The organism is Cellulosimicrobium sp. I38E, from assembly GCF_001647255.1.
Taxonomy (GTDB): domain Bacteria; phylum Actinomycetota; class Actinomycetes; order Actinomycetales; family Cellulomonadaceae; genus Cellulosimicrobium; species Cellulosimicrobium cellulans_E.
The window spans coordinates 1-51,044 of the sequence record NZ_LUAZ01000032.1; the positions used below are offsets into that span (position 1 = coordinate 1).

Here is a 51,044-nt window from a genome sequence, read left to right on the forward strand (position 1 = left end):
GGATCGGGGGAGGTGGGGCCGGTCATGGTGGGGTCCTTCCATCGGTGCGGGGGTCGAGAACGGGAGAGGTCATGGCTCGACCCTCGGGACCCGGCCGCCCGCCCGCATCTCGACGGCGTCCTCGGGTCCCGCGAGGAGCGAGCGCGCGGCCTCGACGACCTCGTCGACGGTGATCCGGTCGAGCGCCGGGTCGAGGTCGGCGGCGTGCGGGTCGCCGCGGTGCCCGCCGGGCTGCGCGGGCGTCGCGTCGCCGCCGTGCCAGAGCACGACGTGCCGCTCCGGGTCGATCGCCGGGCCCCACGCCGACGGCGGGGTCGGCCCGAACAGGACGGCCGACGGGGTGCCGAAGGCCGTCGCGAGGTGCGCGACGCCCGTGTCGCCGCACACCACGAGGCGTGCCGTCGCGACGACGTCGGCGAGCGCGGGCAGGTCGAGCGTGCCCGCGGTGTCGGTCACCGTGCCCGTCGTCTCCGTCACCCCCGTCGTCTCCTCGAGGGACGCGGCGGCGTCCGCGACGACGCGCGCGCAGAGGTCGCGCTCGTCGGGGCCGCCCGTCACGACGACGTCGTGCCCCGCGGCGGCGAGGTCGCGCGCGACGGCGGCGAAGCGGTCCGCGGGCCAGCGACGCGACCCCGACGCCGCGCCCGGGTGCACGACGACGTGCCGCCCGCGCGCCGCCGGCGGGTCGAGCCGCAGGTCCTCACGCGAGCACGCGCCGCCCGCGGTCGTGACCAGACGGCACCAGCGGTCGACCTCGTGCTCGTCGGGGTCCCAGCCCGGCCCGGCGACCCCGGCCTCGCGCGACGCGTACGCGACGACCTGCTCGGGCGCGGTGTCCAGGAGCACGCGGTGGCTCTGGGGCCCGCTGCCGTGCAGGTTCACGGCGACGTGCCCGGAGGGCGCAGCGCCGGTCACCGCCTCGGACTCCTCGACCCACGCGAGGGGTGCGAGGCCCTGCGCGGGCACCACGCCGTCGACCAGGCCGAGGTCGCGGAGCCAGCCGCCCACCTCCTCCGGCGCGGCGAGCAGGACGCGGCGCCCGGGCCACGCGCGCCGCACGCCCCGCAGGGCCGGGACCGCGGTCAGCGCGTCCCCGAGCCCGAGCGCGCGCAGCACGAGGACCGTGCCCTCGTCCTGCCCGGCGAGCCCCGGCAGGTCGGGCGCCAGCTCGGTCGCGCCCGCCGTCACGGCCACGACGTCTCGCCGGAGGCCATGACGAGCATCTCGCGGATCTCGCAGCCCACGGGCTGGCGCAGCGCGGTGACGACGGCGGCCGCGGTCGCGCGCGGGTCGTTGAGGTCGGCGTCCGGGCCGGGCTTGTACTGCTCGGTCCGGCCGTCGAAGAACGCGGTGCGCATCCCGCCGGGCACGAGGCAGGTCACGCCGACGCGTCCCGCGAGCTCGGCGGCGAGCGCCTGGGAGAAGCCACGCACGGCGAACTTGGACGCGCAGTACGCGGTCGCGTCCGAGACGCCCTTGAGGCCGAGCGTCGACGCGACGGTGACGACCGTCCCGCGCCGCTCCTCGAGGAAGGGCAGCGCGGCGCGCACGACCGCGACCGTGCCGAACAGGTTGACGCGCACGACGCGCTCCCACGCCTCGACGTCGATCTCGTCGAGCCGCCCGCACGCGTCGGTGCCCGCGGCAGTCACGACCGCGTCGGGCGGTCCGACCTCCAGGGCGAGGCGCTCGACCGCCGCGGCAGCCGCGGCGGAGTCGGACAGGTCGACGACCGCGTGGGGCACGCCGCCCGTGGGCGCGACCCGGTCGAGGACGACCGGCTTGCCGCCCGCCGCCGTCACGGCGTCGACGAGCGCGGCGCCCAGGCCGCTCGCGCCGCCCGTGACGTAGACGGTGCCGAGCTCGCGTGGCACCAGGCCCTGGTCGGGCTGCGGGGTGGTCGAGGTGGTCGAGGTGGTCGAGGTGGTCGAGGTGGTCGAGGTCATGCGGTGGTCTCCTCCGTCAGGGTCGGGAGCCCCGGCGCGAACCGCCCGGAGCGTTCGAGGATCGAGGTCGTGGAACGGCCGTCGACGTACGGCAGGACGACGACCCGGCCGCCGTGGCGCCGGACCACCTCCGCCTCCGGCAGGGTCTCCTCGGTGTAGTCGCCGCCCTTCGCCCACACGTCCGGGCGCAGGCGATCGAGCGCGGCGCGCGGGTCGTCCTCGTCGAACACGACGACGGCCGACACGCAGTCGAGCGCCGCGAGGACGCGCGCGCGGTCGGCCTGCCCGACGACGGGGCGCTGCGGCCCCTTGAGCCGCCGCACGGACGCGTCGCCGTTGAGCAGCACGACGAGGTGGTCCCCAAGGCGCGCCGCGGCCTCGAGCGTCGCGACGTGGCCCGCGTGGAGGATGTCGAAGCACCCGCCGGTGGCGACGACGGTGCCCCCGCGGGCGCGCAGGCGCGCCGCCACGTCCTCGGGGGCCGGGTCCGTGGGCGCGGGCGCGGTGACATGCTCCGGCGCCGTCCGTGGGGCCCCGGACGCGTGCCGGGTCGCCGTGTCCGCGCGCCGGCGGTAGCCCTCGGCGCCGCCGGTGGCGACCCACTCCGACGCCGACCCGACCGCGGCGACCACCGCCTCGACGAGCTCGGCGCCGCGCGCGAGCGCGACCGCCACCGTCGAGGCGAACCGGTCGCCCGCGCCACAGGGGTCGCCGTGCGCCACGGTCGCGGGCACGTACGCGGGCTCGCCGTCGGCGCGCGCGACGAACGCGCCGTGCTCGCCCGCGGTGACGCACACCGCCCGGACGCCCCACGCCGCGGCGAGCGACCGGGCGAGGCCGCCCGGGTCGTCGGCGCGCGCCTCCAGACCGAGCGCCTCCGCGGCGTCGAGCGCCTCGGCGAGGTTGGGGGTCACGACCGCGGTCCCGGGCACGGGCGGCCCGCCGCGCGGGTGGGGGTCCCACACGACCGTCCGGTCGCGGGCCGCGTGCTCGAGCGCGTCGCGCACGGGGCCGGCGTGCGTCGTCCCGGCCCCGTAGTCCGAGACGAGGACGACGTCGGCGCCCCCGAGCGCCGCGCGGACGGCGCGCTCGGGCACGTCGTCGGGCCGTGCCGGGCCGCCGTCGTCGACGCGCACGACGGTCTGCCCGCCGGAGCGCACGCGGGTCTTGCGCCGGGTCGTGCCGACCTGCGGCAGCGCGACGACGTCGAGGTGCGGGCGCAGCAGCGCGCGCAGCTCGCCGCCCGCCTCGTCGTCGCCGAACGGCGCGACGAGGCGCACGCGCGCGGCGTCGGCCGCGAGCAGGGCCGTGAGCCCCGCCCCGCCGGGGCTGCGCCGGACGCCGAGCGTGTCGACCACGGGCACCGGTCCGTCGGGGGAGAAGCGCGTCACCTGGCCGTCGACGTCCCGGTCGAGCAGCACGTCGCCGACCACGACGACCCGCGGCCCCTCAGACGTCGTAGGCACCTCGACGGGCGGACCGTCGGCCGTCACGCCAGCCGACTCCTCCCGGGCGGCTGCCTCCCGGTGGCGCACGTGCGCGTCGAGCGCCGCGCACAGCGCGTGGACGACGACGAGGTGGAGCTCCTGGACCGACGAGGTCGACGCCCCGTGCAGGGCGAGCACGTCGTCGCACGCCTCGGCCAGCGAGCAGTCCCGGGGCCCGGTGAGCGCCCACGTCGTGAGGCCGAGGTCGCGCGCGCGGCGCGCCGCGGCGACGACGTTCTCGCTCTCGCCCGACGTGGACAGCAGCACGAGCACGTCGCCGGGCCGCCCGTGCGCGGCGACCTGCCGCGCGTACATCTCGCCGATGCCGTAGTCGTTGACGATCGCGGTGAGGCTCGACGTCTCCGCGTGCAGGCTGATCGCCGACAGCGGCGTGCGCTCGCCGTCGAAGCGCCCCACGAGCTCGGCGGTGAGGTGCTGTGCCTCGGCCGCGCTGCCACCGTTGCCCGCGACGAGCAGGCGCCCGCCCGCGAGCACGGTGTCGGCGAGCCGTGCGCCCCACGCGTCGATCCGGCCCGCCTCGGCGGTGAGCAGGTCGAGGCCGTCGTGCAGGTCCGCGGCGTGGTCGTGCAGCCAGCGTCGGGCCGCGTCCTGCGGGCCGTCGGTGCGCCCGTGCCCGTGCGGGGTCACGGTGCGCTCACCGCCCGCAGCGCGGCGCGCGCGCCGACGACCTGGCGCGCGCGGTCCGGCACGGCGCGGCGTGCGGCCACGACGCGCTCGTACGACTCGGCGGTGCGGGCCGCGACGGTCGACCACCCGTACAGGTGCTCGGCCCGGACGCGTGCGGCCGAGCCCAGGCGCTCCGCGAACGCCGGGTCGTCGGCGAGCCGCCGCAGCGCCGCCGCGAGCGCACCCGGGTCGCGCGGCGGGACGAGCAGGCCGGTGCGTCCGTCGACGACCGAGTCGAGCAGCCCGCCCACGGCCGCGCCGACGACCGGGCGCCCGCACGCGGCCGCCTCGAGGGGGACGATGCCGAACGGCTCGTACCAGGGGTCGCAGACCACGGCGTCGGCCGCGTGCATGAGCTCGCGCACGTCGTCCTGGGTCACGCTGCCCACGAACCGCACCCGGTCCGTCACGCCGCACGCGTCGGCGACGGCGCGCAGCCGGAGCACCTCGGGGTCGGCGTCCAGGTCGTCCGCGGCCGGGCCTCCCGCCACGACGAGCTCGGCGCCCGGCAGCTCCGCGAGCGCCTCGATCACCGTGTCCACGCCCTTGCGCTCGACGAGGCGGCCGACCGAGAGCAGGCGCAGGTGTCCGGGCTCGCGGTGCAGGTGGCCGGTGCGGTCGGCGTCGGGCAGGAACCGGCCGAGGTCGACCCCGCACGGGACGACGTCGATGCGGTCGGGGTCCGCGCCGAGGGCCACGAGCTCGGCGACCTCGTCGGCGCACGTCGCGACGATCCGGTCGACCGCGCGGCACAGCAGGCGCTCGCGCGCGACGCGCTCGGCCGGGCTCGTGTCCTGCGCGCCCTGGTGGCGGCGCTTGACGGACCCCAGGGCGTGGAACGTCTGCACGAGCGGGACGCCGAGCGCGGGCGCGGACAGCAGGCCCGCGATCCCGGACATCCAGAAGTGCGCGTGCACGACGTCGGGGCGCGGCCCGGGCTCGATCCACCGCCGCAGCAGGTCCGCGCCGAACGCGTCCATGTGAGGGAGCAGGTCGTCCTTGGGCACGGCCACGGGCGGGCCGGCGTCCACGTGGACGACGTCCACGCCGCGCGCGAGGGGCACGCGCTCGGGGAGGGACGCGTCGTCGCGGCGCGTGAACACCTCGACGCGGTGGCCCTGGGCACCGAGCCGGGTGGCGAGCGACGCGACGTGGACGTTCTGCCCGCCCGCGTCGACGCCGCCGAGCGCGGCGAGGGGGCTGGCGTGCTCGGAGATCATCGCGATCTTCATGAGGTCACCTCCGTCAGGACCGTGTCCCAGCGCCGCAGGAACGCGGCGTGGGAGTAGTGCTCGAGCACGTGGGCGCGCGCCGCCCGGCCGTGCTCGCGTGCGTCGTCGGGGTCGGCGAGCCAGCGCCGCGCCGTCGCGGCGAGCTCGTCGGGGCGGGAGCTGAGGCGCCCCGCCGCCGGGGGCACCGCGACGGGCGCCTCCGTCGTCGGCAGCGCGAGGACGGGCAGGCCGAGCGCCATCGCCTCCAGGAGCGAGAGCCCGAGGCTCGTCCAGCGGTAGGGGTGCAGGTAGGCGCGCGACGTCGCGAGCCGCGCGTGCATCGCGGCCTGCGGGACGTCGTCGTGCAGGCCGTGCGGCAGATCGTGCGGCGCGGCGCCGGGCGGTGCGGAGAGGTGCTCGGCGAGCTTGCCGACGCCCATGCCGTAGACGTCGAGCGGCACGTGGCGGCCGAGGCCCACGAGCACGTCGGTCCCGGCGACGCGCCAGCGCCGCACCGGCTCGTTGACGACGGCGCCGACGCTCGCCCGCTCACCGGTGTAGAGGGGGCCGGGGTCGGGGATGCCGTGGTCGACGACGAGCGTGCGCGCGTCGCCCGTGTCCCACATGAGCGCGTTGAAGGCCGTCACGTGCACGATCGGGACGAGGCCCTCCTCGACGACGTCGAGGTCGGCGAGCGGGTGCCGCGTCGCGGCCGCGGGGCCGGTGGGCGCGTTGTGCTCGACGTAGACGGCCGGGACGTCGCGGCCGGGCACGAGCCCGGTCCAGCGGCGCAGCAGCTCGACCTCCTCCGGGCGCTGGAGCACCACGACGTCGACCGCGCCGTCCGCCGCGAGGTCGGCGAGCTCGTGCGGCGTCACCTCGCGCGCGCCGGGCGGCCAGTCCCACGTCCGGGCGCGGCCACGGCCGTCCGGCCCGCGGTCAGGGACGACGGGGACGAGGTACTCGTGACCGCCCGCGACGAACGCCGTCGCCCACGACCCGTGCACGTGCCAGACGAGGATCCTCATCGCGCCACCCCCGCCGCCCAGGCCGTCGTGGTGCGGCCCGGGCGGGGCCGGGGAGTCCCGACGACGTGGGGGGCCTCGAGCCGCGCGACGGCGGCGACGACGTCGTCGGGCTCGATCCCGCCCAGGCACGGGTGCCCGGCGACCGGGCAGACCCGGGCGCGCGTGTCGCGGCACCCGGCGTGCTGGTCGCCCAGCACGACCACCGGCACCCCCCAGGGGGCCCACCGCTCGGCCGGGACCACGGGCGCGAAGAGGGACACGACGGGCGTGCCCACCGCGGCGGCGAGGTGCGCGGGGCCGGTGTTGCCCACCACGACGCACCGCGCGCCCGCGAGCACGGCGGCCAGGCCCGCGAGGTCGGTGCGGCCCGAGAGGTCCCGGGCGCGACCGTCCGCGACGTGGGCGCCCAGCGCTGCCTCGCCCGGGCCGCCCGTGACGACGACCTGCCGGCCGGACGCCACGAGCGCCGCGACGAGGTCCCGCGCGTGGTCGGGCGCCGGTGCGCGGGCGGGCACCGACGCGCCCGGGTGCACGACGACGTACGGACCGGCGGGCACGAGGTCCGCGACGTCCGGGAGCGGGCGGCGCACGCGCAGCGCGTCACCGTCGGGCGGCCCGCCGAACCCCGCGGCGCGCACGAGGTCGAGCGCCGCCTCCACCTCGTGCAGCCCGGCCGGGCGGGTGTGGCGCACGTCGAGGAGCGAACCGGGGTAGTCCTCGCTCACCGCGGCGACGTGCTCGACCCCCGCGAGCCGGAGGAGCATCGCCGCGGGCAGCGGGCTCTGGTGGAACGAGGTGAAGACGACCGCGGCGGCATAGCGCCGCGCGGCGAGCGTCGCGACGAGGTCGAGCACGCGCGTGCGGTCCACGGGCGGGGGCCGGTAGCCGGACCACGGCGCGTCGAACACGAGCACGTCGCGCACGTCCGGGAGCAGGCGTGCCGCGGCGTGCCCCGCGGGCGCCGCCAGCACGTCGACCTGGCCGCCGCGGGCCGCGACCGCGTGCGCCATCGCCCGGATCGCGGGGCCCGTGAGCAGCACGTCGCCGTCGCTGTCGAGGCGCACGGCGAGCACGTCGGCGCTCATGCCGCCCGCTCCTCGGTGCGGGACGCGCCCTGCGGGTCGGCGGCGTCCGGGTCGGCGTCGGTGTCGGTGGCGGCGCCGGGAAGGCGGTCGTCGAGCGCGCGAACGGCGTCGGCGAGGTCGGTCGCGACGCGGGGCGCGGCGGCGACCTCCTCGGGGCGCGTCACGGGCGTCGGCACGAGGACCGGCGTCGCGCCCGCGGCGAGCGCCGCACCGACGTCGGCGCCGATGTCGCCGACGACCGCGCACCGCCACGGCTCGACGCCGAGCGCGTCCGCCGCCGCGAGCACCAGGCCCGGGCCGGGCTTGCGGCACGCGCACGCGTCCTCCGGTGCGTGCGGGCACACCTGCCACGTCTCGAACGGGCCGAGCAGCTCCTCGACGCGCGCGTCCACCGCGTCGACCTGCACGCGCGTGAGGAGCCCGCGTCCGATCCCGGACTGGTTGGACACCACGCCGAGCCGGATCCCGCGGGCGCGCAGGTCGTCCAGCACGGCGCGCGCGTCGTCGACGGGGCGCACCGCCGCGGGGTCGCCGTTGTACGGCACGTCGTGCACGAGCGTGCCGTCGCGGTCGAGCAGCACGGCCGCGAGCGGCGGGGGCCACGGGTCGAGCCCGCGGCGGGCGGCGAGCGTGCCCGCGACGCGGTGCCCCACGGCGGCGAACGGGATGGCGGCGCTCGTCCAGGTCATGCGGCGCAGCTCGGGACCGAACGCGTCGTCGCCCGGTCGCGGTCCGGGCGCGAGCCGGCGGCCGAGGAACTGCGCCGTGAGACCGGCCCAGGCGAGGGCGCCGAGTGCCGCGACGCGCGGGCGCCGTGCGAGCAGCCCGCCGAGGCCGAGGCCCGCGGCGGCGACGGTCGCGACGTGCCACGCGAGGCGGCCGCGGCCCGTCTCGGCGCGCTCGCGCCACCGCGGCCCGTGCAGGGCGCGGAAGGTGGCGTCGTCGCGCGTGCCGGCCTGGACGCGCAGGCTCACCGCGTCGTCGGCGGGCCGCACGGGATGGGTCGTCGTGCGCGCGCCGTGCACGAGCGCCCACCCTGCGTCGCGCACGCGCAGCGCCAGGTCGGCGTCCTCGCGGTACGCGCGCGGGAAGCGCTCGTCGAACCCGCCGACCTCCTCGAGCGCGGCGCGGCGGTACGCCATGTCGGCGGTCGCCCACGCCGCGCGCTCCAGGCCCGCGGTCCCGCGCTCCCAGTCCGTCGGCCGCCGGTCGGCGGGCAGCGGCACGTGGAGCCTTCCCTGCACCCCGCCGGTGCGCGGCGCCGCGGTCGCGAGGTCGCGCTCCAGGAGCTCGCCCCAGCCCGCCGGGAGCTCGACGTCGTCGTCGAGGAACACGACCCACGGCGCGGCGGTCGAGCGCCACCCCGCGTTGCGGGCCGCGGCCGGTCCGCGGCCGCCCGTGCGCACGACGCGCGCGCCGAGCGCTCGCCCGGCGGCGCCGAGATCGAGCGGCGCCGGGACCTCGCCCGCGGCCCCGGCGCGCGGCAGGCGGCGGTCGTCGGCCACGACCACCTCGGCGGGCCCGGTGGCGCCGGCCTCGTCGTGCCGGGCGACCAGCGTCTCCAGGAGCCGGTCGAGCGACGGGCGACCGATCGAGGGCACGACGACGGCGTACGGCACCGGGGACGCGGGGCGGGCGGCGGGCGTGCTCATGCCGTCACCTCCGCGGGCGCGGCGAACACGTCCGGCCGGCGCACGAGGTGCGGGCCCAGCACGAGCGCGTCGACGGGTGCGGAGCCGAAGAGCTCGAGCGCGTCGCGGGGGTCGTCGACCATGGGGCGGCCCGCGGTGTTGAGGCTCGTGTTGACCACGACGGGAAGGCCGGTGAGCTCCTTGAACGCGCGGATCGTCGCCTGGAGGCGCGGCGTCGAGTCGTCGACGGTCTGGATGCGCGCGGTGCCGTCCACGTGCACGACAGCCGCGATGCGCTCGCGCCACGCGGGCGCGACGTCGTGCACGAAGAGCATGTAGGGGCTGGGGACCGGCCCGCCGGAGAAGATCTCCGGCGCGTCCTCCAGCAGCACCATGGGGGCGACCGGGCGGAACTGCTCGCGCCCCTTGACGTCGTTGAGCCGCTCGAGGTTCTCCACCGGGCCGGGGTGCGCGAGCAGCGAGCGGTGCCCGAGCGCGCGCGGCCCGAGCTCCGCGCGGCCGTCGAACCACGCGACGATCCCGTCGTCCGCGAGGATCCGCCCGACCTCGGCCGGCAGGTCGTCCGGCGTCGTGAACGGCACCTTCGCGGTGCGCAGCCAGCGCGCGATCGCCTCGTCGCCCCAGGAGCGGCCGAGCGCCGCCGAGCCCATCGGCTCCACGGTGTCGCCGGCCTCGGCCGCGAGCTGGAGCGCCGCCCCGAGGGCCGTCCCCGCGTCGCCCGCGGCCGGCTGGACCCAGACCTCCTCGAACGGCGACTCGCGCCAGACGCGCGAGTTCGCGACGCAGTTCAGCGCCGTCCCGCCCGCCATGGTCAGCACGCGGTCGCCCGTCTGCCCGTGGAGCCACGTCGCGAGGTCGACGAGCACCTCCTCGAGCCGCGCCTGCACCGAGGCCGCCAGGTCGGCGTGCTCGGCGCGCCCGCCGTGCTCGGTGCCCCACGTGCCGTCGTCGGTGCGCGGGGGAGCCCAGCGCTCCCAGTCGGGCACCTCCGCGACGAACCCGCCGTCCCCGGTCGCGTACAGGACCTCGCGCAGGTCGTCGAGGAAGCGGGGCTCGCCGTAGGAGGCGAGCGCCATGACCTTGTACTCGTCGCTCGACCGGAGGAACCCGAGGTGCTCGGTGAGCGACTCGTAGACGAGCCCGAGGGAGTGAGGGAGCTCCTGGCTCGCGAGCACCTCCAGGTGGCCGTGGTCGTAGCGGCCCGCGAGGTGGGACGAGCGCTCCCCGCGACCGTCGAGCGACAGGACGCTCGCGACCGGGAACGGCGAGGCGAGCGCGGCCGACGCGGCGTGCGCGACCTCGTGCGGCACGAACCGGACGGTCGACGGCGACAGGCCCGGCAGCGCGGTGGCGAGGAACTGGGGCGCGCGCTCCGCGTACTGCACGCGCAGCCAGTCCCACGGGTCCGGCAGCCCCATCTCCTCGGCGGGCTTGGCGAGCGCCGGGTCGAACGAGTAGGCGACGGCGTCGAGGTCCTGGGGGCGCAGCCCGCCCTCCTCGAGGCACCAGGCCATCGCCTTCTCCGGCAGCTCCCACGCCGCGAACGGGAGCGGGCGCTTGCCGTGCTTGCGCCGCGAGAAGCGTTCCTCCTCCGCGGCGGCGACGACGCGCCCGTCGACGACGAGGGCGGCGGACGGGTCGTGGAACAGGGCGTTGACACCGAGGACGCGCATGGGGCTGCGAGCCTCCCTGGATCGGGTCAGGCTCGTGGTGCGCCTCGAGAACGTGGGGCACCGCCTGACGCGTGCGGGTCGGCTCTGCTGCAACCCCGACTTCACCCTCACCCGGAGAAGCGCTTCTCGCACGCCCACGGCGCACCTATGGGTAGTTCTCTTCGTGTCAGTCGCCGGGAGGCCCGCATGACCACGTCCACCGCCCCGACCACTCCTCGCCCGGACCTGTCCGCGACCGCCGCGGCAGACCGCCGCCTCGAGCGGACCGACCCCGCGACCGGGCGCCCCGCCGCCCCGGTCCGGTGCGCGACGGCCGACGAGGTCGACGCCGCCGTCCGCGCCGCCGCGGCCGCCTGGCCCGCGTGGCGCGCGACCGCGCCGGCCGACCGCGCGGCCGCCCTGCGCGCAGCGGCGCGGTCCGTGCGCGACGCCGCCGACGAGCTCGGCGCGCTGCTGCGGGTGACGACGGGGCGGCTCGAGGCGGAGGCGCGCGCCTCGGCCGAGGTCGCGGCGGACCTGCTCGACGAGGCCGCGGTCGCGGGGCTCGGGCGCGCCGGACGCGTCCTCGCCGGGGACCCGGCGGCGCTGGACGTCGTGCGCCGCGAGCCGCGCGGCGTCGTCGCGGTGATCACGCCGTGGAACGACCCGTACCCCGCCGCCGCCGGGCTGCTCGCCGCGGCGCTCGTCACCGGCAACGCGGTCGTGCACAAGCCGTCCGAGCGCAGCGACGCGCCCGGGGTCCGCCTGGCCGAGCTCGTGGCCGCGGCCCTCCCTGCCGACGTGCTGCGCGTCGTGAGCGGGGACGGCGGGACGGGCGAGGCGCTCGTCGCCCACGACGGCGTCGCGCTCGTCGCCCACGTCGGGTCGACGGCCGCGGGGCGCCGGATCGCGGCCGTCGCCGGGGCGCGCGGCGCGAAGGTGCTGCTCGAGAACGGCGGCAAGGACCCGCTCGTCGTCGACGCGGGCGTGGACCCCGTCCTCGCCGCGCGCCAGATCGCGACGGGCGCGTTCACGAACGGCGGGCAGCTCTGCACCGCGGTCGAGCGCGCCTACGTCGTCGAGGAGGTCGCGGACGCGGTCGTCGCCGAGCTCGCGCGCCTCGCGGACGCGGTCGTGGTGGGCGACCCCGGCGACGACGCCACGACGATGGGGCCGCTCGTCGACGACGAACAGCTCGGCGTCGTGGAGGAGCACGTGCGGGAGGCGCTCGCGGCGGGCGCGGAGCTCGTCACCGGCGCGCGACGGCTCGACCGGCCGGGGTCGTACTACGCGCCGACCGTGCTCGACCGGTGCCCGGACGACGTCGACCTCCTCACCGCCGAGACGTTCGGGCCCGTCGCGCCGGTCGTGCGCGTGGCGGACTTCGACGAGGCCCTGCGCCGCGCGTCCGCGTCGGCCTACGGTCTCGCGGCGACCGTGCTCACGCCGTCGCTCGCCCACGCGCTGCGCGCGGCGGACGTGCTCGACGTCGGCACGGTCAAGGTCAACGCGGTGTTCGGCGGCGCGCCGGGCGGCTCGGCGGACCCGCGCCGCGGCAGCGGCGGGGGAGCGGGGTACGGGCCGGACCTGCTCGACGAGCTCACGGTGCGCAAGTCGGTCCACCTCGAAGGGCTGGGCGCGCCGTGAGCGACGCCGCGAGCGCGACGCTCACGTTCGGCGGCACGGCGACGGCGCTCCTGCGGTTCGGGCGCTTCACCGTGCTCACCGACCCGAACTTCCTGCACCGCGGCCAGTGGGCGTACCTCGGCAAGGGGCTCGCGTCGCGGCGGCGCACCGAGCCGGCGTTCGGGCCGACCGGGCTGCCGCCGCTCGACGCGGTCGTCCTGTCGCACCTGCACGGCGACCACTTCGACCGCGTCGCGCGGCGCGGCCTGACCCGCCAGGTCCCGCTCCTCACCACGCCGTCCGCGGCGCGGCGCCTCGCGCGTCACCACTTCGCGACGGTGGGCATGCCGACCGGCGCGGTCGAGACCTTCCGGTCGGGCAAGGAGACCCTCGACGTGGAGTCGGTCCCGGCGATCCACGCGCGGGGCGCCCTCCGCGCGCTCCTGCCGGAGGTCATGGGCACCGGTACACGCACCGTGTCGACGGACGGCGCCAGACCCAGGTCTACGTCACGGGCGACACGCTCACCGGGGACCACGTCGACGTCGTCGCGCGCGCGTTCCCGCACCTGGACTCGGTCGTCGCGCACCTCGGGGGGACGCGCATCCTCGGCCGGACCGTGACGATGGACGACGTCCAGGGGGCCGACCTGGTGCGGCGCGTCGGGGTGCCGCTCGTGGTGCCGGTCCACCACGACGACTACGGGGTCTTCCGCAGCCCCCTGCGCGACTTCCTCGCGCGCTCGCCCGAGCTCCCGGGGGTCGAGCTGCGCCCCGTCGCGCGAGGCGCGACCGTCAGCCTCCGCATTGACTGACCGACTTCCAAGGATTCGCCGACGCAAGAAATGTCGATGAGTATCGACTTTTGACTTGGCACGGACGAAAGTCACCCGTAGGGTCGGTCCCAGTGCGACGGCGGGGCATCGCACCCTCCGTCGCACCGGGCCTCCTGAGGCCCTGCCCATCCGAGCCGACCGATCAGCGGTGATCGTCGTGCCGCGGCATCAAGGATCGATGCGCAGCACTGCTGGACCGGGGATCACCGTCTACTCGTTACGCGTCAAGGAGGACGTTGTGCACAGACGACCAACCACGAGCCGTCGCAGGCTCGCCCGAGGTGTCGCCGCGGTCCTGTCCGCGGCAGTGCTGGTACCGCTGTCGATCAGCGGAGCCGGCGCGCACCCCGGGCACGAGGAAGCGACACCGGCCGCCGACGAGGCGACCGACTGGGACAGCTACGAGAAGGTGCTGCTCAGCAAGAACACCGGCGAGCCGATCGACCTCGCCGTCCTGCCCGACTCCCGGGTCCTGCACACCGCGCGCGACGGCGTCGTGCGCCTCACCGACTCCGCCACGGGGCTGACCACCCAGATCGCGGACCTCGACGTCTACTCCAACTCGGAGGACGGGCTCCAGGGCATCTCGCTCGACCCGAACTTCGAGGAGAACCACTTCCTGTACCTGGTCTACGCGCCCCGCGTGATGGAGGGCACGTCGCCCTCCGGCGTGGAGTACCCGGAGACGACCCCGTCGGGGAGCGCGCCGAACTCGCTGCCGGCCGGCGAGGACGAGAGCTACTGGGACCGGTGGCTCGGGTACAACCAGCTGTCGCGGTTCACGTGGGACCCCGCGACCGACGCCATCGACCTCTCCACCGAGCGCGCGATCCTCAAGGTCGACGCGCAGCGCGGGCAGTGCTGCCACGTCGGCGCGGACATGGCCTGGGACGACGAGGGGAACCTGTTCCTCTCCACGGGTGACAACACTCCCGCCAGCACGCCGGGCGCGAACGGCTACGCGCCGAACAACAACGCCCCGGGCATGAACCCCGGCTTCGACGACCGTCGCGGGGCCGGCAGCACCAACGACCTGCGCGGCAAGATCCTGCGGATCAACCCGATCGAGGACCTCGCGGCCGGCACCGAGGTGGGTCCGGGGACCACGTACACCATCCCCGAGGGCAACCTCTTCGACGACCCGCAGTACGACGACGTCCGGGACCTCGTGCGCGACGAGACCTACGTCATGGGCCTGCGCAACCCGTTCCGGATCGACTACGACGTCGAGTCCGGCGCGCTCGTGTGGGGCGACTACGGCCCCGACGCGGCCGCCGCGGACCCGAACCGCGGCCCGATGGGCTACGTCGAGTGGCAGCTCACGACCGAGCCGATGAACGGCGGCTGGCCCTACTGCCACGGTCCCAACGCGAACTACAACGAGTGGGACTACGCCACGTCGACGCCGGGCGAGTTCTTCGACTGCGAGGCGGGCGCCGTCAACAACTCGACGTGGAACACCGGCCTGGACGTCCTGCCGCCGGCCACCGCGCCGCAGGTCTACTACGGCGACAAGGCCGGCGACCAGCCCGAGCTGCTCGACCCGCTGGCGGAGTGGGGCGGCACCGGTCAGGCCCCGATGGGCGGCCCGATCTACCGCTTCGACGAGAACCTCGACTCGGACGTCAAGTTCCCCGAGTACTGGGACGGTCACCCGCTCATGGCGGAGTTCTCGCAGGACTACGTCGCGGCGTTCACGCTGGACGAGCTGACGTCGGACGGCGAGGTCACCGCGGTCGAGGACTTCCTGCCGAACGCCCACCTGGAGTCGGTCAACCAGCCGATCTGGGACAACGTCATGGACATGGAGTTCGGTCCGGACGGCGCCCTGTACGTGCTGGAGTACGGTGACGGCTTCTTCCGCCAGAACCCGGACGCCGGCCTGTACAAGGTCGTCTACGGGTCGTCGAACACCCACCCGCGGGCCTTCATCTCGGCCGACCCGGTCTCGGGCAGCACCGCCCCGCTCGAGGTGACCTTCGACGCGTCGGCCTCCACCGACGCCGAGACCCCGGCCGGCGAGCTCGTCTACGACTGGGACTTCGACTCCGACGGCGTCTACGACGCCCAGGGCGTGAGCGTCACGCACACGTTCACCGAGCTCGGCCAGTTCAACGTGCAGCTGCGCGTCACCGACGCGGGCGGCAACTTCGGCCTGGCGATCCAGCAGATCACGGTCGGCAACACCGCCCCCGTCATCACCCTGGACCAGCCGGACGGCGCCATCTTCAACTGGGGCGACGCCGTCTCGTACACCGTCTCGGTCGAGGACGCCGAGGACGGCGACCAGCCGACGTGCCGCAACATCCAGTACACGTTCGGTCTCGGCCACAACACGCACGCGCACCCCGAGGTGAGCGGGCGGGCCGCGGACACCGAGGCCGGCTGCGGCTTCACGATCCAGACCAGCGAGAACGCCGTCGAGCACGGCGAGGGCGAGAAGATCTACGGCACCCTCGTCGTGACCTACACGGACCAGGCGCAGGGCAGCGTCCCGGCCATCCGGGGCGAGGCGACGCACATCCTCAAGCCCGAGGAGCAGCAGGCGGAGTGGTACGACGCCGCCGAGGGCATCGAGGTCGTGCCGGGCACGGACGCCGACGCCGGGTACTACGTGTCGTCCCTCGACGCGGGCGACTCGTTCTCCTACTCGCCGATCAGCCTCGTCCACGCCCCGAGCGGCGAGCCCATCACCGAGGTCACCGTGCGCGGACGCGGCGAGGGCACCGTCTCCCTGGGGTGGGAGGGCGCCGACGGCGAGAGCACGCAGGCGCTCGCCGACCTCGAGTTCTCGGGCGACGCCTGGCAGGAGGTCACGCAGACGCTGACGGACGTGCCGGAGGGCTCCGGCTCGGTCGTCGTCACCAGTACCGGTGGGGTCGACGTCGACAACCTGCTCTTCGCCGTCGGCGACGGGACGGGCGAGCCGGTCACCGTGCCGGTGGACCAGGTCTCGATCCAGATGTTCTCGCTCATCCCGTGGGTGAACGAGGTCGGCCTGGAGGCCGTCCTGGAGCGCCTCAGCGAGATCGGGCTCAAGAACATCGAGCCGTTCGGCGGCAACTTCGCGGGCTACACGGCCGAGGAGTTCCGGGCGCTCGCCGACTCGTACGGCCTCAGCGTGAAGTCGTCGCACTACGACGTGAACGAGGCGACGTTCGACGCGACGCTGGACTACGTCACGACGCTGGGCCAGGAGTACGTGGGCTCGGGTGGCTTCCCCTCGCCGGGGATCGGCACCTACGAGAACACGCTCGCCACGGCCGAGGCCATGAACCGGCTCGGTCAGCGCACCGTCGACGCGGGGCTCGAGAAGTTCTTCGGGCACAACCACGACGGCGAGTTCCGCACGACGTACGAGCACGAGGGCGAGACGCTCTCCGCCTGGGAGATCCTGGTCCGCGAGACCGACCCGGACCTCGTCACGTTCCAGCTGGACGTGGCGTGGGCGGCGCACGCGGGCGTCGACGTCCCGGCCCTCATCGAGGAGTACGGCGACCGGATCGAGCTCCTGCACGTCAAGGACGCGACCGGTCTGAACGCGGGCGGACGCCCGACGTTCACCAACCTCGGCGAGGGTGAGGTCCCGCTCCAGGAGATCCTCACCGCCGCGCAGGAGGCCGGCGTCGCGTACTACGTCATGGAGTGGGACATGGCTCCGGACGGCGAGGACTTCGCGGCCACGGGCTTCGAGTACCTCACCGGCCTCCCGGCCGGCGAGCCCGCACCCGACGTCACGGTGACCGCGCAGGCGCGCTGCCTCGCGGGCAACGCGTACGTGGCGGTCCGCGTCCTCAACGAGGACGAGGTCCCGCTGACGGTCACGCTCGAGACGCCGTACGGCAGCAAGACCTTCGAGAACGTGGCACCGGGCAAGAACGCGTACCAGTCGTTCAACGCGCGGGCCGACGAGGTCGCGGCCGGCACGGCGACGGTCTCGGTGACCGACGCCGAGGGGCGGACGGGCACGGTCACGTCCGAGTACGACGCCGTGTCGTGCGGCTGACGCCACCGACGCAGGTCTGACGCACGGCTGAGGCCGGGTGAGGCGGACGTCCGACGCCGCCTCACCCGGCTTCTGGCCGGCTCCGCACGGACGACGGCCCGGGAGACGAGATCTCGTCTCCCGGGCCGTCGCGGTGCGTCGGGCCTCAGCCCTCCTTGACCTGGTCGCGGACGTCGGCCGCGGCCTCCTTGCCGTGCTGACCCACGGACTGCGCCGCGTCCTTCGCGGCGTCGCGGACGGCCTCCGCGCCCTCCTTCGCGGGCTCCTTGAGGTCCTGCACGACCTCCTGCGCCGTCGACTTCACGTCCTCGACGAGCGGTGCGGCCTTCTCCTTGACCCCGACGGCGGCACGCTGCTCGGTGCGGGTCGAGGGGAGGAGCGAGGCGACGACGAGGCCGACGCCGAACGCGACGAGGCCCACCGCGAGCGGGTTGCCCTGCGTCTGCTCGCGGACCGCGCGCGGCGCGGAGCCGACGGTCTCGGCGACCGACGACGCGGTGCTGCGCGCCGAGTCGGCGACCGACGACGCCGCCTCGCGGCCGCGCTCGGCGACGCCGTGCGACGAGTCGCGCGCCGAGTCCACCGTGTCGTGCGCGGTGCCCATGACCCGGTCCTTGACGCTCGTCACGCCGGTCCGCACGCGGTCCACCTGGCGCCGCGCGACGTTGCCGGGCTTGACCTTCTCCCCGAGCGCGTCGACGTCCCGGCTCAGCTCGGTGCGCGTGCGCTCGATGTCGGCGCGGATCTCCTCGGGATCGGTGCTGCTCATGAGTTCATCTCCTCGTGTCCTCGGACGGCGTTCGGGATCTTCTTGAGGGTGTCCGTCGTCTCGGGCATGCCCTCGACGGTGCGCAGCTCCTTGCGTCCGCGCGCCACGAGGACCGCGGCGACGATCGCCCAGATCGCGGCGACGACGAGCGCAGACCATCCGCGGCCCATGACGGCGCCGAGCGCCCACCACAGCGCGACGGAGAGGAACAGCAGGACCATGTGTCCCGCGACCCCGGCGCCGGCGAGCATCCCGGCGCCCTTCCCGGCGCGCTGCGCCGACTGCTTCGCCTCTGCCTTGGCGAGCTCGACCTCCTGCCGCATGAGGGTGGACAGGTCGCGGCTCACCTCGGCGACGAGCTCGCCGAGGCTCGGCTGCTCGCCGGTCCCCGTCGGGCCGGCCGCTCCCGCGGCGGTCGCCGGGGCGGGCGGGGCGCCCGGGTCGGGCCCGCTGCCCGCCGTGTGCCGGGCGGTGTGCGCCGCGGCGAACGGGTCAGGGGTGTAGGACATCAGGGCCACCTCCCGGTCGGGCGGCGCCCGCGCCGGGCGTCGTCGGCGGGAACGTCGGCGGCGTCGGGTCCCCCTCCGCCGAGGTCGCGACGTCCGGGTCCTGGGCGAGCCGGTCGTTCGCGAGGCCCGGGTACGCCCCGGCGGTCCCGATGTCGGGCTCGCCGCGCGTCCCCGTCGTCCCGCCCGTGCCGGTCGTGCCTGTGCCGCTCGTGCCCGTCGAACCGCCCACGCCCGTGGTTCCCGTGGTCCCGGTGAGGCCCGTGGTGCCGGTCGTCCCGGTCAGCCCCGCGCTGCCGGTCGACGTCCCGACCGGGGCGGCGTGCGCGCCGCGTGTCCCCGTCGTGCCGACGCCGGTGGTGTCGTCCGCGCGGTCCTCGCCGGTGTCCGGCGCGTCCTTCATGCCGCGCACGAGCCGCCCGACCAGCAGGCCCGCGCCGGCCGCGAGGAGGAGGAACGTGCCCGGACGACGCCGGGCGAAGCTCTCGACCTCGTGCAGCACGGACGAGGGCTCGCGGTCCTCGAACCACTGCGCCACCTGCCCGGTGGCGTCCCCAGCACGCCGGACCAGGTCGGTCGCGTAACCGGGGTCCTCGGTGCCGTCCGCCATCTGGCGGAGCTCGTCACCGAGGGACCGGAGCCCGCCCGCGAGGCGCTCCTGCTGCGTGCGCGCCTGGTCGGTGAGCTCCGTGCGGGTCTGGTCGACCAGACCGCGTGCGCGGTCCTTCGCCTCGTGCGCGACGTCGCGCGCCTTCTCCTTCGCATCCTGCGCGACGTCGCGACCCGCGTCGCCCACGTGGGACGCGGCCTCGCTCGCGCGCTCCTTCACCCCGGTCGCGGCGCTGCCGCTGTCCCCGGTTCCCTGCGACGTCCCGACACCCGGCGAACCGGGCCCCGAGCCGTACGGCACGTTCGTCTCGCTCATGGTCGGACTCCCGTCGTCGTCGCCGCGCTGGTGCGGCGTGACTGGCGACGGAGCGCAGGCCGTGCCGGGCTCTCGCTCCGCCGGTACGGCCACTTCCTGGACCACTTCTCACGGTAGGTCGTGGTCGCGCGCACACAACCGGAGAGCACCCCGGCCCGCGGTTGCGAGCGACGACAGCCTTGCGACGGTGGGAGTGGTCGAGCAGCCGGCCGCCACCGTGCCGGGCGCCGCCCGGCAGCACGGCGCCCCCGGGCGCAGGAGGTTTGCGATCATGGCCACAGGAGAGACCGGGTTCGACGACGTCACGTTCGACCTCATCTCGGTGCAGTACCACTCGCTCAAGGCCGGGCACGACTACGGCCAGTACGTGCGGGACGCACGCAACGCGGGCAAGGAGGAGATCGCCACCTTCTTCGAGAAGGTCATGGCGGAGGACTCCGAGCGGGCCCAGCAGTGCCACCGTTTCCTCGCCGAGCTCACGCAGCACGGGACGTCCGCCACGTCGCCGCAGGGCTCCCAGCAGGGCTGACGCCGCGCGGCGCCGCTCGCGAGCAGCGTCTCGGCTCGCGAGCGGAGCCGACCGTGGGGACCATGGCGGTGGTGTCGAGCAGGGGCGCCGTCCGCGCGAGCGCGAGGAGCCCCCAGCATGACCTCCACCGTCGTCCCCGCCCAGGTCCAGGACGCCGCAGCGACGTCCCCGACCGCCCCGGCAGCGAGCGACCCCGTCCCCGGCGCCCCCGCGGCGCCGGGAACGGGTCGGCTCCCGCTGCCGCGACCGCGCGGACCGCTGACCGCAGCCCTCCTCGAGGTGCTCGTCGCCGGTCCGCCCGGGGCCGACGCGGACGAGCGGCTCCGCCAGGTCCGCGACGCCGTCGGCCCCGCGCTGGACGCGGCCGCGACGCACGTCCTGCGCGACGACGACGTCCAGCTCGCGCTCGCGGTCCTCTACGAGCTGCACTACCGCGGGGTGCACGGCGTCGACGACGCGTGGGAGTGGGAGCCGGCGCTGCTCGCCGTCCGCGCGAGGCTCGAGGACCCGTTCGAGGCCGCGGTGCGCGAGCGCGCCGGCCGGCCCGCCTGCGCGGAGACGGACGCCGCGGGCGTGGCGCGGCGGCTCTTCGAGCTCGCCGCCGAGGACGACGGCCCGAGCCTGTCGCGCTACGTCGCCAAGCGCGCGGACGCCGAGCAGGCGCGCGAGCTCCTGGCGCTCAAGTCGCTCTACCAGCTCAAGGAGGCCGACCCGCACACGTGGGCCGTGCCCCGGCTCGCCGGGACGCCCAAGGCCGCGCTCGTCGAGATCCAGGCCGACGAGTACGGCGGCGGGCGACCCGGCCGGATGCACGCGGAGCTGTTCGCGCGCGCGATGCGCGGCGTCGGGCTCGACGACACCTACGGGCGCTACGTCGACGCCGTGCCCGCGGTGGCCCTCGCGGCGGTCAACACCATGTCGCTGTTCGGCCTGCACCGTCGGCTGCGGGGCGCGATCGTCGGGCACCTCGCCGCGTTCGAGATGACGTCGTCGGTGCCGAGTCGCCTGTACGGCAACGGGTTCCGGCGCCTCGGCCACGACGCGGACACCACCTGGTACTTCGACGAGCACGTCGAGGCGGACGCGGTCCACGAGCAGATCGCGGCGCGCGACCTGGCCGGTCGCCTCGTCGAGCAGGATCCCACGCTGCGTGACGACGTCCTGCTGGGTGCGGCCGCGTGCCTCGCCGTCGAGGGCGACGTCGCCGCGCACGCGCTCGAGCGCTGGCAGGCGGGGGAGTCGGCGCTGCGGGCGCCGCTCGAGCCCGTCACGGTGAGCCCGGCGCCGGGGGAACCCGCGGAGGACGGTGACCGCCCGCGTGCCTGACGTGACCTACGTGCTCCCGCTGCGCCGCGACCGGTTCGACGAGCGTGCGACGGCCGAGCTGTCGCGGTACCTGGCGGACCTCCCGGGCCGCGCGGAGGTCGTCGTGGCCGACGGCTCGCCCGCCCCGGTGCGTGCGCGCCACACCGCGTCGTGGCCCGACGCCGCCCGGACGGTCGCCGTCCCCGCGCCGCCGCCCGGGTGCAACGGCAAGGTCGTCGGCGTGCTCGCCGCGCTGGCCACGGTGTCCACCGCGCACGTCGTCCTCGCGGACGACGACGTGCGGTGGGACGCCGCGACGCTCGACCGGGCGCTCGCGGCGCTCGACGACGCCGACGTCGTCGTGCCGCAGAACGTGTTCGACCCGGCGCCGTGGCACGCGCGCTGGGACACCGCACGCTCGCTCGTGAACCGGGCGCTCGGCCACGACTGGGCGGGCACGGTGGTGCTGCGGCGCGACGCTCTCGGGCCGGACGGGTACGACGCGTGCGTGCTGTTCGAGAACCTCGAGCTCGAGCGGACCGTGCTGGCCCGGGGCCGACGGGTCGAGCACCGGCCGGACCTCTTCGTCGTGCGTCGGCCGCCCGGGGTGCGCACCTTCCGGGAGCAGCGCGTGCGGCAGGCGTACGACTCGCACGCACAGCCCGCGCGGCTCGTCGCCGAGCTCGCGCTCGCCCCGCTCCTCGCCGCGTGCGTCGTCGGGGCGACGCGCTCCGACGGCGCCCGGCGCGCGGCGTGGACGGCCGTGGTCGTCCTCGTGCTCGGGAGCGCGGTCCTCCTCGCCGAGGTGGGGCGGCGCACCGCGGGAGGAGCCGCCGTCTGGCCCCCGACGGCCGCCCTGTGGGCGCCCGCGTGGCTGCTGGAGCGCGCGGTGTGCGCGTGGGTCGCCCTCGGGTGGCGGCTGCGCGGGGGAGTGCCCTATCGCGGGACACGGATCCGCTGCGCCGCCCACTCGCTGGCGGAGCTGCGCGGTGCCACCGGGGAGGAGCCGCGGTGACGGGGGAGCTGCGCGTCCGCGCCGAGGAGGTCGTCGTGACGGCCTGCCCCGACGGCCCGCTGCTCGTCCGCGGTCCCGCCCGCCTCGTCGACCAGGAGGGGAACGAGATCGAGCGGCACCGCGCGACCGTCGCGCTGTGCCGGTGCGGCGGCACGGCGATCCCGCCGTGGTGCGACGGGACGCACAAGGTCAACGGCTATCGCAGCGGGGACGGCGACGGGCGCTCCACGGCGAGCGAGGCCGGGACCGGCGCGTAGAACCAGCCGTGGAACGCGGCCCGCGCGGGCTGCGGCAGCACGCGCGCGGCGGCCAGCATCACGCCGCCCTGGACGCCCGTCACGACCTCGGGCCGACCGAGCAGGAGCGCGTCCACCGCGCGCCGCGCCACGGCGGCAGGTCGGGGCTTGGGCAGGCGGCCGACGTGGGTGCGCTCCATCCCCGCCTCGCGGAAGAACGGCGTGCGCGTCGGGCCCGGCAGGAGCGCCGTGACCGTGACGCCCGTCCCGGCGAGCTCGCCCCGCAGGGACCACGCGAACGAGCGCAGGAACGCCTTCGAGGCGGCGTACGCCGCGAAGTGCGGGGCGGGCATCTCGCCGGCGACGGACGAGGTGACGAGGATCCGGCCGCGCCCTTCCGCCAGGAGGTCGGGCAGGAGCAGGTGGGTCAGGTGCGCCACCGAGCGCACGTTGAGGTCGAGGAGCCGCAGCTGGTCCTCGAGCGGGGTGCGCGCGAACGCGCCGTGCACGCCGACCCCCGCGTTGAGGACGGCGGTCGAGACGCCGAGCTCGCGCGCGCGCCGGGCGGTCGCCTCGACCCCGCGGGGCGTCGCCAGGTCGACCGTGAGCCCCTCGTGCGCGCCGCCGTGCGCGGAGAGGTCGTGCACCGTGGGCTCGACGTCGCGGTCCGCGACCACGAGCACGTCGTTCCCCCGGCGCGCGAGCTCGACCGCGAGCGCGCGCCCGATCCCGCTCGTCGCGCCGGTCACGAGGGCGGCACCGCGGTCCGCCGGCGGTCGCGCGCGTCGTGGGGCGGTCACGGCAGGTCCGGGGCGTCGTCGTCGCCGAGCGCGACCTCCGCGGGCGGCTCCCGCAGCGCCTGGGCGAGGTGCCCGCCCAGGAACGCGCTCGCGCCGGCGACGGCGTAGCCGAGCATCGAGACCGCGACCCCGGACCGGTGCCGCCCGCCGCGGCGCAGGAGCCACGACGTGCCGTAGAGCAGCGAGACGCCCGTGTTGAGGACTGCGTGCACGGCGCCGACGCGGCGGGCGCGCCGGTCGACGTCGAGGTAGTCGGCGAGCCCGGTGAGGGCGGTCGGCGCGACGGCCAGCACGCCGAGCCCGACGAGCCGCTGCGCCGCCGGGGCGCTCCGTTCGCCCCCGACGAGGTCGAGCACGGCCGCGCTGGTCCACAGGCCGACCGGGACGTCGGTCAGGGTCGCGTGGAGCGCGTGGCCCAGCGAGCGGCCGTGCAGCTCCTCGCGCACGCGACCGTGGGAGGGGACGACGGCGAGCGCGACGCCACGAACGGTGCTCGAGAGGTCGTCGAGCGCGGTCGCGTCCTCGAGCCGCCGCGCGAGGCGCAGGAGGACGGGGGAGTCCGCGTCGTCGTGGGTGCCGGTGCTGCGGGAATCGGACATGGGCGCTCCTCGGGTCGTCGCGCTCCCGTTCTCGAAGCCTGGCCTCGACCGTAGGCACGATCGCCCGCGCTCGCGCGGGCGCACGAGGCCCCGGACGCACGTCGCCCTCGTCCTGGCGGGCCGGGACGAGGGCGGTCGCCGCGGGGCAGGCGTGCGGCGGTCTTCTTCACCGGCTGCCGTGCGACGGGCACCACGCTAGGGTCTCGGGCCGCCCGCCGCGCTCCGGCGGCGGGTGAACTTCCGCGCGCCACGCGGGCCGGCTCGCCCTGCGCTCCGGGCCCGCGCGGGCTAGGGTCGTCGCTCCGGGTCAGGACGTGGCTCGCGACCGTCTCGTCGACGAGGCAGGCACCATGAGCACCGACCACGACCAGAAGCGCGCCCGCGCGCTGCCGGACGACCGCCGTCTCGGCGAGTACCGCTACGACCTCGTCCGCGAGGAGTGGTGGTGGTCCCCGGACATGTTCGCGCTCCACGGGTTCGCGCCCGGCGAGGTCGTGCCGACGACGGCCCTCGCCCTCGCGCACAAGCACCCCGACGACCTCGACCGCGCGACCCGGGTGCTCGAGGCGGCGACGACCGGCGGCACGCCGTTCTCCCTCCCGCACCGGATCCTCTGCGCGAACGGGAGCGAACGCACCGTCGTCGCGACCGGCCAGGTGCGACGGGATCCCGCGACGGGGGCGGTCGTGGAGCTGAGCGGTTGGGCGGCCGACGTCACGGCGTACGTCGGAAGCCGCGCGGCGGAGGAGGCCGGCGCGCAGATCCGTGCGGCGGCGCAGACCCGCGGCACGATCGAGCAGGCCAAGGGCATGATCATGCTCGCCGTCGGGGTGGGCGCCGACGAGGCGTTCGCGCTGCTGCGCCGCACCTCGAACGACCGCAACGTCGCCGTGCGCACGCTCGCGGAGCTCGTCGTGCGCGCGGGGGAGGACTCGCCTGCCGACGCGCGGGCCGCGATCGTCGCGGTCCTGCGCCGCCCGACGCCCGGCGCACGGGTCGCCTGAGCGACCGCCGGCCCGGGGGGCGGCGCGTCCCCAGATGCGACCGGGCCGGGGCCGCTCCACGCTGGACGAACGCTCGACGCGTCGAGAACGGGGCGCGTGCCGTGGTCCTCCCGCGCACGCCGTGCGGAGGGGGCCGACCTCCCCGAGGGAGAGACCATGTTCTTCCACCGTCAAGAGCTCCAGCACCGTGCTACGCCCGACCGTCCGGACGCCGTCTACGCCCGCAAGCTCCAGGAGGTGCTGGGCGGGCAGTACGGCGAGATCACCGTCGCGATGCAGTACGGCTTCCAGTCCTGGAACACCCACCTCCCCGGCAAGTACCGCGACCTGCTCTACGGCATCGGCGCCGAGGAGTTCGGGCACGTCGAGATGCTGGCGACGATGATCGCGCAGCTCCTGGAGAAGGCGCCCGTCGGCCTGGTCGAGGGCGCCGTGCAGGACGACCCGACCGTGGCCGCGATCGTCGGCGGCACGGACCCGCAGCAGGCGATCGTGGCGGGCGCGGGCGCCCGCCCGGTCGACTCGAACGGGAACCCGTGGTCGGCGGGCTACGTGACCGCGAGCGGCAACCTGCTCGCCGACTTCACGGCGAACGCGAACGCCGAGATGCAGGGCCGGCTCCAGGTCGCCCGGCTCTACCACATGACCGACGACGCGGGCGTCAAGGACCTCCTCGCGTTCCTGCTCGCGCGCGACACCATGCACCAGAACCAGTGGCTCGCGGCCGCTCAGGAGCTGCGGGACGAGGGCGTCGAGGAGCTGCCCGTGCCCAGCACGTTCCCGCTCTCGAAGGAGGACCGCGACGTGGCGTACCAGTACATCAACTTCTCCGACGGCGAGCACGCGTCCGAGGGACGCTGGGCGAGCGGCCCGACCCCGGACGGCAAGGGCGAGTTCACCTACGTCGCCGAGCCCCCGGCGGGCGTCCCGATGCCGCCGCCCACGACGCCCGACGAGCGGTTCCACGGCACGACGGGCAAGCCGTCGACGCTCGAGAAGGCCAAGGGCGCCGTCAAGGACGCCCTGCACAAGGACTGAGAGGAGTCCGTCATGACCGCCGCATCCGCACCCCGGAGCGTCGCGCGGGACCGCCCCGCGCGGGGCGCCCACCAGTACCTGGCCCTCGTCATCGGTGTCGTCTACCTGCTCGTGGGCGTCGTCGGGTTCGCGATCACGGGCTTCGACGGGTGGACCGTGCACGACCACTCGCAGACGCTCCTCGTCTTCGCGATCAACCCGCTGCACAACGTGGTCCATCTCGTCATCGGCCTGCTCGGCGTGCTCCTGTGGAGCCGGTCGGCCAGCGCCCGGACGTACGGCTGGATCCTCGCGATCGGCTACGGGGCCGCGTTCGTCTACGGGCTGATCGTGGTCAACAACGCTGAGGCCAACGTCCTCAACATCAACGGCGCGGACAACGTGCTGCACGCGGTGAGCGCGGCCGCCGGCCTCGCGATCGCCCTGTGGCCCGCGCGTCACGAGACCGGCCCGGTGGCGCCGACCACCCGGACGGGCGTATGACCGACACGCCGGTCGACCTCACGGTGAACGAGACCGGGCGCGTCCTGCGGGACGTGCTCGGTCCGCTCGTCGCGCAGGGCGCCATCGTGCGCCGACCTCGCGCGACCGCGTGGGCGGAGCGGCGCCAGGTGGACCGCACGGCCCGCCGTCTGCTGGACCGTCTGCGCGCCCGGTACCACGGGGCGCCGCTCGTGGTCCGGCTCGGTGCACGTCGGCTCGTCCTGGCCACCCGGCCCGAGCACGTCGAGCGGATCCTCGCCGGGTCGCCCGAGCCGTTCACCCCGGCGTCGTGGGAGAAGCGGGGCGCGCTCGCGCACTTCCAGCCCGACGGCGTCCTCATCTCGTCGCTCGACGCCCGACGAGAGCGACGCCCGTACAACGAGGCGGTGCTCGACATGTCCGAGCCCGTGCACCACGACGGCGGCGCGCTGGTGGCTGCGGTCGAACGGGAGACGCGCGACCTCGTCGCCGCCGTCGAGGCGTCGGGGCGGCTCGACTGGGAGACGTTCGCCGCGTCGTGGTGGCGCGTGGTGCGGACGGTGGTCCTCGGCCGCGCCGCCCGGGACGACGAGCGGCTCGTCGTGATGCTCGACGCGCTGCGGCGCGACGGGAACTGGTCCTGGTTCCGACCCCGCCGCCCGTGGCTCCGGGCGGCCCTGGAACGACGGGTCGCCGAGCACGTCGCCGTGGCCGAGCCGGGGACGCTCGCCGCGCGTGGTCGCGACGCGGGCGGTGCGGACGCGGTGCGTGGGCAGATCCCGCACTGGCTCTTCGCGTTCGACGCCGCGGGCGCCGCGACCTTCCGGGCGCTTGCCGTGGCCTCGGCGCGGCCCGCCGTGCGCGTGCGGCTGCTCGCCGAGCGGGCGACCGCCGGGCCCGGCCCGGCCGTGCTGCCGTTCGCGCGCGGGTGCGTGCTGGAGTCGGTCCGTCTCTGGCCGACGACGCTCGCGATCCTGCGCGACGCGACGTCGCCGGTGCGCTGGGGCGCTCGCGTCCTCCCGGCGGGGACCGGGTTCGTCGTCCTGAGCGCCTGGTTCCACCGGGACGCGAACCGTCTCCCGTTCGCCGACGCGTTCACCCCCGAGGCGTGGCTCGACGGCCGGGCCGACGCCGACTGGGGGCTCGTCCCGTTCAGCGGCGGCCCCGTGTCGTGCCCGGGCCGCAACGTCGTGCTCCTGCTGGCGTCGCACACGCTCGCGCGCCTCGCGCGCCTCGACCTCGCGGTCGGGCGGGGTCGCTACCTCGCGCAGGACCCGCTCCCGCCGACGATGGACCACCTGGGCCTGCGGTTCGGGCTGCGCGGCGAGACTGCTCGGAGCGAGGCCGAGCTGCCTGCCTCCACGGCGGCGTAGGCGGTCGCACGACGAGGGCCCGGGTGCGCCGCGCCCGGGCCCTCGTCCTGCCGTGCGTCAGGAGTCGCCGGATGCCTCGCCGCCGGTGCGCGGGTTGACGTTCCCGGGCTCGGAGTCGGGGTCGGTGTCGTGGTCCGACCCCGAGCCGCTCGCCTGGCGCCCCTCGCGAGGGTTGAGCGATCGGGGGTCGGCGTCGGGGTCCTCGGCGGGGTCGTAGCCGCGCTCGTCGTTCTCGCTCATGTCGGCCTCCTCGGTCGGTGCTCGATGCTCGGACCGCGCCCGGGCGGCGCGGTCCTGCCACCGTCGCACGGCGCCGCGACGCTCGCAGGCCCCCAGGGTGCCTGCACAGCCGGGCGCTCGTAACCTGGCGGGGACGGACGCGGTCCCGGGTGGGCGGACGCCGTCACGGCGAGTCGAGAAAGGGGCCGACCGGCACGCAGCCACGCTTGTCAGGAGGTCCCGATGCCCCAGGAGACGAGCGCGCTCGACGCCTTGCCCCGCCTGCGGAGCCTGGCGGAGGTCGCCGAGCTCGTCGCGGTCGTGAACCCCCTCTACGTGCGGTTCAGCGGCGGACCCGACAAGGACCGGTCGACCGTGAGCCGTGACCACGAGAGCGGCTGCCTGCTGCCGGGCCTGAGCGTCAACCCGATGAACCCCGAGCCGTGGTGGGACCGCCCCGTCGAGCACTGGGTCGCGCGCCAGCTCTGCCAGTACGCCCACCTCATGACGCCCGAGCGCTTCCCGTGGCTGCTCACGGGTGAGGTCGCGGGGCGTGGGCCCGACTGCGAGCCGCTCCTCGTGGACGTCGTGCCCGCGGCGTCGGTGGACCCGCTGGTGGTCGAGGAGGCCGGACGCCTCTACGGCGCGGTGTTCCGCGCGGGCGACGACGGGACGTGACGCGAGCCCCTCAGGCGCCCCGCTCGTCCTCGGAGGGGTCCGACACGACGAGCGCACGCAGCAGCTGCTCCGCCACCTCGCGCTGGCTCACGTTGCGGTGCCGCGAGGCGGAGTCGATGATGCGGCGCGCCTCGTCGGCGGAGCACTGGTTCGTCTGCATGATCGCGCCGACGGCGCGCTCCGTGGCGACGGCGTCCGACATGTCGCGGTAGAACCCCGCGGTCGAGTCCTCGAGCTCCGCGAGCTCGAGGCGCAGGCGCACCGCCGAGGCGACCAGCTGGGCGAACGAGTCGGCCGCGGTGAGGAGCTCGGGGGTCCAGGGGTCGGGGGTGCGGGAGTAGAGGTTGAGCGCGACGGCGACGTCGTCCGCGACGGCGGCGGGAACCGCCGCGGCGGAGACGTAGCCCTCCGCGCGGGCCTGGCGCGACCACTGCTCCCAGTGCGTGGCCTCCTCCACCGAGACGACGAGCCGCGAGCCGGCGTCCATCGCGTCGACGCACGGACCGGCGTCGTCCAGCGCCTCGGCCTGGTCGCACCGCGCGGCGGCGTCGCTGCTGCTGCCGGCCCGCACGCTGACGCCGGCCTGGCGCATCGTGACGCTGACCTCGAGGCCGTGGTCGAGGATCGTCGCGGCGCGCTCCGCGAACTCCTGCGGAAAGCTGGCGATGCCCATGGCGGCGAGCCCCTTCCTGAGGGTCGTCCTCGCGTCGTCGCGAGGACTCTTCACGCTACGTCGGACGGCGTGAGCTCGCGCGCACCCGCGCCCCGACCGCGAGCGGTTGCCAGTGCCGGGCACCGGACTAGCGTCGCCTCATGGTGACCGTCACACGAGCCGTCGGATGCCCCTCGGACGCGGTGCTCGGCGTGCTCGCGGACGGGTGGTCGTACTCGACGTGGGTCGTCGGGACGGCACGCATCCGTGCCGTCGACGACACCTGGCCCGCGCCCGGGTCGAGGATCCTCCACTCGGTCGGGCTCTGGCCCGCGCTGCTCGACGACGAGACCGTCGTCCGCGCCTGGGACCCGGACCGGGGGATCGACCTCCAGGCCCGGGGCTGGCCCGCGGGCGAGGCACGGGTGCGGATCGACGTGCGCCCGACCGAGCAGGGCTGCACCGTGCGGATCACGGAGGACGCCGAGAAGGGGCCCGGCACGCTCGTGCCCCGACCGGTGCGGAGCGCGGTGATCGGCCCCCGGAACGTCGAGGCCCTGCGGCGGCTCGCGTTCCTCGCGGAGCGCCGGACCCCGTAGCGGGTCGGGTCAGGGGTCGCGCAGCAGCCGTGCCCAGGCGGTGCGCACGAGCGCGCGGCGCAGGGCCCCGCGCGGTCCGGCGGCGGCGAGCGCAGCGCGCGCCGCGTTCCACCCGCACGCGCCGTGCACGCCGCCGCCCGGGTGGGCGGACGCGCTCGCGAGGTAGAGCGACGCGACCGGCGTCTCCGGCCGGCCGAGGCCGGGGGTCGGCCGCAGGAACAGCTCCTGGTGCACGGCGGACGTCCCGCCGTTGACGGCCCCGCCCGCGAGGTTGGCGTCGGCGGCCTCGAGGTCGGCCGGTGTCTGCACGAAGCGGCCGACCACGGCGTCGGCGAACCCGGGGGCCGCACGCTCGACCGCGTCCTCCACGCGCCGCACCTCCTCCGTGACCGCCTCGCGCGTCCAGCGCACACGGTGCGGCACGTGCGTGTACGCCCAGGCCGACTCGGTCCCGGCGGGGGAGCGCGAGGGGTCCGAGGTCGTCATCTGACCGAGCACGAGGAAGGGCCGCGCGGGGACGACGCCGCGCGAGAGCGCGGCCGCGACGTCGACGAACCCCGCCCGGTCGACGCCGAGGTGCACCGTCCCGGCCGACCGGGCGCCGGGCGCGGTCCAGGGGATCGGCCGGTCGAGCGCCCAGCTCACCTTGACCGTGGGGTGGTCCCACTGGAACCGGTCGAGGTCGCGCACGAGGCGCGGGGGGAGCGCGTCCGGGCCCACGAGGTCGAGGTAGAGCGCGGGAGCGCTCACGTCGGCGACCACGGCGTGGCGGGCCCGCACGTGCCGGCCGTCGGCGGTGCTCACGCCGACCGCCCGTCCTCGCGCCACGTGGACCCGGTCGACGCGCGCCCCGGTGACGACGTCGCCGCCGCGGGCGCGCAGCCGGGAGACGAGCGCGTCCGGGAGCCGCCCGGCGCCGCCGGTCGGGACGGGGAAGCCCACGTCCTGTCCGAGCATGGCGAGCAGCCACCCGAACACGCCGCTGCCGGCGGCGTCGGGCGGGACGTCGGCGTGCATCGCGTTGCCGGTGAGGAGCAGGCCGCCGCCCTCGCCGCGGAACGACTCGTCGGCGAGTCGGCGCACGGGCAGCACGGCGAGGCGCGCGAGGTCGAGCGTCCCTGCCGCCCCCAGGCGGCGCAGCAGGCGCAGCACCGGCCCGGCGGCCGGGAGCGGGCTGAAGAGCGCGTCGAGGAGCGGGTCGCGCACCCGGTCCCAGCCCGCGACGAGCTCGAGCCACGCGTCGCCGTCCCCGGGGGCGAACTCCTCCAGCCCGGCAGCGGTGTCTACGGCGCGCTCGCGCAGGACCGCCGCGCGCCCGTCGTCGAGCACGTGGGCCAGGGCGTCCGGCGCGCGCGACCACGACAGCCCGTGGTCCTCCAGGTGCAGCCCCCGGATGACGGGCGACCCGGCGGCGAGCGGGTAGAACGCGCTGAAGAGGTCCGTCTCGTACCCCGGCGCCGCGACCTCGGCGGAGCGGACCGCGCCGCCGTACGTGTCCTGCGCCTCTAGGACGAGGACGTCCCAGCCGGCGTCCGCGAGCGCGTTCGCGGCGACGAGGCCGTTGGGCCCCGCGCCGACGACGACCGCGTCGACGGTGGTCAGGCCCACGGGTCGAGCACGACCTTGATGCAGCCGTCCTCCTTGCGCTGGAACGTGCGGTACGCGTCCGGCGCGGACTCGAGCGGGAGCCGGTGCGTGCGCAGGTCCAGGACGCCGAGCGGGTCGGAGACGTCGGCGGCGAGGGGGAGGACGTCGTCGGTCCACCGCCGTACGTTCGCCTGGCCCATGCGGAGCGTCACCTGCTTGTCGAACAGCTGCATCATGGGCAGGGGGTCCTTGGCGCCGCCGTAGACGCCCGAGATGGACACCGTGCCGCCGCGGCGCACGAGGTCGAACGCGGTGTAGAGGGCCGCGAGGCGGTCGGTCGCGGCGCGTTCGGTGAGCGGCGCCGCGATCGCGTCGGGCAGGACGCCGACGACCTTCTGCGTGGCCTCGGCGAGAGGAGAGCCGTGCGCCTCCATGCCGACCGCGTCGATGACGGAGTCGGCGCCGCGGCCGGACGTGAGGTCGCGCACCGCCGCGGCGAGGTCGTCGACGGCGGACGGGTCGAGGGTCTCGACGCCGTGCCGCTCCGCCATCGCGCGCCGCTCCGGGACGAGGTCGACGCCCACGACGCGGGACGCCCCGCGGTGGAGCGCGATCCGGCCGGACATCTGCCCGACGGGACCGAGGCCGAGGACCACGACCGTGCCGCCCGGCGGGACGTCGGCGTACTCGACCGCCTGCCACGCGGTCGGCAGGACGTCCGACAGGTAGAGGTAACGCTCGTCCGGCGACCCGTCGTCGGGCACGACGACGGGCCCGTACTGGGCCTGCGGCACGCGCAGGTACTGGGCCTGGCCGCCGGGCACCTGGCCGTAGAGCTTGGTGTACCCGAAGAGCGCGGCGCCCTTGTCCTGCGAGCGGACCTGCGTCGTCTCGCACTGCGTCTGGAGGCCGCGCTCGCACATCCAGCAGTGCCCGCACGCGATGTTGAACGGGATCACGACGCGGTCGCCGACCCGGAGGTTCCCGGCCTCCGGCCCCACCTCCTCGACGACGCCCATCGCCTCGTGGCCGAGGACGTCGCCCGCGTCGAGGAACATCCCGAGCACCCCGTACAGGTGCAGGTCGGAGCCGCAGATCGCGGTCGACGTGACGCGCACGACCGCGTCCGTGGGCTGCTCGATCCGGGGGTCGGGCACGTCCTCGACGCTCACCTTCTCGCGTCCCTGCCAGGTCAGTGCTCGCATGGTGCTGCCGTCCTTCCGTGGGTGGTGCGTGTGCGTGGTGCGTGGTGCGTGGTGCGGGTGCGCGGTGGGGAGCGCGTGCTCAGCCCTTGCTCCCCGTCGTCGCCACCCCCTCGACGAAGTGCCGCTGGCCGAGGAAGAAGAGGAGGATCATCGGGAGGGTCGTGATGACGGAGGCCGTGACGACGACCTCCCACTGCGACTCGCCCCCGGGGCCGAACTGGTCGATGAGCGCCTTGAGCCCGCGCGGGATCGTGAACGTCGACGAGTCCTGCAGGTAGATGAGCGGCCGCATGAGGTCGGTCCACGCCGCCTGGGCCTCGAAGAGGAGCGTCAGGACGAGGGCCGGGCGGCACAGTGGCACGGCGATGCGCCAGAACATCTGCCAGTTGTTCGCCCCGTCGAGGCGGGCCGCCTCGAACGGCTCGCGCGGCAGCCCGAGGAAGAACTGCCGCAGCAGGAACACGTAGAACGCGCTCGCGAAGAGGTTGCCCGCCCACAGCGGCACGTTCGTGCCGACGAGCCCGAGCTGGTTCCAGATGAGGAAGGTCGGGATCATCGTCACGGCGCCGGGAAGCATCATCGTCGCGAGGACGAGGCCGAACAGGGCGCCCCGGCCGCGGAAGCGGAAGAACGCGAAGCCCCAGGCGACGAGCGCGCTCGACACCGTGACCAGGCCCGCCGCGAGCACGGTGACGACGACGGTGTTCCCGAGCCACAGCGCGAGCGGCGCCTCCTGCCACACGGTCACGTAGTTGTCGAGCGTGAACGTGCGCGGCACGAGCCGGTTGTCGAACACCTCGGCGCGCGGCTTGAACGACGCGGAGAGCAGCCAGAGCAGCGGGTAGACGAACGCGACCGTGGCGAGCACGAGCGCCGCGAGCACGACCGCGCGCAGCCACCGGCGGCGCGGTCCGCGCCCGGCGCCACGGGTCCGCGCGGGGGGCGGCGGGCCTAGGGCCTCGGGCGCACCCGTCGTCGGGTCCGGCGCGGCGCCCGGGCCGCTCACGGCGGGACGGGGGAAGGAGGGTGCGGTGGTCATCGCTGTTCCCCCTCGTAGTAGACGAGCCGTCGGGACACGAGGAGCTGGACGAGCGTGACGAGCATGATGACGACGAACAGCAGCCACGCGAGCGCCGACGCGTACCCCATGTGGAGCTCCTGGAAGCCCTCCTGGAAGAGATAGATCACGTAGAACAGCGCGGCGTCGTTGCGGTAGGTCGAGTTCCCGGCGCCGAAGTAGGCCGAGTACGCCTCGGTGAACATCTGGAACCCGGCGATCGTGTTGATGACGACGACGAAGAACAGCGCGCCGCTGATCATCGGCACGGTCACGGCGCGCGTGCGCCGCCAGAACCCGGCGCCGTCGACGCGCGCGGCGTCGTACAGGTCGTTGGGCACGTTGCGCAGCGCCGCGAGCAGGATGATGACGGCCGACCCGACGGTCCACAGGCTGATGAGCACGAGTCCGGGCTTGATCCAGGCCTGGTCGGTCGTCCACGACGGGCCTTGGATGCCGAACCACGACAGGACCTGGTTGACGACGCCGTACTGGCCGTTGAACAGCAGCAGGAGCAGCACACCGACGGCGACCGGCGGCGTCATCTTCGGGATGAAGAACGCCGTGCGGAAGAACCCCGCCGACCGGCCCGCCTGGTTGAGCAGCAGGGCGAGCGCGAGCCCGACGACCGTGTACAGCGGCACCTGGACGACCGTGTACACGAGCGTGTTCCACAGCGAGAGCGCGACCTTCGGGTCCTGCGCCATCTCGCGGTAGTTGTCCAGCCCGACGAACGTCGGGTCGTTGATGACGTCGTAGTCCGTGAACGACAGGTAGGCGCTGTACACGATGGGCCACGCCGTGAAGACGAGGAACCCCACGATCCACGGGCTGATGAAGCGCAGCGCCGCGTTGCGCTCACGGCGCTCGGACGGGCTCGGCCGCCCGCGCCGGCGCCCGGACGGCGCCGTGCGCGGCCCGCCCGCGGCCGGTGGTGGGGTCGGCAGGCTCGGTACGACGTCCGCTGCCGCCACCTCAGCCCTCCTCGTCCCACTGCGCCCAGGCGTCGTCGAGCGCCTTCTGGGCCTCGTCCTGGGCCTGCGCGAGGGCGTCCGCCGGCTCCTGCTGACCGTTGAGCACGCGGTTCACGGCGTCCTGCCACGCGGTCTCGAACTCGTTGTCCGCGGGGTTGGCGGGCAGCGCGAACGTCGCGTCGTTCGCCTCGTACATGGCGTCGATCGCGTCCTTCCACGGCTGCGGCGCGTCGTCGGGGACGAGGTCGTCGCGGATCTGCTCGTCCGCGTCCTCGTTGCCGGTGAGGACGCCCGTGAACACGAGGCCGTCCTGCGCACGCGCGTCCGCGCGCGCCTGCGCCGCCTGCACCCACGCGTCCGTCTCGGTCATCAGGCGCGCGAAGCGGCACGCCGCGGCAGGGTTCTCGCTCCCGCGCGGCACGGCCCAGGCCGAGCCCGACGCGAAGGCGATCGCGTCGCCGTCGGGCGTGCGCACGGCGTCGAAGGCCATGGGTGCGTCGGGCGACGACTCGTTGAGCACGTTGATGTACCACTGCTCCATCGGCATCGCGCCGAGCACGCCCGTCGCGAACTGGTTGCCGGCGCCGAAGAAGTCGGCCGAGTCGCGGTACGTCTTGACCGCCGGGAACCCGCCCTGCGCGTCGTAGATGCCGACCGCCCACTCGAGCGACTCGACGACCTCGGGCGCGTCGAGCTGCGCCGTCCGGCCGTCCTCGGACAGCAGGTCCGCGCCGACCGACTTGGCCCACAGCGGGAGGAACTCCGGCAGCTTGGAGTCGAACCCGATGACGCTCAGGGTCCCTCCGTCGGTACGCATCAGCGCCTCGTTCGCCGCGGTGACCGCGTCACGGTCGGAGCCGTTCACGTCCTCGATCGTGAGGCCGGCCGCCGACAGCAGGTCCGCGTTCGCCATCGTCACCTGGACCTGGTTGAACTCGGGGATGCCGTAGACGCTGCCGTCGAACGTCACCTGCTCGACGGCCGTGTCGACGAACGCGTCCATGTCGACGCTCTCGGCGTCGACGCACTCGTCGAGCGGGAGGATCGCGTCGCGCGACGCGAACGTCCCGATCTGGTCGCGGTTGGCGTAGACGAGGTCGGGCGGGTTGCCCGACGCCACGGCCGAGAGGAAGGCCTGGATGTCGAGCTCCCCCTCGGACAGGCGCACGTCGACGCCCTCGAGGTCCTGCACGGCGCGGTCGTACCGGACCTCGCCGATCTCGTCGCCGGTGCCGAACCCCATGATCGAGAGCTCGCCGGACGGCGCCTCGTCGGCCGAGAAGTCGGCGTCCGCGCCGTCGTCACCCGTGCCCTGGGCGCAGCCCGTCAGGGCCAGGGCGGCCACCACCAAGCTCGTTCCTGCGGCTGTCGCGCCGCGTCGGCGGACCATCATCTGCCTCCTCGTGGGAGCCACGGGGGACGGCAGGGGTGCGCGACGCCACCGTGGTGCTCGACGGCGTCGGCGGCTGGCTGCACCGACGCCGCCAGTGAAGCACCGGCTCCGCCCGCTCACACGCCGAGCCGGTTCTCCGGCGCGTGCGGCCCCGGTGGGCGTGCGGGCACCGGGGGTGCGCGGCACCCTCGTTCCCGTGGTGAGCGAGGACAGCGCCGCGGGCGGGAGCCGTCGCGGCGGGCGGGCGGTCGAGGCCGGTGCGCGGGCACGTCGCGTCGTGGCGGCCGCGCAGCGGCAGTGGGTGCGCCACCCCCGGTGGTCGCTCGCGGTCAAGGGCGCGGTCGCCGCCGCCGTCGCGTGGTTCGTCGGCGTGCTCGCGCCCGAGCCGTTCTCCGACTACCCCTACTACGCGCCGCTGGGCGCCGTCGTCGCGACGACGAGCACGCTCGCCCGCTCGGTCCGCGAGTCCACCCAGGCGATCCTCGCGATCCTCGTCGGTGCGGTTATCGCGCGCGGCGTCGACCTCGTCCTCTCCCCGAGCGCGCTGTCGGTCGCGCTCGTCGTCGGGCTCGCGCTCCTGTGCTCGGGCTGGCGCCGCTTCGGCGAGATGGGCACGTGGGCGGTGACGTCTGCGCTGTTCGTCCTCATCATCGGCAACGCGGCCAAGGTCGAGTTCGTCGGCGCGTACGCCGGGCTCGTCGTCGTGGGCGCGGCCATCGGCGTCGGGATCAACCTCCTGGTCCCGCCGCTGCCGCTCACGCCGACCGAGGAGGCGCTCGACGGGCTGCGCGACACGCTCGTCGACCAGGTCGAGGCGCTCGCGAACGGGCTCGACGGGGAGCGACCGCCGTCCGCGGAGGAGTGGGAGGAACGCCGCCGCGAGGTGGAGCCGACGCTCGCGCGTGCGCGCGACGCCGTCTCGCGCACGCGCGAGGCCGCGCGGGCGAACATCCGGCTGCGCCGGCACCGGGACTGGGCGGTCTCCCAGGTGCGGCGCGCGCAGGAGCTGGAGGTGTCCGCGGACGTCGTGGGGTCGCTCGTCCGGCTCCTCGTCGAATGGGAGCGCGAGGGGCGCGACGACCTGGCGCTGGGAGCCCGCCTGCGCCCGCTCGCGGCCCGTGCGCTCGACGCCTACGCGGCCGCCCTGCGCTCTGTCGGCACCGAGCCCGCCGAGGAGGAGGCGCTGCGCGCCCTGGCCGCCCGTGCGGAGGACCTGCGCAGCGCGGTCCGGGAGGCGCGGCAGGAGGTCGACGAGGACTACTTCGTCGCCGGCGCGGTCGTGCTCGCCCTCCGGCGCGGTGCGGCGGTCCTCGCCGCCACCTGACCGCGGTCTCGCGTCGTTGCTCCCGCAGCACCGCGGGGCCGGACGCACGAGCCGCCCCGGACCCGCCGGCTGGTCGGACGCAGCCGTCGCGGTGCCGGGGCGGCTCACGCGGTCAGGAAGTGGCGCTCATGCGCGGGGGGTCACCCGCACGTGTGCGCGTCGTGCTCGACCACGACCTCGCTCGTCACCTCCTCGCCGTCGACCGTCGCGGTCGCGGAGACCGTGACCTCGCCGGCGTCGACCGTCGTGGCGCGCGTCGCGAACGACTGGTAGGCGGCCTTGCCGGGCTGGACGTCCGCGACCGTCCGCGACCCGAACGCCGTCGTGAGCGTCACGTCCGCCGGGCCGTCGGACGCGTTCGTCGCCGCGACGGCGAGGTACGCCTTGCCCGCGAGGCACCGCGGGGAGACCGTCACGTCGAGCTCGACCCCGGCCGGCTCGGCGGCCGGCGTGACGACGAGGCCGCGCAGGCTCCCGGTGTTGTCGAACGAGCCGAAGCCGACGCGCCCCTCGGTGAACGTCGTGTCGTTCGCCGTGAGGAGCGGGGTGTCGAGCCCGTCGAGGTACACGGCGATGTCGCCGCTGTCCGCGCAGCGCACGACGCGCACGTCGTGCCACTCCTCGTCCGTGACCGCCGGCGGGGCGCCGACCGCGCCGTCCCACTGGTCGTCGATCCGCTCCCGGTCCTTGCCGTCCACCTTGAAGATGCCGTTGTGGGCGTAGATCGTGTTGTCCTGCGACAGGTGGGCGTAGTAGTACTCCGTGTCCGACTGCCAGCCGAACACCACGATCACGTCCCGGTTGTTCACCGACGCCGGGGCGTCGAGCCTGACCTCGGCGTCGAGCGCGAACGAGCCGAGCTCGGGACCCTCGGTGAGGACGGCGTACTCGAACGGGCGGCGGATGCCGTCGTTCGGGTTGTCGCCCGCCTGGGCGAGGACGACCGCGTCGCCGGGGAACTGCCACTTGGCCGGCGTCCGCGGCGCCCAGTGCTCGGCCGCCAGGACGTCCGTGATCGGCTCGCCCGCCGGCGCGCACGACGGCGGGGCAGGGGGCTCGACCGGCTGGGCGCCGAACCGGGCGTACTGCGCCGCGACCTGCTCCGGCGTCGGGACGACGTCGAGGAACATGAGGTCGTCCATGCGGCCGTGGAACGGGTTGGCCTCCCGCGTGTCCTGCGGATAGCTGCCGCCGATCTTGAGCCCCGCGGGGTCGGTCGGGGACGTGGCCCCGGCGCCCCAGGGGTTCGGGGCCGTGTACCGGCCCTCGAGCTCCTCGCCGTTCATGTAGAGCTTCATCTCGCCGCCCGCGAAGTCGAAGGTCGCGGCGAGGTGGACCCAGCGATTGCGCTCGAGGATCTGGTCCCACGGCAGGTCAGCTGCGAACGTCCAGGACCCCGCGCCGTCGACCCGGCGGCCGAGCGCGACGAGCTTGAGCTCGTTCCCGACCGTGATGACCTCGAGCAGCGCGCGCACCGCGTGGCCGTCCGAGGTCCCGGTGAGCACGCCCGCGAGACCGATCGCGTTGTAGCGGTCGTCGGGGTTCGCCGTGCCCGAGTTGAGGGCAGGGTGCTCTCCGGTCGGCTTGAACCAGCCCATGACCGAGATCTCGTCCGCGCCCGCGAAGGCGCCCAGCGAGTCCACGCCCGCGGGGTCGTAGACGCCGGCCTTCCAGTCGTCGTTCGACGCCGTGAGCGGGCTCATCTGCTGCGTCTGGAGCGCCTCGCCCGCACCGGGGTAGGCCCGGTCGGCCACGCGCATCTCCACGCCGCCGTTGACGAGCTGGATGTTCGTGCCGGACCAGCCCTGGTCGGCCTCCCACGTCGTGGAGCCCGCGACCGGGTGGTCGAAGTCGTAGTGCGCCGCGACGTTCCCGGCGAGCTCGGGGAGCACGACGGGCGAGGACGCCCCGACGCGCCGCGCGCCGGTGACCTGCCAGATCTTCCCGTTGGCCTTCGAGATGAGGTACAGCTCGCCGTCGGCGTCCGACCCGAACCGCAGGTCGACCCGCTGGTCGCCGACGAGCTCCTGGAACGTGGTCTCCTCCCCGTCGGCGAACACCCGCAGGTGCTCGATCTCGGCCAGGTCCGCGAGGTCGCCGTCGTTGCGCACCATCTCGTCCTGCTCGGTGGCGAGCACCCAGCCGCGCACGAGGTCGGTGAAGAGGTAGCGCCCGCGCAGCTCAGGGATGTCGCCGCGGTAGACGAACCCGCCGTTGAGCGCGACGCCCGCGTCGCCGGTCTGACCGGGGTCGCGGTTGTGGTCGTACGCGGCCACGGGGTACGTGAACCCGTTCTCCGCGTCGTTCGCGGGCAGCGGGTAGATCTGGCGGTTGTCGGCGAGGAACGACCCCTCGCGCACGGACCAGCCGAAGTTGTCGCCCGGCTCGACGGCGTAGACCGACTCGACCTGCCACTCGCCGATGTGCCCCAGGTACATCGTGTGGTCGCCCTCGGGGTCCCAGCTGATGCGGTGCGGGTCGCGCAGGCCGACCGCGTAGATCTCCGGCAGCGCGCCCGGCGTGCCGACGAACGGGTTGTCCGCCGGGATGCCGTACCGGCCGTTCGCCGCGTTCGTGCCCAGCGGGTCGATGCGGAAGACCTTGCCCTGCGGCGTCGCGAGGTCCTGCGGGTTGCCGTTGCCGACGCCGTTGCCGCCGTCGCCCACGAGGACGTAGAGGTTGCCGTAGTCGGCGTCACCCTCGGTCACCGTGGGGTTGAACGCGATCTGCTGCACCGTGTGCACACGGCCGGCGAACGGCACGCGCAGCACCTCGCGGCTCGTGCCCTCGAAGACCTCGGCCGACGGGTCGGTCGCCCTCCACTCGGTGACGACGCTGTGGAACTGGGTGTTGCCGTACGCGGGGTAGTCCGGGGTGTCCTCCGTCAGCGCCGTGCCGCCCTCGGTGTGCACCGTGTAGAACAGGCCGTTCTCGGCGAAGTCGGGGTGGAACTCGGCGGAGCCGAGGCCGGTGCCGAGACCCGCGCTGTTGTGGAAGTTGTCGAGGAACCGCTGGCGCACGTCCAGGTACGGCACGTACGCGCCCGTGTCCTTGTCGACGGTGTAGAGGACCGCGTTGTTGTCCGGCACCATGAGGCGGCCCGAGCCGTCGGGGATCTCGTCGAGGTGCGTGATGCGGTTGTGGCGCACGAGGCGCGGGTCCTGCGTCGCCGGGGTCGTCTGCGACGCCGGGAGCTGGGCGAGCTCCGTCACCTCGATGCCGAGGGTCGACGGCGTCGGGTCGGGCAGCGGGTTGAGCAGCGGCTCGTCGGGCGTCGTGCCGCCTGCGGCGCAGTCGGCCGGGTTGCCCGTCGGGATCGCGAGGTTCTGCCCGGCCGTGTCGACCGCGACGTCGTCGAGCATGAGGCGGCCCGCGCTGCTGGCGCCGTTGATCCAGAAGAACCGGTCGAGCGCCGAGGTCACGCCCTGGCGGAAGCCGAACTGCTGCTCCGTGCCCTCGGGGAGCCGGGTGATCTCCTCGTACGGGCCGCCCTGGCTGTACACGCTGACCTTGTCCGTCGCGTTGTCGGCGACGATCCAGACGCACTGCCACGTGTCGCGCGACCAGACGCCGGCCGGCTTGAAGGCGCCGCCGTCGCGCACGAGCATGACGTCGTTGTTCTGGTTGTTCACGTACGCGCGACTGTGCGCGTAGTCGGACGGCGCGTCGAGGTCGGTGATCCCGAACGACGTGTCGACGCTCCCCGTCCGCATGAAGCGGAAGAACACGGTCCCGGTCGTGCCGTCCGCGATCCCGGGGACCGCGCGGTGGGCACGCTGGGTGCCTCCGACCATCTCGAGCACCTGGTTGTTGCCGTTGAGCGGGTCGGCGACGACCCGGGCGGCCGACGAGGCGGACCAGCCGTCCTGGCCGTTCAGGGCGGTGCGCTGGTAGGCCTCGAAGCTGAGGACCTCGCTGAACCCGTCCGCGGCCTCCTCCGCGGCCGCCGGTGGTCCGAGGAGGGTTCCTCCCAGGACGGCCGCGAGGGAGAGGGCGATCGCCGCTCTCCCTCGTCGGCTCGAATGCGTAGACGTCATCGTCTGCTCCGTTTCGTCGGATGGTGCTCGCACGACATGGGTGAGCGCTGTCATGTCTCCGACCCGCCGGCCGTCCGTCGCCGGGTCGGGTTCCTGCACTCCGCCGGTTCCCCTCGGCCGCGTCGTTGCGCCGGGGTCCGCACGGGCCGCGCGCACGGTCGGTGGCGGCCCTCGGCCGCCGCGTCCTGGCTCTCCCGTCCGGCTCGAGCTGCACGTCCGTGTGCGCGACCCTCGCAGCGTAGGGAAGGCGCTTTCCGAGTGTCAAGGGATGTGTCGACCGCGTGTCGCGGCACCGGTGCACGACGACGGCGGGCGACCCGGTCCGCCGGGTCGCCCGCCGTGGCTGCGCGCCGTGCAGCCGGTCAGGAGGCCTGCGCGAACGTCTGGATCCGGTCGATCCGCAGCGGCGGCTTCTTCTCGCCGGCGGTCACGGGCACCGGGAGGCGGTTCTGCGGCGGCGCCAGCGGGCACGTGACGAAGTTGGTGAACGCGCACGGGAACGAGAACGCTCGGTTGAAGTCGACCACCGTGTCGCCGTCGGTCTCGATGTCCGGGACCCGCACGAGCCTCCCGTTCCCGTAGGTCTCGGTGCCGCTCGTCGTGTCCGTGAAGTGGGCGTTGCCGCGCTCGATGCCGGTGTCGTCGTCGGGGCGGCCCGCGACGGCGAGCCTGTGCTCGACACCGTCGAGGGTGAAGGAGACCTCGCCGATCACGCGCTGCTCCTCGAAGACGCCGCGCTCCACCGTCGGGTAGTCCGACGCCTGCTCGGCCGTCCGCGTGAACCGCGCGGGCAGGACCCAGCGCTCGTCGAGCGGGAACGTGTCGATGTCGTCGAGGCGCTTGCCGGCCGCCTCGCGCGGGTCGCGGACGCGCACGCCGAAGATCTGGCGGCCGGTCGCGTCGGTGCGGCGGATCGTCTCGACGCGCAGGTCGCCGTAGAACGCGGGCACGAGGGAGTACTTGTGGCCGGTCGACACGGGCGTCGGCACCGTCACGGGTGCGCCGTCGAGCGTGACGGTCTCCCCGCTGCCGTCGGGCGTGTACACGACCTCGTCGTCCTGGACCGACCAGGTGCCGGGCACGCCCTCGACCTGCAGCGGCTCGGCGCCCGTCAGCCAGTCCTGGCTGACCATGGACATCCACCCGTACGGGCTCGTCAGCTCGTCGATCCGGGCGCGGTGCCACCGCTCCCACTCCTGGCGGTACTCGGCGCTCACTGCGGACATGTCGGTCCTCTCGTCGATGGGTCGGGTCACGGGTCGGGTCACAGGTCGGGACAAGGTCAGGGCCGCAGGTCAGGCACGCGCGTCGCGCGCTCCACGAACGCGCACACCTGCGCGAACGAGTCGGCGTCGGCGAACGCGTTGCCCGCGGGGGTCCCGCCGGCCGACAGCTCGATGCCGGAGACGGGGTGGCGGGTCGGGCCCTGCGCGACGGGGAGGTGCGGCAGGGCGATCGAGTGGCCCGCGTCGGGGTAGTCGAGCAGCAGCGTCTCGTGCGCGTGGTCCGCGGCGCGCAGCGTCTCGACGACCTGGCGCGCGTACATGCTCGAGGGCCACAGGCCGTCGGCCATCCCGGAGACGCACGCGACGGGGCCCGCGATGCGCTCGACGGGGATGCGCGACGCGGCGGCGAATCCTCGGTCGCGCAGGCCGTCGACGTAGACGTCGCGGTACCGGTCCGGGGGCGGCCCGCCCGTCCACGGCTGCCACGTCACGCCGGGATTGTCCTGCCACAGGTGCGGGAGCGGGTCGCCGACGAGCGTCCACGTGGGGGAGTCCCACCCCTGCGCGGGGTCCGCGGCGCCCTGGGCGCCGTGCACGTGGGCCCCGGGCACGTAGGCGACGACGGCGCCCACCAGGCCGGGGTAGGTGGCGCCCAGCAGGAGCGCGAGCTCGCCGCCCCGCGACTGGCCGCTCACCACGACGACGCCGGCGCGCGGCGCGAGCTCGCGGTGCACGTGGCGCAGCGCGGTCTCGAAGTACTCCAGCGGCGTCCGGGTGATGTGGTCGGGCAACCCGGGCACGCCGAAGTAGCCGAGCGCGAGCGCCTGCACGCCGCGCGACGCGTAGAGCGCGCCGCGCTGCTCGTTGATGCCGCCGCCGGAGCCGTTGAGCACGACGATCGTCGGGTGCGGGCCGTCGCCCGGCGGCACGAAGAGCGTGCCGACGAGACCGTCCTCGCGGACGTCGCGGCGTCGCACCCCGGGTCCGGTCCAGCGCTGCACGAGGTCGGCCGTCGCGCGCTGCGTGGCGTCGGACTCGTCCCACGCCTCGAGGCGCGTGCGCAGCGGGCGCTCGACGTCGGTCGTGGGCGGCCGGCCGGGCACCGTGTCTGGCGTCGTGCCGGGCGTCGCGTCGGGCCGCTGCGACGTGAGGAGCGCCATCCCGTCGACGCGCCCGTAGTCGCCGGACATCGGCGGGTCACGGTCGAGCCGGACGGTGCCGGCCCGGTCCGCGCGGTAGGTCGCGCGGGCGGACCACGCGGTCCCGGCGCGGTCCGTCGTCGCGCTGACCGTGACGAGCGCGCCCGGTGCGGCGCCGCTCACCTCGATGCGGCGGGGGACGTCGAGCAGGTCGTCGGCGGGGCTGACGGTGAGCCGGAGCGTCACGGCGCGCCTCCCGTCGCCGGGGCCAGTGCGTCCCAGACGTCGCGGTCGACGTCGAACACCTCCGCGTCCGGCCGGGCGCCCGGGACCCGGCCCCCGGCACGCGTCCAGTCGTCGCCGAGGCGGTCGGCCCGATCGGCGAGGTCCTCGGCGCCGAACGCGCGGGGGTCGAGCGCGAGCACCCAGAGCCCGCGTCCCACGGCGTCGCCTCGTGCGCCGGTGAGCAGCCCGGCGAGCGCCTCCACCGTGAGGCCGAGCAGGGACCCGAGCAGAGCGGCCGGGAGCAGCGCACCGACGTCGCCCGCGTCCCGGGTAGGCTCGCCGTCGCGACCGAGCGCCGCGCCGTCGGGCAGGGGAGCGCCCTCCCGGGCGCGGCGCCGCGCGTCGGCGAGCGTGACGGAGCTCGTCGCGGCGTCCACGACGAGCGCACGTCCCTGCCCGGCCCGCGGCACCGCCACGGCGAGCGGGTTCGTGCCGACCACGGGGGCGGTCCCGCCGTACGGGGCGACGGTCGCGGGGGACTGGGCGAGCGCGACCCCGACCAGCCCGTCCTCGGCGAGCGCGCGGACGTACGCGCCGACGCGCCCCGTCCCGCCCGCGTGGCGCACGGCGACCACGCCGACGCCGAGCGCGTGCGCGAGCCCCGCCGCCCGGCGGACCGCCGCGGCGAGCGCGACCGGCCCGGGGAGGTCGTACGCGTCCAGCGTCGCGGTCGCCCCAGTCACGACGGCGGACGGCGCCGCGGAGCCGGCCCGCCCCGTCGTCGTCCGCTCGCGCGCGTCCCGCAGCTCGCGGACGAGGAGCGCGAGGCCGAACTCCGGCCACCCCGACGCGTCCCCCGCCACGACGGCGCGGGCCGCGAGGTCGGCGTCGGCGGGGTCGTGGGCGGCGAGCGCCGCGCGGGCCCGGGCACGGGCGTCCGCGGCGTCGACGCGCACGGTGGGGGTGGCGGGCACGGCGGTCCTCTCGGGTGGTCGGGCAGGTCGGGTCGTGCGGGTGGTACAGGCAGGCGCTCAGTCGTCGCCGAAGAACGCCCCGGAGTCGATCGCGAGGCCCATGACGACGCTGCGGCCGCGGCGGATGTGCTCGAGCTCGAGCCGGGCGGCGCGCTCGCCGTCGCCCGCGCGAAGCGCCTCGATGAGGTGCCGGTGGTCGTCGAGCGGCGGCCCGGGCTCCAGGGGCTGGCGTCCGCAGAGCCGGAACGCCCGCTCCAGGTCCTCGAGCGCGAGCTCGGTGATCGCGTGCAGCCGGGGGTTGCGCGAGTACTTCGCGACCCGGCAGTGGAACAGGTGTGACGCCGACAGGATCGACTGCGCGTCCTGCGCCTGCGGGTACGTGCCCTCGGCGATGGCCGCGAGCTCGTCGACCTCGGCCGGGCTCGCGTGGGCGGCCGCGAGGCGCGTCGCCATCGGTCCCGTCGCCTCGCGCACGTCGAGCACGTCGACGAGCGTCTTGAGGGTCACCGGGGCGACGCGGCACAGGGCGCGCGGTCGCACGTCCACGAGGCCGTCGTGGTCGAGGCGGTGCAGCGCGTCGCGCACCGGGGTGCGCGACGTCCCGAACTCGGACGCCGTCTCGGTGACGTCGATCTCCTCGCCGGGGCGCAGCTCGGTGAAGATGATCCGGCGCCGCAGCTCGTGGTAGATCCGGTCCGCGGCCGGGACGACGCTCATGCGACGGCCCCGGGCGCGCGGGACGGGTCGTGGTGGGATCGGTTCATGCTGCCTCCTACTGACGGGACCAGGGCACGAGACGTCGTTCGAGCACCGCGACCAGGGTCGTGGAGAGGTAGCCCAGCACGGAGATGGTGACGATGCCCACGTACATCTTCGCGACGGCGAACGTCGTCCACGAGCTCCAGATGAGGTAGCCCAGGCCGTTGCGCGACCCGACGAACTCCGAGGCCGCGATGATGACGAACGCGCCGCCCACGGCGAGCTTGAGCCCGGTGAAGATGCTCGGCAGCGCGGCGGGCAGCGCGACCGTGCGCCAGCGCTGGAGCCGGCCCGCGCCGTTGGCGGTCGCCACGTCGAAGTAGATCTGCGGCGTCTGGAGCACGCCGCCCATCGCGTTGTAGAAGACGTAGAAGAACACGCCGATCGCGACGATCACGTACTTGCTCGCCTCGCCGAGGCCGAACACGAGGAGCAGCAGCGGGAAGATCGCGACCTTGGGCACGGGCAGCAGGCTCGCGAAGATCGGCCCGAGGAGCGTGCGCAGGGTCGTGACCGACCCGAGCGCGATCCCCAGCACCAGCCCGGGCACGGCGCCGAGCACGAACCCGATCGCGATGCGCGTGAGCGTGATGCCCGCGTGCTCGAAGAGCTCGCCGCTCCCGACGAGCTGCGCGAAGGTCTCGGCGATCGACGAGGGCGGCGGGAAGAACCGCGCGTCGAGCACGTTCGTCCGGCTCGCGAGCTCCCACACGGCGAGGAGCAGGAGCGGCGTGAACGGCCCGACGATCCGCACGACGCGGCCCGTCCGCTTGCGGCGCAGCTTCTCGGTCAGCTCGCGCGTGATCTCGGTCGTGCGGTCGTCGGCGTCGCGGGGCCCGTCCGGGGCGCCGCCCGGCGCGGCGTGGCCGCCCGGGCGGACGGGGGCGCGCTCGTCCGTGGGGATCGTCATGCAGCCGCCTCCCGGGCGTCGGCGGAGCGCTCGTCCGCTCCCGCCGCGTCGTGCGTCGCGGCGTCCTGCGCCTCCGCGTCCCGCAGCAGCCGCCACAGCTCGTACGTGATCTCGCCGTGGCGCGGGTCGCGGCGCAGCTCGAGGATGTCGCGCGGGCGGTCGAACGGGACCCGCACGTCGGCGAGGATGCGCCCGGGCCGGGCCGACATGACGACGACGCGGTCCGCGAGCACGAGCGCCTCGTCGACGCTGTGCGTGATGAAGAGCACCGACCGCGAGGTCTGCGACCAGATCTTCAACAGCTCCTGCTGGAGCACGACGCGCGTCTGCTCGTCGAGCGCGCCGAACGGCTCGTCCATGAGGAGGGTCGCGCCGTCGTCGGCCAGCGCCCGCGCGACCGACGTGCGCTGCCGCATGCCGCCCGAGAGCTGGTGCGGGTAGAAGCCCCGGAACTCCGTGAGGCCCACCATGTCCAGCAGGGGAGCGACGCGCTCGCGCCGGGCCGAACGCCGCACGCCGCGCAGGCGCAGCGGGTACTCGACGTTCTGCTCGACCGTGAGCCACGGCAGCACGCCGTGGTCCTGGAAGACGACGGACGGTCGCGCCGCCATGGTCACCGTCCCGCGGTCGGCCTCCTCCAGGCCTGCGAGGATGCGCAGGAGCGTGCTCTTGCCGCACCCGGAGGGGCCGAGCACGCAGACGAACTCGTTGTCCTCGATGGTGAGCGACACGTCCTGGAGCGCGACGAGCACGTCGTCCCGGCGACGGTCGTGGAACCCCTTCCAGAGGCCCTCGACGGAGACGGCCGTCACGAGCCGAGCTCCGCGGCCCGCTCGCGCGCCTGCTCGAGGAGGTCGGCGCGGAAGATGCTCTCGACGTCCGCCTCGCCCTCGTACTCGAGCGTGCCGCGGTCGCGGAAGAACTGCTCCTGGGCGTGCACGTCCTCCCAGTCGATCTCGCCCGTCGGGTCCTGCTCCGTGAGCGCGAGCGACGTGAGCGTCTCGACCGGCAGCTCGGTGTACCGCGCGATGATCTCCTGGTTCGCCGGGTCGTCCCAGCCGCCCGCCTCGAGCTCCGCGGCGGCGCGCAGGTACGCGGCCGTGAACGCGACGACCGCGTCGGGGTGCTCGTCGACGTACTCGGTGCTGAACACCAGTGCGCCGAGCTCGGTGCCCGCGTGGTAGTCGATCGGGAGGATCTCGGACGCGATGCCCTCGCTCTCCAGCGACGACGAGATGGGCTCGATCGACCAGGCGGCGTCGACGGAGCCGCCCACGAGCGCGGGACCCGTCTCGGGCGGGCCGACGTTGACGAGCTCGACGTCGTCGAGCGTGAGGCCGCCGGCCTCCAGCGCCTTGGCCACCGAGTAGATGCCGAAACCGCCGTCGCCGGGGATGCCGACGCGGCTGCCGGCGACCTGCTCGATCGACGTGATGCCGGAGTCGGCCGCGACGACGAACGGTGCCGGGTTCGGCCCGCTCTCCGGCACGCGCGAGACGCTCGCGATCACCGAGAGCGACGCGCCGGCCTCGGTGGCGTTGAACAGGCCCGCGCCCCACGTCGCGCCGCCGGCCGTGACGTTGTTCGTGCTGACGAGCTGGTAGGTCTCGCCGGACGTCCCGCCCTTGGCGAGGAGCTCGACGTCGACGCCCGCCTCCTCGAAGTACCCCTTGTCCTCCGCGAGGAAGAACGGCGCGTAGTCCGCGTAGGGGGAGTAGAGGAACGAGATCTTCGGCGCGGCGTCGTCCCCGCCGCCGGACGGGTCGCTCCCGCCCGCACAGCCCGCCAGGATCCCTGCCGCCGCGACGAGCGAGATGGTGATCGACGAGCGGCGTGAGATGGCCATGAGTCCTCCTGGGTCTGACACACGAGCAAGCGCGTCGTGATGTGCTTGGCACTATGCGCTAGTGCATCAGTTGGCCCTAGCGCGACCCCGGATGTCTCGAATGTTGGGACGATGTAACGGCGGGCGGTCCCTGGCCCGTCACGTCCCCAGGATGTGCGCCTTCTGCTCCGTGAGCTCGGCGTCCGTGAGGACGCCCTGGTCGCGCAGCGCGGCGAGCTGGCGCAGCTGCGCGATCCGCACGTCCATCGCGTCGGACGCGCGCCGCCCCGGCGTGGCGGGCGGCTCCGGGGGAGCGATGGACGGCGGGTCGTCGCCGGAGGCGGGTTCGCGCAGGCCGGAGGCCACGGCGAGCAGGTCGGCCAGGTCGGTGTCCCGGAGCCGGTAGGACGTGAGCGACCCCGGGAGAGCGCGGCCGACGTCGCGCAGCATCTCCTGCACCAGCGCGCCCACGGGCCCGCGGACGACGACCTCGATGTCGGCCCGCTGCCCCGGCGTCGCGGTGCGCAGCTCGAGCAGGTCGAGGCCGAGCGCGGCGAGGCGCTGGAGCAGCCCGTACAGCGCGGCCTGGTCGCGCACGGTCGCCTCGAGCAGCGTGCACTCCGCCGTCCGGTGCACGCCCAGCTCGGCCAGGTCGGCCGCGGGGAGCGACAGAGGTCCCAGCACCGTCACCTCGACCATCGTCGTGCCGTCCATGCGCCTCTCCTGGCTCGCCCACGTCGGACCAGGATGCGGGCGCGCGGGGAGGCGCGGATCACCCGGCGCGGGTGCCCCGGGGCCGGCAGGCCGGCGACTACCCCCGGCGGGTGAGCACGCGGACGGGCGGACGACCCACAGTGGGACCGTCACGGGACGTCCGTGACCCGACAGGAGGGGTGCTCGATGGACGGCTTCTGGGACTGGTTCTGGCTCATGGTGTGGTGGTTCTTCTTCATCGCGTACCTCGTCGTGCTGTTCCAGATCGTCGCCGACCTGTTCCGCGACAAGGCGCTCAGCGGCTGGTGGAAGGCGCTGTGGATCATCGCGCTGATCTTCGTGCCCTACCTCTCGGCGCTGATCTACGTGATCGCCCGCGGGGGCGGCATGGCCGAGCGCCACGCCGAGGAGGACCGCGCGCGGCGCCAGGTCATGGACGACTACGTCCGGGCGACCGCGAGCACCGGCCGCTCACCGGCGAGCGAGATCGCGGACGCGAAGGCGCTGTACGACGCCGGGACGATCGACGCCGACGAGTTCGCGCGCCTCAAGGCCCGGGCGCTCGCCTGAGGACCCCGTGATGGCGGACGAGGGCGAGCGCACGACCGGCACCGGGACCGGCGCCGGCGAGGCGGCGGGAACCGGACCGGGCATCGGACCGGGCACCGGCGAGACGACGGGCGGCAAGACCGGCGACGTCGCCGCACGGCTCGCCGCGCTCGAGCGGGAGAACGCCGAGCTGCGGCGACGGCTCGCGGAGCGGCCGACGGCGGTGGGCGGCGGGGCCGGGACGGGAACCGGGGCGAGCGGGGAGCCGCCGTCCGCCGTCCGCCGTCCGCGGCGCCGCCTGCGGGCCGTGGCGTGCGCGGTGCTCATCACGCTGGGGGCGCTCCTGGCCCCGTTGGGCGCGGTCTCGGCGTGGGCGCAGCGGGAGCTGACGGACACCGACCGCTACGTCGCGACGGTCGGTCCGCTCGCCGCGGACCCGGTCGTGCAGTCCGCCGTCGCGGGACGGCTCACCGAGGAGGTCATGTCCCGCATCGACGTCGGGGCGCTCGTCGACGACCTCGTCGGAGGGCTGGAGGAGCGGGACGTCCCGCCGCGCGCCACCCAGGCGCTCGCTGCGCTCGAGGCACCCCTCCAGAGCGGCGTCGAGTCCCTGGTGCACGAGACCGCGACCCGGCTCGTCGAGAGCGACGCCTTCGAGGGCGCCTGGCTCCAGGCGAACCGCGTGGCGCACCAGCAGCTCGTCGCCGTCATGCGCGGCGAGGACGGCGACATCCTCCAGGTCGACGACGGCCGCCTCAGCATCCAGCTCTCCGGTCTGATCGACCTGCTCAAGGAGCGGCTCGTCGACCGCGGGCTGGACGTCGCCGCCCGCATCCCGTCCGTCGACGCGACGTTCACCATCGCGCAGTCCGCGGAGCTCGTCATGCTTCAGAACCGGTACGCGCAGATCGTGACGCTCACGACGTGGCTGCCGTGGGTCGTGCTCGGCCTGCTCGCTGCCGGGGTCCTCGTCGCGAACCGTCGGTCGCGTGCGCTCGTCGTCGCCGGGCTCGCGCTGACAGGGGCGATGGTCGGGCTCGGCGTCGGGCTCGCGGTCGCGCGCGGCCTCTACCTCGGTGCGCTCTCCGGGCAGGTCCTGCGGCTCGACGCGGCCGAGGTCGTGTTCGACCAGGCCGTGGGGTACCTGCGCCTCACGCTGCGCACCGTGGGGGTCCTCGGCCTCGTCGTCGCGCTCGCCGCATACCTCGGCGGGTCGAGCGCG

46 protein-coding genes are annotated in these 51,044 nt (G+C 75.3%); 17 read left to right on the forward strand and 29 right to left on the reverse strand.

All coding sequences use genetic code 11. From position 1 onward, the window contains the following. Positions 1-69: 69 nt before the first annotated feature. From A0J59_RS11670 to A0J59_RS11705, 8 genes are read right to left on the reverse strand one after another with little or no spacing between them, the layout of a single operon-like run. Positions 70-1,194, reverse strand: a complete 1,125-nt coding sequence (locus A0J59_RS11670) for a glycosyltransferase family 9 protein (protein WP_082918961.1) — start codon at positions 1,192-1,194, stop codon at positions 70-72. Continuing rightward, positions 1,185-1,946 carry an SDR family oxidoreductase gene (locus A0J59_RS11675; RefSeq protein ID WP_082918962.1) on the reverse strand — a complete coding sequence of 254 codons (762 nt, stop codon included), beginning with the start codon at positions 1,944-1,946 and terminating at the stop codon, positions 1,185-1,187. The genes A0J59_RS11670 and A0J59_RS11675 overlap by 10 nt, the downstream gene beginning before the upstream one ends. Then, the gene (locus A0J59_RS11680; protein ID WP_220084470.1) at positions 1,943-4,081 is read right to left on the reverse strand and encodes a PfkB family carbohydrate kinase; all 2,139 of its coding nucleotides are present in this window, start codon (positions 4,079-4,081) and stop codon (positions 1,943-1,945) included. Before A0J59_RS11680 ends, A0J59_RS11675 begins: the two co-directional genes overlap by 4 nt. Then, positions 4,078-5,352, reverse strand: a complete 1,275-nt coding sequence (locus tag A0J59_RS11685; protein WP_082918963.1) for a glycosyltransferase — start codon at positions 5,350-5,352, stop codon at positions 4,078-4,080. Before A0J59_RS11685 ends, A0J59_RS11680 begins: the two co-directional genes overlap by 4 nt. Next, positions 5,349-6,359, reverse strand: coding sequence for a glycosyltransferase (locus A0J59_RS11690; protein ID WP_064316203.1), 1,011 nt, complete (start codon positions 6,357-6,359; stop codon positions 5,349-5,351). Before A0J59_RS11690 ends, A0J59_RS11685 begins: the two co-directional genes overlap by 4 nt. After that, on the reverse strand, positions 6,356-7,444 hold the full coding sequence (locus A0J59_RS11695; RefSeq protein WP_064316204.1) for a glycosyltransferase family 9 protein: 1,089 nt from the start codon (positions 7,442-7,444) through the stop codon (positions 6,356-6,358). Before A0J59_RS11695 ends, A0J59_RS11690 begins: the two co-directional genes overlap by 4 nt. After that, positions 7,441-9,096, reverse strand: coding sequence for an HAD-IIIA family hydrolase (locus A0J59_RS22645; RefSeq protein WP_082918964.1), 1,656 nt, complete (start codon positions 9,094-9,096; stop codon positions 7,441-7,443). Before A0J59_RS22645 ends, A0J59_RS11695 begins: the two co-directional genes overlap by 4 nt. After that, a complete protein-coding gene (locus A0J59_RS11705) occupies positions 9,093-10,769 on the reverse strand; it encodes a carbamoyltransferase C-terminal domain-containing protein (RefSeq protein ID WP_053371324.1) in 1,677 nt (558 codons plus the stop codon). The genes A0J59_RS22645 and A0J59_RS11705 overlap by 4 nt, the downstream gene beginning before the upstream one ends. Before the next feature lie 186 nt (positions 10,770-10,955). Here A0J59_RS11705 and A0J59_RS11710 point away from each other — a divergent pair, with 186 nt between their 5' ends. From A0J59_RS11710 to A0J59_RS11720, 4 genes are all read left to right on the forward strand, one after another. Beyond that, positions 10,956-12,395 carry an aldehyde dehydrogenase gene (locus A0J59_RS11710; protein WP_082918965.1) on the forward strand — a complete coding sequence of 480 codons (1,440 nt, stop codon included), beginning with the start codon at positions 10,956-10,958 and terminating at the stop codon, positions 12,393-12,395. After that, positions 12,392-12,997: an MBL fold metallo-hydrolase gene (locus A0J59_RS11715; protein WP_220084471.1), complete on the forward strand. Its 606-nt coding sequence runs from the start codon at positions 12,392-12,394 to the stop codon at positions 12,995-12,997. The genes A0J59_RS11710 and A0J59_RS11715 overlap by 4 nt, the downstream gene beginning before the upstream one ends. A 2-nt stretch (positions 12,998-12,999) precedes the next feature. Continuing rightward, positions 13,000-13,188: a hypothetical protein gene (locus A0J59_RS22095; protein WP_220084472.1), complete on the forward strand. Its 189-nt coding sequence runs from the start codon at positions 13,000-13,002 to the stop codon at positions 13,186-13,188. A gap of 259 nt (positions 13,189-13,447) precedes the next feature. Next, positions 13,448-17,215 (forward strand): PQQ-dependent sugar dehydrogenase, encoded by a 3,768-nt coding sequence (locus A0J59_RS11720; protein ID WP_255365164.1) that lies wholly within the window; start codon positions 13,448-13,450, stop codon positions 17,213-17,215. A gap of 145 nt (positions 17,216-17,360) precedes the next feature. Here A0J59_RS11720 and A0J59_RS11725 read toward each other — a convergent pair whose 3' ends face one another. From A0J59_RS11725 to A0J59_RS21610, 3 genes are read right to left on the reverse strand one after another with little or no spacing between them, the layout of a single operon-like run. Next, positions 17,361-17,984 carry a DUF3618 domain-containing protein gene (locus tag A0J59_RS11725; protein ID WP_047233259.1) on the reverse strand — a complete coding sequence of 208 codons (624 nt, stop codon included), beginning with the start codon at positions 17,982-17,984 and terminating at the stop codon, positions 17,361-17,363. Then, entirely contained in the window at positions 17,981-18,493 is a 513-nt protein-coding gene (locus A0J59_RS11730) for a phage holin family protein (RefSeq protein WP_064316226.1), read from the reverse strand. Before A0J59_RS11730 ends, A0J59_RS11725 begins: the two co-directional genes overlap by 4 nt. Next, complete coding sequence (locus A0J59_RS21610; RefSeq protein ID WP_064316206.1) at positions 18,477-19,415, reverse strand: hypothetical protein; 939 nt, start codon at positions 19,413-19,415, stop codon at positions 18,477-18,479. Before A0J59_RS21610 ends, A0J59_RS11730 begins: the two co-directional genes overlap by 17 nt. 271 nt (positions 19,416-19,686) lie before the next feature. On the opposite strand from A0J59_RS21610, the gene A0J59_RS11740 reads away from it, so the two are divergent. The 4 genes from A0J59_RS11740 (at position 19,687) to A0J59_RS11755 (ending at position 22,521) form a co-directional block, all read left to right on the forward strand. After that, positions 19,687-19,944: a hypothetical protein gene (locus A0J59_RS11740; protein ID WP_047233301.1), complete on the forward strand. Its 258-nt coding sequence runs from the start codon at positions 19,687-19,689 to the stop codon at positions 19,942-19,944. Between the two features lie 117 nt (positions 19,945-20,061). After that, on the forward strand, positions 20,062-21,270 hold the full coding sequence (locus A0J59_RS11745) for an iron-containing redox enzyme family protein (RefSeq protein WP_082918967.1): 1,209 nt from the start codon (positions 20,062-20,064) through the stop codon (positions 21,268-21,270). Then, entirely contained in the window at positions 21,263-22,264 is a 1,002-nt protein-coding gene (locus tag A0J59_RS11750; protein WP_064316228.1) for a glycosyltransferase, read from the forward strand. The genes A0J59_RS11745 and A0J59_RS11750 overlap by 8 nt, the downstream gene beginning before the upstream one ends. Continuing rightward, complete coding sequence (locus A0J59_RS11755) at positions 22,261-22,521, forward strand: CDGSH iron-sulfur domain-containing protein (RefSeq protein ID WP_172820051.1); 261 nt, start codon at positions 22,261-22,263, stop codon at positions 22,519-22,521. Before A0J59_RS11750 ends, A0J59_RS11755 begins: the two co-directional genes overlap by 4 nt. Here A0J59_RS11755 and A0J59_RS11760 read toward each other — a convergent pair. Next, positions 22,461-23,300, reverse strand: coding sequence for an SDR family oxidoreductase (locus A0J59_RS11760; protein WP_047233260.1), 840 nt, complete (start codon positions 23,298-23,300; stop codon positions 22,461-22,463). The two genes, A0J59_RS11755 and A0J59_RS11760, sit on opposite strands and share 61 nt — an antisense overlap. Beyond that, on the reverse strand, positions 23,297-23,899 hold the full coding sequence (locus A0J59_RS11765; RefSeq protein WP_064316207.1) for a DUF2231 domain-containing protein: 603 nt from the start codon (positions 23,897-23,899) through the stop codon (positions 23,297-23,299). Before A0J59_RS11765 ends, A0J59_RS11760 begins: the two co-directional genes overlap by 4 nt. 350 nt (positions 23,900-24,249) lie before the next feature. Between A0J59_RS11765 and A0J59_RS11770 the strand changes: the two genes are divergently transcribed. The 4 genes from A0J59_RS11770 to A0J59_RS11785 all read left to right on the forward strand — a co-directional run bounded on the left by A0J59_RS11770 (position 24,250) and on the right by A0J59_RS11785 (position 27,776). Then, entirely contained in the window at positions 24,250-24,903 is a 654-nt protein-coding gene (locus tag A0J59_RS11770; RefSeq protein WP_064316229.1) for a PAS and ANTAR domain-containing protein, read from the forward strand. A gap of 156 nt (positions 24,904-25,059) precedes the next feature. Next, entirely contained in the window at positions 25,060-25,941 is an 882-nt protein-coding gene (locus A0J59_RS11775) for a manganese catalase family protein (RefSeq protein WP_064316230.1), read from the forward strand. Between the two features lie 12 nt (positions 25,942-25,953). Continuing rightward, entirely contained in the window at positions 25,954-26,424 is a 471-nt protein-coding gene (locus A0J59_RS11780) for a DUF4383 domain-containing protein (RefSeq protein WP_064316208.1), read from the forward strand. Next, complete coding sequence (locus A0J59_RS11785; protein ID WP_064316209.1) at positions 26,421-27,776, forward strand: cytochrome P450; 1,356 nt, start codon at positions 26,421-26,423, stop codon at positions 27,774-27,776. The genes A0J59_RS11780 and A0J59_RS11785 overlap by 4 nt, the downstream gene beginning before the upstream one ends. A 57-nt stretch (positions 27,777-27,833) precedes the next feature. Here the strand turns inward: A0J59_RS11785 and A0J59_RS11790 are convergent, their stop codons facing one another. Beyond that, positions 27,834-28,016, reverse strand: a complete 183-nt coding sequence (locus tag A0J59_RS11790; RefSeq protein WP_047233265.1) for a hypothetical protein — start codon at positions 28,014-28,016, stop codon at positions 27,834-27,836. Between the two features lie 222 nt (positions 28,017-28,238). Here A0J59_RS11790 and A0J59_RS11795 point away from each other — a divergent pair, with 222 nt between their 5' ends. Beyond that, a complete protein-coding gene (locus A0J59_RS11795; RefSeq protein WP_064316210.1) occupies positions 28,239-28,673 on the forward strand; it encodes a DUF6098 family protein in 435 nt (144 codons plus the stop codon). Between the two features lie 10 nt (positions 28,674-28,683). On the opposite strand, the gene A0J59_RS11800 is transcribed toward A0J59_RS11795, so the two are convergent. Beyond that, positions 28,684-29,346, reverse strand: a complete 663-nt coding sequence (locus tag A0J59_RS11800; protein WP_047233267.1) for an ANTAR domain-containing protein — start codon at positions 29,344-29,346, stop codon at positions 28,684-28,686. Between the two features lie 140 nt (positions 29,347-29,486). Here A0J59_RS11800 and A0J59_RS11805 point away from each other — a divergent pair, with 140 nt between their 5' ends. Continuing rightward, on the forward strand, positions 29,487-29,924 hold the full coding sequence (locus A0J59_RS11805) for an SRPBCC family protein (protein ID WP_064316211.1): 438 nt from the start codon (positions 29,487-29,489) through the stop codon (positions 29,922-29,924). Positions 29,925-29,933: 9 nt separating this feature from the next. Here A0J59_RS11805 and A0J59_RS11810 read toward each other — a convergent pair whose 3' ends face one another. From A0J59_RS11810 to A0J59_RS11830, 5 genes are all read right to left on the reverse strand, one after another. Next, positions 29,934-31,532, reverse strand: a complete 1,599-nt coding sequence (locus A0J59_RS11810; RefSeq protein ID WP_255365165.1) for an NAD(P)/FAD-dependent oxidoreductase — start codon at positions 31,530-31,532, stop codon at positions 29,934-29,936. Continuing rightward, the gene (locus A0J59_RS11815; protein WP_064316212.1) at positions 31,523-32,716 is read right to left on the reverse strand and encodes a zinc-dependent alcohol dehydrogenase; all 1,194 of its coding nucleotides are present in this window, start codon (positions 32,714-32,716) and stop codon (positions 31,523-31,525) included. Before A0J59_RS11815 ends, A0J59_RS11810 begins: the two co-directional genes overlap by 10 nt. A 79-nt stretch (positions 32,717-32,795) precedes the next feature. Beyond that, the gene (locus A0J59_RS11820; RefSeq protein WP_082141267.1) at positions 32,796-33,755 is read right to left on the reverse strand and encodes a carbohydrate ABC transporter permease; all 960 of its coding nucleotides are present in this window, start codon (positions 33,753-33,755) and stop codon (positions 32,796-32,798) included. Next, positions 33,752-34,747 carry a carbohydrate ABC transporter permease gene (locus A0J59_RS11825; protein WP_231581831.1) on the reverse strand — a complete coding sequence of 332 codons (996 nt, stop codon included), beginning with the start codon at positions 34,745-34,747 and terminating at the stop codon, positions 33,752-33,754. Before A0J59_RS11825 ends, A0J59_RS11820 begins: the two co-directional genes overlap by 4 nt. 1 nt (position 34,748) lies before the next feature. Continuing rightward, the gene (locus tag A0J59_RS11830) at positions 34,749-36,092 is read right to left on the reverse strand and encodes an extracellular solute-binding protein (RefSeq protein ID WP_231581832.1); all 1,344 of its coding nucleotides are present in this window, start codon (positions 36,090-36,092) and stop codon (positions 34,749-34,751) included. 244 nt (positions 36,093-36,336) lie between these two features. On the opposite strand from A0J59_RS11830, the gene A0J59_RS11835 reads away from it, so the two are divergent. Beyond that, positions 36,337-37,464: an aromatic acid exporter family protein gene (locus A0J59_RS11835; protein WP_156532982.1), complete on the forward strand. Its 1,128-nt coding sequence runs from the start codon at positions 36,337-36,339 to the stop codon at positions 37,462-37,464. A gap of 140 nt (positions 37,465-37,604) precedes the next feature. Here A0J59_RS11835 and A0J59_RS21615 read toward each other — a convergent pair whose 3' ends face one another. The 9 genes from A0J59_RS21615 to A0J59_RS11880 form a co-directional block, all read right to left on the reverse strand. Beyond that, positions 37,605-41,501: a PQQ-dependent sugar dehydrogenase gene (locus A0J59_RS21615; protein ID WP_255365166.1), complete on the reverse strand. Its 3,897-nt coding sequence runs from the start codon at positions 41,499-41,501 to the stop codon at positions 37,605-37,607. Positions 41,502-41,863: 362 nt separating this feature from the next. After that, positions 41,864-42,727: a DUF1684 domain-containing protein gene (locus A0J59_RS11845; RefSeq protein ID WP_082141268.1), complete on the reverse strand. Its 864-nt coding sequence runs from the start codon at positions 42,725-42,727 to the stop codon at positions 41,864-41,866. 56 nt (positions 42,728-42,783) lie between these two features. After that, on the reverse strand, positions 42,784-44,112 hold the full coding sequence (locus A0J59_RS11850) for an acyl-CoA thioester hydrolase/BAAT C-terminal domain-containing protein (RefSeq protein ID WP_064316215.1): 1,329 nt from the start codon (positions 44,110-44,112) through the stop codon (positions 42,784-42,786). Continuing rightward, complete coding sequence (locus A0J59_RS11855; protein ID WP_082918971.1) at positions 44,109-45,065, reverse strand: Ldh family oxidoreductase; 957 nt, start codon at positions 45,063-45,065, stop codon at positions 44,109-44,111. Before A0J59_RS11855 ends, A0J59_RS11850 begins: the two co-directional genes overlap by 4 nt. 57 nt (positions 45,066-45,122) lie before the next feature. Continuing rightward, a complete protein-coding gene (locus A0J59_RS11860; protein ID WP_064316216.1) occupies positions 45,123-45,782 on the reverse strand; it encodes a GntR family transcriptional regulator in 660 nt (219 codons plus the stop codon). A gap of 55 nt (positions 45,783-45,837) precedes the next feature. After that, on the reverse strand, positions 45,838-46,734 hold the full coding sequence (locus tag A0J59_RS11865) for an ABC transporter permease (protein WP_082918972.1): 897 nt from the start codon (positions 46,732-46,734) through the stop codon (positions 45,838-45,840). Continuing rightward, positions 46,731-47,546: an ABC transporter ATP-binding protein gene (locus A0J59_RS11870; protein WP_064316217.1), complete on the reverse strand. Its 816-nt coding sequence runs from the start codon at positions 47,544-47,546 to the stop codon at positions 46,731-46,733. Before A0J59_RS11870 ends, A0J59_RS11865 begins: the two co-directional genes overlap by 4 nt. Further along, a complete protein-coding gene (locus A0J59_RS11875; protein ID WP_082141271.1) occupies positions 47,543-48,580 on the reverse strand; it encodes an ABC transporter substrate-binding protein in 1,038 nt (345 codons plus the stop codon). The genes A0J59_RS11870 and A0J59_RS11875 overlap by 4 nt, the downstream gene beginning before the upstream one ends. A 138-nt stretch (positions 48,581-48,718) precedes the next feature. After that, a complete protein-coding gene (locus A0J59_RS11880; RefSeq protein ID WP_064316218.1) occupies positions 48,719-49,273 on the reverse strand; it encodes an SHOCT domain-containing protein in 555 nt (184 codons plus the stop codon). A 186-nt stretch (positions 49,274-49,459) separates the two neighbouring features. Between A0J59_RS11880 and A0J59_RS11885 the strand changes: the two genes are divergently transcribed. Continuing rightward, a complete protein-coding gene (locus A0J59_RS11885; protein WP_047233275.1) occupies positions 49,460-49,843 on the forward strand; it encodes an SHOCT domain-containing protein in 384 nt (127 codons plus the stop codon). A 10-nt stretch (positions 49,844-49,853) separates the two neighbouring features. Further along, the coding region (locus A0J59_RS11890) for a hypothetical protein (protein WP_064316219.1) at positions 49,854-51,044 on the forward strand (1,191 nt) is incomplete at its 3' end.

Excerpts from the sequence above, each read along its gene's own strand:
- A0J59_RS11675 (WP_082918962.1), bottom strand. The coding sequence starts at position 1,946 with ATGACCTCGACCACCTCGACCACCTCGACCACCTCGACCACCTCGACC.
- A0J59_RS11685 (WP_082918963.1), bottom strand. The coding sequence starts at position 5,352 with ATGAAGATCGCGATGATCTCCGAGCACGCCAGCCCCCTCGCCGCGCTC.
- A0J59_RS11690 (WP_064316203.1), bottom strand. The coding sequence starts at position 6,359 with ATGAGGATCCTCGTCTGGCACGTGCACGGGTCGTGGGCGACGGCGTTC.
- A0J59_RS11695 (WP_064316204.1), bottom strand. The coding sequence starts at position 7,444 with ATGAGCGCCGACGTGCTCGCCGTGCGCCTCGACAGCGACGGCGACGTG.
- A0J59_RS22645 (WP_082918964.1), bottom strand. The coding sequence starts at position 9,096 with ATGAGCACGCCCGCCGCCCGCCCCGCGTCCCCGGTGCCGTACGCCGTC.
- A0J59_RS11705 (WP_053371324.1), bottom strand. The coding sequence starts at position 10,769 with ATGCGCGTCCTCGGTGTCAACGCCCTGTTCCACGACCCGTCCGCCGCC.
- A0J59_RS11710 (WP_082918965.1), top strand. The coding sequence starts at position 10,956 with ATGACCACGTCCACCGCCCCGACCACTCCTCGCCCGGACCTGTCCGCG.
- A0J59_RS22095 (WP_220084472.1), top strand. The coding sequence starts at position 13,000 with ATGGACGACGTCCAGGGGGCCGACCTGGTGCGGCGCGTCGGGGTGCCG.
- A0J59_RS11725 (WP_047233259.1), bottom strand. The coding sequence starts at position 17,984 with ATGAGCAGCACCGATCCCGAGGAGATCCGCGCCGACATCGAGCGCACG.
- A0J59_RS11730 (WP_064316226.1), bottom strand. The coding sequence starts at position 18,493 with ATGTCCTACACCCCTGACCCGTTCGCCGCGGCGCACACCGCCCGGCAC.
- A0J59_RS21610 (WP_064316206.1), bottom strand. The coding sequence starts at position 19,415 with ATGAGCGAGACGAACGTGCCGTACGGCTCGGGGCCCGGTTCGCCGGGT.
- A0J59_RS11740 (WP_047233301.1), top strand. The coding sequence starts at position 19,687 with ATGGCCACAGGAGAGACCGGGTTCGACGACGTCACGTTCGACCTCATC.
- A0J59_RS11745 (WP_082918967.1), top strand. The coding sequence starts at position 20,062 with ATGACCTCCACCGTCGTCCCCGCCCAGGTCCAGGACGCCGCAGCGACG.
- A0J59_RS11765 (WP_064316207.1), bottom strand. The coding sequence starts at position 23,899 with ATGTCCGATTCCCGCAGCACCGGCACCCACGACGACGCGGACTCCCCC.
- A0J59_RS11770 (WP_064316229.1), top strand. The coding sequence starts at position 24,250 with ATGAGCACCGACCACGACCAGAAGCGCGCCCGCGCGCTGCCGGACGAC.
- A0J59_RS11775 (WP_064316230.1), top strand. The coding sequence starts at position 25,060 with ATGTTCTTCCACCGTCAAGAGCTCCAGCACCGTGCTACGCCCGACCGT.
- A0J59_RS11780 (WP_064316208.1), top strand. The coding sequence starts at position 25,954 with ATGACCGCCGCATCCGCACCCCGGAGCGTCGCGCGGGACCGCCCCGCG.
- A0J59_RS11785 (WP_064316209.1), top strand. The coding sequence starts at position 26,421 with ATGACCGACACGCCGGTCGACCTCACGGTGAACGAGACCGGGCGCGTC.
- A0J59_RS11790 (WP_047233265.1), bottom strand. The coding sequence starts at position 28,016 with ATGAGCGAGAACGACGAGCGCGGCTACGACCCCGCCGAGGACCCCGAC.
- A0J59_RS11795 (WP_064316210.1), top strand. The coding sequence starts at position 28,239 with ATGCCCCAGGAGACGAGCGCGCTCGACGCCTTGCCCCGCCTGCGGAGC.
- A0J59_RS11800 (WP_047233267.1), bottom strand. The coding sequence starts at position 29,346 with ATGGGCATCGCCAGCTTTCCGCAGGAGTTCGCGGAGCGCGCCGCGACG.
- A0J59_RS11805 (WP_064316211.1), top strand. The coding sequence starts at position 29,487 with ATGGTGACCGTCACACGAGCCGTCGGATGCCCCTCGGACGCGGTGCTC.
- A0J59_RS11815 (WP_064316212.1), bottom strand. The coding sequence starts at position 32,716 with ATGCGAGCACTGACCTGGCAGGGACGCGAGAAGGTGAGCGTCGAGGAC.
- A0J59_RS11820 (WP_082141267.1), bottom strand. The coding sequence starts at position 33,755 with ATGACCACCGCACCCTCCTTCCCCCGTCCCGCCGTGAGCGGCCCGGGC.
- A0J59_RS21615 (WP_255365166.1), bottom strand. The coding sequence starts at position 41,501 with ATGACGTCTACGCATTCGAGCCGACGAGGGAGAGCGGCGATCGCCCTC.
- A0J59_RS11845 (WP_082141268.1), bottom strand. The coding sequence starts at position 42,727 with ATGTCCGCAGTGAGCGCCGAGTACCGCCAGGAGTGGGAGCGGTGGCAC.
- A0J59_RS11860 (WP_064316216.1), bottom strand. The coding sequence starts at position 45,782 with ATGAGCGTCGTCCCGGCCGCGGACCGGATCTACCACGAGCTGCGGCGC.
- A0J59_RS11865 (WP_082918972.1), bottom strand. The coding sequence starts at position 46,734 with ATGACGATCCCCACGGACGAGCGCGCCCCCGTCCGCCCGGGCGGCCAC.
- A0J59_RS11875 (WP_082141271.1), bottom strand. The coding sequence starts at position 48,580 with ATGGCCATCTCACGCCGCTCGTCGATCACCATCTCGCTCGTCGCGGCG.
- A0J59_RS11880 (WP_064316218.1), bottom strand. The coding sequence starts at position 49,273 with ATGGACGGCACGACGATGGTCGAGGTGACGGTGCTGGGACCTCTGTCG.
- A0J59_RS11885 (WP_047233275.1), top strand. The coding sequence starts at position 49,460 with ATGGACGGCTTCTGGGACTGGTTCTGGCTCATGGTGTGGTGGTTCTTC.